This window comes from Nocardiopsis sp. NPDC050513, assembly GCF_044457925.1.
Lineage (GTDB): Bacteria > Actinomycetota > Actinomycetes > Streptosporangiales > Streptosporangiaceae > Nocardiopsis.
The window spans coordinates 285,628-343,298 of record NZ_JBITHK010000001.1 but is presented as its reverse complement, the minus strand read 5'-3'; the positions used below and the strand labels follow the sequence as shown (position 1 = coordinate 343,298).

Sequence of the window (57,671 nt, the reverse complement as noted above, 5' to 3'; positions counted from 1 at the left end):
ACGATCCGCGTACGCCCGGCCCGGGCCACCACGCGCACGGTCTCCGCGTCGACCGCCGCGTCGCGGTCCATCCGCCGGGCACGGCCCTCGGCCTTGCTGACGATCTTGGAGGTCACCACGAGCACGTCGCCGTCGGCCAGGGGCGTGCCCGAGGCGGCCACGGCGTCGGCGACCAGGGCCGTGAGGTCGTCGCCCGGGCGCACCTCGGGCATCCCGGCGAGTCCGCGCACGCGTATGTCGTCGGTCACGTCCGCTCCTTCGACAACTCGACCGCCAGGTCCACCGCCGCGCGCGCGATCGCCTCGGTCGCCGCGGGGTCGCTCATGTACAGCGGCCGGGAGCGTACCTCGATGCCCTCGACCTTCGCGTCCGCGTCGGCCTCGTCCACCAGCCAGCCGTCGAGCAGGTCCGATCCCAGGTGCTCGGCGACGGCGGCGGCGCCCGTCTCCACGCCGATCGCGGTCAGGCAGGCGTCGGCCATCCCGCGCACGGGCGCGCCGCCGATGATCGGCGAGACGCCGACCACGGTCTTGCCGACCAGCGCCTCGCGGATGCCGGGCACGCCCAGCACGGACCCGACGCTGACGACCGGGTTGGACGGCGGCAGGATCACGGCGTCCGCCTCGGCGATGGCGGCCAGGACGCCCGGCGCGGGCTTGGCCGACTCGGCGCCCACGCTGATGATCCGCTCGGCGGGCAGCGCGGCGCGGTGGCGGATCCACCACTCCTGGAAGTGGATCGCGCGGCGGCCCTCGCCGTCGTCGACCACCACGTGCGTCTCCACCTGGTCGTCGGTCATGGGCAGCAGGCGGACGCCGGGCTTCCAGCGTTCGCACAGCGCCTCGGTGACCGCCGAGAGCGGGTACCCGGCGGCGAGCATCTGGGCGCGGACGATGTGGGTGGCGGTGTCCCGGTCGCCCAGGCCGAACCACGTGGGCCGCATGCCGTAGGCGGCGAGCTCCTCCTTGACGGTGAAGGTCTCGTCGGCCCTGCCCCAGCCCTGTTCCTCGTCGATGCCCCCGCCCAGGGTGTACATCACGGTGTCCAGATCCGGACAGATCCGGAGGCCGAACAGGGTGATGTCGTCGCCGGTGTTGCCGATGACGGTGATGGCGCTGTCTGTGGTCTGGTCCCCGGTGGTGGGGGCGCCGGTCCCGAGCACGGCCCGCAGGCCGCGAAGGAACCGTGCTCCGCCGATACCGCCGGCCGGTACGACTATCCGCATGCGTCCAAGTCTGGCAGGCTGGGGGCGTGTATGAGTCGTCTGCCCCGCCGTGGGGCACGACCTCGGCGTGATCGCGCTCCGACCGGGGATCTCCGAACTCCGGGGCCGCGTCCGCCGTCTCACCGGTCGGCTGTGTCCGATGTCCCCATTCCCCGTCGGGGCGCGGCCGGCACCCGACAGCCCGACGATATGCAAAGCCTCCCCCGTCTCGGTGGGGGAACCAGCGGAGGGGATCCTCTCTTGAACAACGAATCACTCGAACGCCTGCGCCCGCTGGGGGCCTGGGTGCTCCTCGGGGCCGTGGGGGCGTCCCTGCTCTCCGGGCTGATCCGCCTGATCGTGGTGGCCAGCGACTACACCGGGGGCTTCGCCGCCGGGGTGGAGTCGGCCGCGTCCAGCTTCTTCGGTCTGTGGAACGTCGTCCTCCTGGTCGCCGCCGTCGCCCTGGTGCTCACGAGCCAACGCACGCGTCCGGCCGCCGCGCCGATCGTCGTGACCGCGATGATCATGGTCGGCGTCGGGCTGCTGTTCGCCCTGATCTCGCTCATCACCGGGTTCGTCGACGCCGGGAACGTCGGGTTCGGCTTCGCGCGCTTCTTCACGACGCTCGCCGAGGGCGCGGTGCTCGGCATGGCGGGCTTCGTCTTCCTCAAGCTCTACAACGACCCCGCGGTGGTCCCGCGGGCGACTCCGCAGGCCCAGTACCACCCGCAGCAGCCGTACGGTGCGGCCCAGGCCTACGGCCAGCCCGGGTACCCGGCCGCCGACCCGACGCAGACCGGCGCCGGGCAGGTCTACGGGCAGGACCCGACCCAGACGACGTCGGGCCAGCAGCAGGCGTACGGGCAGGCGTACGCGCAGGGCGGCGCCTCCGGCCAGCAGCAGGCCTATGCCCAGTACGGGCAGGAGGCCCAGGGCTACGACGCCTCGGCGCAGCAGGCGGCCTACGGCACCGGCGCGCAGCAGGCGTACGACGCCTCGGCCCAGCAGCAGGCCTACGACGCCCACGGCCAGCAGCAGGCGGCGTACGGCACCGGCGCCCAGCAGGCGTACGACGCCTCGGCCCAGCAGGCGCCGGCGTACGGCACCGGGGCCCAGCAGGCCTACGGGCAGTACGGCGACGCGGCGGCCCAGCAGCAGGGTTACGCCTACGGCACGGGCGGCCAGCAGGCCTACGACCCCTCGCAGTACGGCCAGCAGTACGGCCAGCAGCAGGACGCGGTCGCCCAGCACCAGGACGCCGGCCAGGCCTACGACCCCTCGCAGTACGCGCCGCAGGCCTACGACGCCCAGCAGGCCGCGCAGCAGGCGGCGTCCTCGGGTGAGCAGGCGGCCCAGGACGCCATCCAGTACGGGTGGTACCAGGGCGCCGAGCAGGGCCAGCAGGCGCAGGACACACCGTCCGCCGGCGGAGTTGACCCTTTCTTTAACTCCGGTGAGCAGGCTGGTACGGACACGTCCGGCCAGGGCGGCGCCTCGTACGGAAGCCAGTACGAGGGAGACGCCTCCTACGGCTCTGACCAGCAGGGACAGGGCACCAGTGGTGGCCAGCAGGGCTGGTACGGCGGGGAGGACCAGCGCTGATCGCGCCTGGCGCCTCCGCGCCCCCGCCGCTTGGGAAGGCCGTGAATTGCGTGGTAATTCACAGAACGGACATGGCACGATCGTCGTTGGCGGTTCGTTACATGATATTCAGTGGATTACCACGTAGGGCGCTTGACTCCTGGTCACGGGCCCGCGTGTAATTTCAAGGTGGGATTCCACCCGGCCTTGGGGGACGAAAAGGGCCGGGGACATCTATGGGGGGCAACAGGAGGTGCGCATGAGCGAGGTGATCCCGCTGGCGCACGGCTCGGACGAGGATCTGGGCTGGCAGGAACGTGCCTTGTGCGCGCAGACCGACCCGGAGGCGTTCTTCCCCGAGAAGGGCGGCTCGACCCGGGAGGCGAAGAAGGTCTGCCAGTCGTGTGAGGTGCGTGCGGAGTGTCTGGAATACGCGCTGGAGCACGACGAGCGCTTCGGCATCTGGGGGGGACTCTCCGAGCGTGAGCGCCGGAGGCTGAAGAAAGCCGCCGGAGGGGATTTCGATTTCCTGGCGGAGATGCTGTAGGGCACACGCGCGAGGCGCGTCCGGGCCGCGAGTCCGGACGCGCCTTTTTCATGTTTCATCCCGTTTGGGACTTTGGTGAGGATTGCACCACACATCCGTGCTGGTGTGAATGCGGTGATTCGCCGCCTCGTCGGCGACGCGGACGAACAGCCCCGCGCCTTGCCGAGGTGGCGTATGGTGATGACCCGCGCCCACCGTGCCGGACCGGCCACTCCGGACCAACCGTGCCGAAGTGGACCCGGACGGGGCACACCGGCACCCGGCGCGCACACGCGCCCGACGGCGGGGCACCGTCCCCGCGACCCGGGGCCCGCCCCTCTCCCGGAAGAGAACCCACCACAGCCGTGCTCGACCACGACCCCGCCCGACACGTCGTCACCGCGGTCATCGTCTCCCACGACGGCGCGCGTTGGCTGCCGGAGACCCTCGCCGCGGTCCGCGGCCAGTCCCGACCCGTCCAGCGCGTCGTGGCCGCCGACACCGGAAGCACCGACGGCAGCGCCGACCTGCTCACCGAGTACCTGCCCGACGACGCCGTCCTCGACCTCCCGGCCACCACCGGCTACGGCGACGCCGTCCGCGGCGCGCTCGGCCTCCCCCGCTCCACCACCCCCGTCCCCAGCCACGCGGGCGCCACGGAGTGGATCTGGCTCATCCACGACGACCTCACCCCCGAACGCGACGCCCTCGACCGCCTGCTCGCCGCCGCCGACCAGGACCCCCGGGCCGCCGTGCTCGGACCCAAGCTCCGCGACTGGTTCGACCGCCGCCGCCTCGTCGAGGCGGGCGTCACCATCGACGGGGCGGGGCGCCGCGAGACCGGCCTCGAACAGCGCGAGTTCGACCACGGCCAGCACGACGGCACCCGCCAGGTCCTCGCCGTCTCCAGCGCGGGCATGCTCGTCCGCCGCGACGTGTGGGACCGGCTCGGCGGATTCGACCCCGCGCTCCCCCTCTTCCGCGACGACATCGACTTCTGCTGGCGCGTGGGCGGCGCCGGGCTCCGCGCGGTCCTGGTCACGGACGCGGTCGCCTACCACGCCGAGGCCTCGGCCCGCCGGCGCCGCCGCATCACCGCCACGCGCAACCACCCGCGCCGGGTCGACCGCAGGCACGCCGTGTTCGTCCTCCTGGCCAACCTGCCCGCGGGCGGCATGGCGGCCGCGCTCGTGCGCAACTCCGTCGCCTCGCTGCTGCGCGTCCTGACGTACCTGCTCATCAAGCAGCCCGGCAACGCGCTGGACGAGGCCGCGGCCATCACGCTCGTGTACCTGAGACCGCTGCGCCTGGCCAGGGCCCGGTTCCGGCGGCGCCGCGACCGGCGCCGCACCTACAGCGCGATCCGCCCGTTCCTCGCCCGGGGCGTGGCCCTGCGCCAGTTCGCCGACACCCTCACCGGCATCCTGTCCGGCGAGCCCGTGCTCAACACCCCCGGCCGCCACCAAGCGGTCACCGTCGCGCCCGGCTCCGACGACGAGGCCGCCGCGCTCGCCGACCAGACCAGCTTCCTGCGCCGGGTCGTTCTGCGCCCCGGCGTCCTGCTCGTCCTGGGCCTGGCCGTCGTCGCCGTCGTCGCCGAACGCTCCCTGCTGTTCGGCGACCTCCTCGCGGGCGGGGCGCTGCCCCCGGTCGCGGGCTCGGCGGCCGATCTGTGGTCCCTCTACCTGGCCGCGTGGCCCGACACCGGGCTGGGGTCGAGCACGCCCGTCGCGCCCCACGTCGGCCTCCTGGCGCTGGCGTCCACGCTCACGCTGGGCCAGCCGTGGATCGCCGTCTCCGTGGTCCTCCTCGGCTGCGTGCCGCTGTCCGGGCTGACGGCCTTCCTGCTCGCCCGCGAGGTGGTGGGACCGCGTCCGGTCCGACTGTGGACGGCCGCCGTCTACGCCCTGCTGCCCGCGGCCACCGGCGCGGTCGCCCAGGGGCGGCTCGGCACGGCCCTCGTCCACATCCTGGTGCCCGTCATGGGGCTGCTCCTGGTCCGCCTCGTGACGCTGCCGCCCCGACCTTCCCGCCGCGCGGCGTGGGGGCTCGGCCTGGTCCTGGCGGCGGCCACCGCGTTCGTGCCCCTCGTGTGGGCGCTCTCCCTGTTCACGGGGGTGCTGGTCGCGGCGGCGTTCGGGCACCTGGGGCGGCGGCTGTACGTCAGCGTCGCGCTGAGCCTGGCCGTGCCGGTCGTCCTGCTGCTGCCGTGGTCGCTCGAACTCCTGCGCCACCCCACGCTGTGGCTGCTGGAGGCCGGACTGCACCCGCCGACGACCGGCGCCACCGCCGCGCAGCTGCTCCTGCTGTCCCCCGGCGGCCCGGGGACCCCTCCGGTCTGGGTCACGGCCGGGTTCGGGGCCGCCGCGCTGTGCTCGCTCCTGCTCCTGCGCGACCGGATGATCGTCGCCGCAGGGTGGACCCTCGCCCTGGTCGGACTGCTCGTCGCCGTCGTGGCCAGCCGCCTGGTCGTCGAACCGTACTCCGGCGGGCCCCCGGTCCAGATCTGGCCCGGCACCGCCCTGTCGTTCGCCGCCACCGCCGTGCTGCTGGCCGCCGCCACCGGCGCGCGGTCGCTCGGCCCCATGCTGCGCCTCGGCGGGATCCGCCGGGTGTTCGCGGTCGCCGTGTCCGCCCTCGCGCTGGCCACACCCCTCTCCGCCGCGGCCGTGTGGGTGGCGGAGGGCGTGGACGGGCCGCTCACCGGCCGGGCCGACACGGTGGTGTCCCGCGCGCTGGCGGTCATCGACCAGGACGGCACCCGGCCCCGCACGCTGGTCGTCACCCCGGGCGAGGGCGGCGTCGACTACACCGTCCTGCGCGGAGAGGAACCCCGGCTCGGGGACGAGGGCGTCGTGCCGACCGCCCCGACCAGGGAGGTCATGGACCGTGCGGTCGCCGAGCTGGTCGCCGGTCAGGGCGGCGAGCACCTGCACACCCTCGCCGACTTCGGCGTCCAGTACGTGCTGTACCCGCGTCCGGAGGTCGACGGCCCGCACGACACCTCGATGGTCACGACCCTGGACGGCACGCCCGGCCTGCTGCGGATGTCGCTGTCCGACCGCTACGGGCTCTGGCGGGTGGGGGAGCCCACCGGGGTCCTGCGCGTGGTCGAGCCGGCCGCCGACGGGACCGACGAGGTCGAGGCCGAGGTCCTCGCGGTCGGCGACGATCTGCCCGACGGCGGGGGCGGACGGCTGCTGTACCTGGCCGAGCCCGCCGACGACGGGTGGCGGGCGACGCTCGACGGGGCCGAGCTGACCCCCGCCGCGACGGAGAGCGGCGTCCAGGCGTGGGAGCTGCCGCCGGAGGGCGGCGCGCTGGACCTCCGCCACGTCGACCCCGTCCACACCGCGTGGCTGGTCACGCAGGGGGCGGCGCTCCTGGTGGTCGCCGTGCTCGCCGCCCCCGGGGCGCGGACCGAGGAGGAGACCCGCCTGATCGAGGCCACCCCGGCGCCCCGTCCGCGCCGACCGCGGTGGACCGGCCGACGTTCCCGCAGGGGCGGACGGCGACGGGCGAGCCGGGCCACGACCACGACCAGGGGGGTCTGATGCGGCTCATCGTGCGCAACCGGTTCGCGCTGCTCGGCCTCGTGGCGGTGGCGCTGGCGGCGCTGTTCTGCGCCGCCCTCGTCCCCGCGACGGAGCCCCTGGGCACCACCGATCCGGGCACGGTCCGCCCCGACCGCGCCGTTCGCGTGTGCCCCGCCCCGCACGACGGGTCGGACAGCGTCCTGGCCGCCTTCGCGCCGCGGGTCGGCCGCGACGACGTCGGCAGGCTGCGGGCCGACGTCGGGGACGAGATCAGCGAGCCGGGCAGCGTCTGGCTGGCCGAGACCGGGGGCTCGGACGAGCCCGCCGTCCTGCGTGCCGAGGGCAGCCTGGCCTCCGGGCTCGACTCCTCGCAGACCACCGTGACGGACGACGGCGTGACCGAGGTACGCTGCGCGGCCCCCTCGACCAGCACCTGGTTCGCCCTCCCCGGCGGCAGCGAACAGGGCGCGGGCGGTGAACGGAACCCGCACCCGATGGACGGGGGCGGGGCCGCGGAGCCGTGGGTCGAGACCGAGACGCTCACCGTCCACCTCGCCAACCCGGCGCGGACCGCGGCGACGGTGAGCGTGGACGTGTACACCGCGGGCGGGCTGTCCTTCTCCGCCGAGAGCCGGGGCGTCTCCGTGCCCGCCGGGCGGTCGACCGAACTCGACCTGACCGAACTGATCCAGCAGTCCGCCGCCCTCGGCGTCCACGTCCGCACCAGTACCGGCCGGGTGGCCGCCGCACTGCTCGCCGAGCACGAGGGCGGCGCCACCGGGTGGGTACCGCCCACACGGGTGCCCGACGAACGGCACGTGATCCCCGGCGTGCCCGGCGGCGAGGGCGCGCGGCGGCTGTTCGTGACCGTTCCCGGGGACGAGTACACCGAGGTCCGGGTGCGTGTGCTGCCCGCGGGCGACGATCCCGAGGACGAGCTGGTCCTGGACGTGCCCCCCTCCGCCTCCGGGTGGGTCACCCTGTCGTCGGCCCTGGCGGGTCGGGCGGGCACGGTCGTCGTGGAGGCCGACGCGCCGGTGGTCGCCGGTGTGCTCGCGGAGGACTCCGACACCGCCTACCCCGCCGCCGTCGACCCGCTCGCCCACCCCCTGGACACCAGCGCCGTCCTGCCGTTCGTTCCCGGCGGCACCGACGTGGAGGTGGTGATGAGCGCCCTCGACCTCGACGCCCAGGTGGTGGTGACCCCGATCGGCGTCGACGGGACCCAGGGCGACGCCGTCCACGTCGACCTGCCCGCCGGGACCACGCGCGTGGTCGGGGAGGACTGGGACCTGCCGTCGGAGGAGGGGAACACGTTCCGGCTGGAGCTGCTGGAGGACTCCGGTCCGGTGCACGCCGCGCGGATCCTCAGCACGCGCGACGGATGGAGCGTGCTGCCGGTGCCCCCGGCGCCCGTGGAGGTGCGGCTGCCGACGGCGCGGGGGTCGATGCTCGGGATCGTCCCGTAGCGCGCGGCGGCGTCCGGACGCAGGTCCTCACGCCTCGGGGTCGACGGACTCCGGCTCCACGCCCAGCAGGTTGGCGACCTCCTCGACGACCGCCTCGTGGACCAGCAGGGCCGTCTCCTCGGGATCCTTGGTCCGGATCTCCACCGGACGCCGGTAGACCACGATGCGGGCCCTGCCGTTGGGGTCGGTCTCCAGACGGGAGAAGGGGATCGACTCCGTCAGGGGGCCGTGGGGCGGGACCGGGGGGACGTCCTCGACCAGGAAGTCCACGTTCGCCAGTTCGCGCGCCCACAGGCGCTCCAGCCGTTCGACGGCGTCCAACACGAGGTCGTCGAACGCCTGCGCTCGGCTGCGGAACACCGGCAGGTCGGCGGGCACGAGAGGACCGCGGACACCTCGGCCGCGGCGGTCCCGGCGCCGCACTCGGTCTGGTTGGCCACTGGAAAGGCGCACTCGTCGCACACTCCGAGACTAAGCCATCATTCGCCCCGCGCGTAGTCCCGATCGGCCCCAACCCGGGCGCGCGCGACCCGGTGCGGCGACGGTCGTGGGACGATGCTGGCGTGTCTCCCGGTAAAGGCATACAGTCAATCGCTGTGAGCCATGTTCGACGCTGCTCCCGTACCGCGTGCAGGCAGCCCGCCGTCTTCACGCTCACGTACGTGTACGCCGACTCCACCGCCGTCCTGGGTCCCCTCGCCGCCTACGTGGAACCGCACTGCTACGACCTGTGCGCCGTCCACGCCGACCGGCTGACGGCCCCCCGCGGCTGGGAGGTCGTGCGGCTTCCGGTCGAGACGTCGGGCGGCGGTCCCGGCAGCGACGACCTGGAGGCGCTCGCGGACGCGGTGCGTGAGGCGGCGCGTCCGCCGTCGCGCGCGGTTCCTCCGGACGACGCCGTCGGCGAGGGGACCGAGACCCTGCGCCGCGGCCACCTGCGCGTGGTCCGCTCCGACCCCGGCCGCGGCGACCAGGATCCCCGGCCCCGGGGCTGACCCCGCACCCGCGCCCCGCGGGGTCGAGCGCGGCCGTCCCCGGCCGAGCCGCCTCCACACCCCGGGGGCCGTCGGCCGCGCTCGGCCGCTTGCTACGTTGGTACGGCGCGGGGCCCTCGCGCCGCAGAACCAGGAGCAGGACCGACTGGCCGGAGAAGACGTGGCTGACCTCGGAAGCATCTTCAAGGCATACGACGTGCGCGGTGTGATTCCGGACACCTTCGACGCCGGCGTCGCACGGGCGATCGGCGCCGCGTTCGCCCGCGTGGTCGGCGGCCCGGCCGTCGTGGTCGCGCACGACATGCGCCCCTCCTCACCCGAACTGGCGACAGCCTTCGCCGACGGCGTCACCTCCCAGGGCCTCGACGTCGTGTTCGCCGGACTCGGCTCCACCGACCTCCTCTACTACGGCTCGGGCCACCTCGACCTGCCCGGCGCCGTGTTCACCGCCAGCCACAACCCCGCCGAGTACAACGGCATCAAGATGTGCCGGGCCGGGGCGGCCCCCATCAGCGGCGAGACCGGCCTGGACGAGATCAGACGCCTGGCCGAGTCCGGGGTCGCCCGACACGACGGGCCCGCGGGCACCGTCACCGAGCGGGACCTGCTGCCGGGCTACGCCGCCTACCTGCGCGACCTGGTCGACCTGTCGGGGATCCGCCCGCTGAGGGTCGCCGTCGACGCGGGCAACGGCATGGGCGGGTACACGGTCCCGGCCGTCCTGGAGCAGGGCCTGCCGCTGGAGATCGTCCCCCTGTACTTCGAGCTGGACGGCACCTTCCCCAACCACCCCGCCAACCCTCTGGACGAGGCCAACCTCGTCGACCTCCAGGCCAAGGTCCGCGAGGTCGGCGCCGACATCGGCCTGGCCTTCGACGGCGACGCCGACCGGTGCTTCGTCGTCGACGAGCGCGGCGAGCCGGTCCCCCCGTCCGCCATCACCGCCCTGGTCGCGGCCCAGGAACTCGCCCGCGAGCCCGGCGCGACGATCATCCACAACCTCATCACCTCCACCGCCGTCCCCGAGATCGTGCGGGAGCGGGGCGGCGTCCCCGTCCGCACCCGGGTCGGCCACTCCTTCATCAAGGCCACCATGGCCGAGACCGGAGCGATCTTCGGCGGGGAGCACTCCGCCCACTACTACTTCCGGGACTTCTGGCGGGCCGACACGGGTATGCTCGCGGCGATGCACGTCCTGCGGGTCCTGGGCTCGGACGACCGTCCGCTCTCCCGGATCACCGAGGAGTACTCGCGCTACGCGTCGTCCGGGGAGGTCAACTCCACGGTCGCCGACGCACCCGCCCGGATGGCGCAGGTCCGCGCGGCCTTCGCCGACAGGAACGGCGTCACCGTCGACGAACTCGACGGCCTGACCGTCCAGTTGCCGGACGGATCCTGGTTCAACCTGCGCGCCTCCAACACCGAGCCGCTCCTGCGCCTCAACGTTGAGGCATCCGACGAGGGGACCGTGGCCAAGCTGCGCGACGAGGTCCTGGCCATCGTCCGGGCCTGACCGGGCGACGGGAGGTTCCGCGCAGGGCGGAGGGATCCGCGCGGCGCGGACGTGCCACGGCGTGGTCGCGCCACGGGCACACGACATCACGAGGAACGAGAACATGAGCACGAAGATCGACGGGTGGCTGCTGGACATCCTGGCCTGCCCGCAGAGCCAGGCGCCGCTGCGCCACGACCCCGAGACCGACGAACTGGTCTGCGACGAGAGCGGCCTGGCCTACCCGATCCGGGACGGAATCCCGGTGCTGCTCGTCGACGAGGCGCGAAAAATCGGTTGAGTCGGGACGGAACGATCTGGCCGCTTCAGCAGTCGAAACGGCTGAGGACAGGGTGTGAGCCGCACCGCGCGGACGTGCTCGTCCACGACGCGGAGTTTCCGAGACCCCGTACCCTGATTCTGCGCGCCCCGCACGAAAGCCCTGGAGGACACTGATGCCCGGTCAACCGCTACAGCCGAGCGACCCCGCAGCGTTCGGCGCGTACCGCGTGACCGGCCGCCTGGGCAAGGGCGGGCAGGGCGTGGTGTACCTCGCTGAGGACACCGAGGGCGACCAGGTCGCGGTCAAGGTCCTCAACGACCAGTGGTCGGGCGACGGCGACCTGCGTCGGCGCTTCGCCAAGGAGGTCCGGGCGGCGCAGAAGGTCGCGTCGTTCTGCACGGCCGCGATCCTCGACGCCCAACTCGACGAGGACCCGCCCTACGTGGTCAGCGAGTTCGTGCCGGGCAGCGACCTGCAGGACACGGTCGCCAAGGGCGCCCCGCTGCGGGGCCCCAAGCTCCAGCGCCTCGCCGTGTCCACGGCCACCGCCCTGGTCGCGATCCACAAGGCGGGCATCGTCCACCGCGACTTCAAGCCCGGCAACGTCCTGCTGGGTCCGGACGGGCCGCGGGTGATCGACTTCGGCATCGCGCGCATGGACGACGGAACGGCCACCATGACCAACTCGATCGTCGGGACGCCGTCCTACATGGCGCCCGAGCAGATCGAGGGGCGCGGGGTCACCGACAAGTGCGACATCTTCGCCTGGGGCTGCGTGATCGCGTTCGCCTCCACGGGCCAGGCGCCGTTCGGGGCCGACACCGTCCCGGCGGTGGTGCACCGGGTGATCAGCGCGCCGCCCGAGCTCGACGGGATGGACGAGGCGCTGCGGCCGATCGTGGAGTCCTGCCTGGACAAGAACCCCGACAACCGGCCCAGCGCGCAGACCCTGCTCATGCGCCTGCTGGGCCACGAGGGGGTCGAGGACACCGGTTCCACCGACGACGCGCTCCAGCGGGGCGAGCAGGTCGCCCAGGCCGGGGGCGCGTTCACCGGTGGACAGGTTCCTCCGATGGGCCACCACGCGCCGCCGCGCACCGGCCCCCAGCAGGGCTTCGGGGGCTACCCGCCGCACGTGTCCGACCCGTGGTCGGGCCAGAGCCCGGGCACGTCCAACCCGCGCCCCACGGGCCAGCCGATGGGCACGGGGCCACGTCCCGGCTACGGCGCGCACCCGGGCGCCGCGAACCCCCGCCCCGGCATGCCGGGGGCCTACCCCCAGCCCCAACGGCGGCCGATGCCGCCCGCCGGGCGGCACGGGGCCAATCCGATGGTCACCGGCGGCAACCCGAACCAGACCTACGCGCGCCCCGGGGCGGGGCGGCCCATGCCGCGCCCGGTGGAGCAGAACTCGGTGCTCCAGCAGAGCTGGGTGATCCCGGCCGTGCTGATGACCATCGTCATCCTCATCCTGTTCCTCGTGCTGCTGGCGGTCAGCTAGTCGGCGGGACGCCGGGCCGAGCACCCCGGCGGCGCCCGGGTGCGGCCCGGGCGCCCCGGCCGGGTCACACCCGGGTGAGGACGTTCATCGCCCGCGAGACCGCCTCGTCCACCAGGTCGCGGATCTGCGGCCACCGGTCGTCCACGCAGTCCGACGGCATGACGGTGACGCTCTCGGCTCCGGACATGTCCAGCGCGTCGCGCACCCCCTCCGGCGTGGTGAGCCGCGCGTCGGCGGTGACCGCGAGGACGCCGGTGGTCGGGCAGCCGACCTCCTGCACGACCACGAACAGGGTCAGGGACGCGTCGCCCACCACCAGCTCCAGGGACGTCCACCAGTGCGCGGCGCCGGGGGTGAGGACCGTCCGGGCGGCCGGCGCGGGGGCGGCGTCCTCCGGGGCGTCGTCGGACCCGCCCGTGCGCACCGTCGTCGTCGCCCCCGGGTCCAGGGCCTGGAGGATGAGCGCCAGGGAGCCCCGGCGCGACCGCACGTAGTCCTGGACCCTGCGGCACGTCACCGACGCCAGCGGGGAGATGTGCGCCCGCGGGGGCGGGACACTCGCGGGCGCCCAGCACAGTTCGTCGCGCAGGGCACTGGTGACCAGGCGCGCGAAGTGGTGGACCAGCTCGGCGAACCGGGCTGCGGGGTCCCGCTCCTCGGACGGCGGCGGGAAGCAGCGCGGGTCCGGGAGCAGGGGCGGGTGGTCGGCGCGCTGGAGCACCAGGGAGGTGAGGATCCACGGCAGGGCCCACGGCGGGTCGTCGTCGGAGGGCGCGCCGCCGGTTCCCGCTCCGGGGCCGTCCGACTCGGCGGCCCGGAGGCCGCGCAGCACCTCGACGCACTCGGCGTACACGTGCGCGGCGCGGACGACGGGATGCGCGTGGACGGCGGCGGCCCCGGCCAGCCGACCGGCCCCGGCGGTCCCGAGGGGGCCGGGGGAGCGGTGGCGGCAGTCGGCGGGCAGGGCTGCCGCGCGTCGGCCGAGGTCCTCGACGTAGTCCACGGTGACCGGTTGGCCGGACATCCCGTCCTCGGAGGTGGACACGACCAGTTCCTCCAGGGCGGGCCCGCCGCCCCAGTCGCGGACCCGGCGCCGGATCAGTGCGCGCAGGGCGGCCGTACGCTCTTCCTGCGGCTGGCCGTGGCGGTACCGGGTCCAGATCGCATGGAGCCGGTCGACGTCGGTGAGCTCGTCGCGCACGTGGACCGGGAGACGGTTCAGGGTCGCGCCGCTGCTAAGGGTATCCACGTGTGGATCCGTAGCCCGTGGACTCGCCGCCAAAACCTGTTGGGACGGAGGGCATGTGGCCGTGACCGGCCGCGCACGCGTGTCAACCCACGGTGGGGACGGGCGTCGTCGGTCAGGCGCGACGGTGGTGGAGCAGGCGCATCGCCTTCTCCTTCTCGAAGTCCATCGCGCGCGCGGGGGCGGCGGTCAGCCTGCCCAGCCGCTCGCCGTGCGCGCGCACCCGCGCCAGGACCTCCGGCTCGGCCAGCACCCGCAGGGCGAACGCCAGCGCGGCGGGCGGGATGTCGAACTCGCGCTCCATCTCCAGGCCGACCGCGATCGTGCGCAGGTCCTCCTCGGTGAAGCGGCGGTGGCGGTGCCCGCGCCCGGTGGGACGTTCCTGGGTGCGGGGCAGCAGGCCCAGGCCCTCGCGGTAGCGCAGCATGCGGGCCGTCGTGCCCACCCGCTCGGCGGCCGCCGAGATCGGCACGGGGCCGCCCGGCGCGAGCCGGTCGGGTGCGGGCGGGGCGTCGTCGAGGGCGGCCATGGACGCGAGCCTAACCCACTTTCCACGCGAGTCGAAGCAAATCTGACAGTTGATTGTCAGAAACAGTCCGTGCGGCCGGGAGCAGCCATACAATCAGGGTCGCCACCACGATCACGAGTGAGGAACGCATGGCTTTCGACTTCAAGGTCGCCGATCTTTCCCTGGCCGAGTTCGGCCGCGACGAGATCCGGCTCGCCGAGCACGAGATGCCCGGCCTCATGGCCACTCGCGCGGAGTACGGCGACAGCAAGCCCCTGCGGGGCGCCCGCATCATGGGCTCCCTGCACATGACCGTGCAGACCGCCGTTCTGATCGAGACCCTGGTCGCCCTCGGCGCCGAGGTGCGCTGGGTCAGCTGCAACATCTTCTCCACCCAGGACCACGCGGCCGCGGCCGTGGTCGTCGGCCCCGACGGCACCGTCGACGACCCCAGGGGCGTGCCGGTGTTCGCCTGGAAGGGCGAGACGCTGGAGGAGTACTGGTGGTGCACCGAGCAGGCGCTCACGTGGCCGGGCGCCGAGGGTCCCAACATGATCCTGGACGACGGCGGCGACGCCACCATGCTCGTCCACAAGGGCGCGGAGTACGAGCGGGTCGGCGCGGTCCCCGACCCCGACACGGCCGACAGCGAGGAGTTCGGCGTCGTCCTGCGGCTCCTGCGCGAGAGCCTGGCCAAGGACCCGCAGAAGTGGACGAAGATCGCCGCGGGCATCAGGGGCGTCACCGAGGAGACCACGACCGGCGTCCACCGCCTGTACGAGATGCAGCGCGACGGCAGCCTCGCCTTCCCCGCGATCAACGTCAACGACTCCGTCACCAAGAGCAAGTTCGACAACAAGTACGGCATCCGCCACTCGCTGCCCGACGGCATCATGCGCGCCACCGACGTCCTCATCGGCGGCAAGGTGGCCGTGGTGTGCGGCTACGGCGACGTCGGCAAGGGCTCCGCCGAGGCGCTGCGCGGCCAGGGCGCCCGGGTGGTCGTCACCGAGATCGACCCGATCAACGCCCTCCAGGCCGCCATGGACGGCTTCCAGGTCAGCACCCTGGACGACGTCGTGGAGACCGGTGACATCTTCATCACCACCACCGGCAACTTCAACGTGATCATGGCCGACCAGATCTCCCGCATGAAGCACCAGGCGATCATCGGCAACGTCGGCCACTTCGACAACGAGATCGACATGGCGGGCCTGGCGAAGATCCCCGGGATCGCCAAGAAGGAGATCAAGCCGCAGGTCCACGAGTGGACCTTCGCCGACGGCACGTCCGTGCTCGTGCTGTCCGAGGGCCGGCTGCTCAACCTGGGCAACGCCACCGGCCACCCGAGCTTCGTGATGTCCAACAGCTTCACCAACCAGGTCATCGCGCAGATCGAGCTGTTCACCAAGCCGGACGAGTACCCGACCAACGTGTACACGCTGCCGAAGATCCTGGACGAGAAGGTGGCGCGGCTGCACCTGGACGCGCTCGGCGTCAAGCTGACCACGCTCACCAAGGAGCAGGCCGCCTACATCGGCGTGGACGTCGAGGGCCCGTACAAGCCCGACCACTACCGCTACTAGAGGCCAGGGACGGGCCGGGGCGGGGACACCACCCGCGCCCGGCCCGGTTCCACGAGAGACGGACACGGGTGAGCTGATGACGGGCCCCTCGCACGAGGTGGCGGACCTCGGACTGGCCGAGGCCGGGATGCGCCGGGTGGACTGGGCCGAGCGCTCCATGCCCGTGCTGCGCAGCGTGCGCGAGCGGTTCGCACGGGAACGGCCGCTCGACGGCACGCGCGTCGCCGCGTGCCTGCACGTGACCGCCGAGACGGCCAACCTGCTGCGTGCCCTGCGCGCGGGCGGCGCGGAGGTCTGGCTGGCCGCCTCCAACCCGCTGTCCACCCAGGACGACACCGCCGCCGCCCTGGTCGCCGAGTACGGCGTGGCGGTGCACGCGTGGGCGGGCATGGACCAGGCCGCCTACGACCGCAACCTGGTCACCGTCCTGGAGGCACGGCCCCACCTGCTGCTCGACGACGGCTGCGACCTGGTCAACACGGTCCACTCGCTGCGCCCCGACCTCATGGAGGGAGTGCTGGGCGGTTGCGAGCAGACCACCACCGGGGTGATCCGGCTGCGGCGGATGAGCGCGGCGGGCGAGCTGCGGCTGCCGATGGTCGCGGTCAACGACACCGCCACCAAGCGCATGTTCGACAACCGGTACGGCACCGGGCAGTCGACGATAGACGGCATCCTGCGCGCCACCAACGCGATGCTCGCCGGGCGCACGATCGTCGTGGCCGGGTTCGGCTACTGCGGTCGCGGACTGGCCGAGCGGGGCCGGGGGATGGGCGCACGCGTGGTGGTCACCGAGGTGGACCCCGTGAAGGCCCTGGACGCGGTCATGCAGGGCTACACGGTCACGACCATGGACGAGGCGGCGCCGCTCGGGGACGTGTTCGTCACCGTGACCGGCAACCGGGACGTGGTGCGGGCCGAGCACCTGGAACGGATGCGCGACGGCGCGATCCTGGCCAACTCGGGCCACTTCGACCTGGAGATCGACCTCGTCGCGCTGGACCGGATGGCGGTCGAGGTCAACCGCGGGGTCCGCGAGCAGGCCGACGAGTACGTCTTCGCCGACGGGCGCCGGGTCCTGCTGCTCTCCGAGGGGCGGCTGGTCAACCTGGGCGCGGCCGAGGGGCACCCGGCCGCCGTCATGGACATGTCCTTCGCCGTGCAGGCCCTGACCACCGAGTGGCTCGCCCGGCACCACGCCGACCTGGAACCCGGGGTGGTCGAGGTACCGGAGGAGACCGACACCGAGGTGGCCCGGCTCGAACTGGCCGCGCTCGGGGTGCGGATCGACACCCTCACCCCCGACCAGGACGTCTACCTGCGCTCCTGGCACCCCTGAGGGAGGTCAGGGACGGCCGTGCGCCGGTCCCGCGGGGCCGGGTCCCGGGGGGCCGTCGAGCCAGGCGTCCAGCGTGTGTCTGCGGCGGCGTTCGGCGAGCACGGCGGCCAGGAAGTGCGGCGGGGCCGTCCCCGGCGGCGGGGGCGGGCTGATCTGGGCGGCCACCGCGTCGGCGAGGCGCAGGCCCATCTCGTGGCGGGTGTGCTCGGCCAGCTCCGTGTACCGCATGACGTACTGGCGGGCGGACGCGGACGTCTCGGGGGTGAGGCGGGACAGCTCGGCGTGCGCGGCCCACTCCGCCAGGTGCGGCGGCATCGCGACGAACTCCTCGCGTCGGCGCCCGGCGCGCTCCTCGACGACCATCGTGCCCGCGATGAAGTCGCCCACGCGCCGTCCGTCGCGGTTGACCATCGACGTGAACAGGGCGATCACCCCGGTCGTCAGCCAGATCTCCACGAAGGCCGCGAGCGCGCGGGCCAGGGCCTGGCGGAAGCGGACGGGGGAGCCGTCGGTGCCGACCACCCGCAGCCCCAGGGCCAGCTTGCCGAGCGACCGGCCGCGGGAGATAGTCTCGAACGCGGTGGGGTACCCGACGATGATGAGGACCATCGTCGCCGTGTAGAAGGCCATCGTGGCGGCCAGGTCGACGCCCGTGCTGATCCAGGTGGTCGCCGCGACCAGGGCGACCAGGAGGATGAGCTGGAGGATGACGTCCAACGCGATGGCCGCGGCCCTGGTCGCGAAGCCCGCAGGGCGCAGGTCCAGGACCACCGCGTCGCCCGTGACCAGCGGAGCCGTGCCGTACACGTCCTCGCGGGCCTCGCCGCCGGGATGGTTCACCTGCACACGCTCCCTCGAAGTCCGTACCGTACCCTCCGACACTACCGCCACCTGCTCTTCCTGGCGTCAGCGGCCGGGGCACGGATCGGGCGGAACGACCCAGTAGGGTCTCACACGTGGATATCGACGTGTTCGCGGCGGCGCACGCCAAGGAGTGGGACCGCCTGGATCGCCTGGTGGGCAGACGCCGTCGGCTGTCCGGCGAGGAGGTCGACGAGTTGGTCGGGCTCTACCAGAGGGTGTCCACGCACCTGTCGGTGGTGCGCTCCTCGGGGCAGGACCCGGTGCTGGTGGGACGGCTGTCCGCACTGGTGGCACGCGCGCGCTCGGCGGTGACCGGGTCGCACTCCTCCGCGTGGCGGGACGCCGCGGGGTTCTTCACACGGGTGTTCCCGGCCGTGCTGTACCGGCTGCGGTGGTGGTGGCTCGCGGTGACGCTGGGCATGGTGCTGGTGTCCTCGGCGACGGCCGCGTGGCTCGTGAACACCCCGGAGGCGCTGTACGCGCTCGGCTCGCCGGAGGACATGGCGCGCTACGTCGAGCACGACTTCGCCAACTACTACGTGGAGAACCCGGCGGGTTCGTTCGCCGCGCGGGTGTGGACGAACAACGCGTGGATCGCGGCGGTGGCGATCGTCTCCGGGGCGTTCCTCGGGCTGCCGACCCTGTACGTGCTGGTGGTCAACGGGATGGGGCTGGGCCAGACGGCGGCGATGATGATCGCCAACGACCGGGCCGACGTGTTCTTCGGGTTGATCCTGCCGCACGGGCTGCTGGAGCTGACGGCGGTGTTCGTGGCGGGCGGCGTGGGCCTCAAGCTCGGGTGGACGATCGTCTCCCCGGGCGACCGGACGCGGCTGCGGGCGCTGGGCGAGGAGGGCCGGGCGGCGGTCGCGGTGGCGCTGGGGCTCGTGGTGGTGCTGTTCATCTCCGGACTCATCGAGGGCTTCGTGACCGGGTGGGTGGAGACGGTGTGGCTGCGGATCGGGATCGGCGTGGTCGCCGAGGCGCTGTTCTTCGTGTACGTGTACACGCTCGGGAAGTGGGCGTACGAGCGGGGCGAGACCGGGGACCTGGAGAACGCGCCGGCGGCCGTGCCGCTCGCGTGAAACCCCGGCGGTGAGGGGGATCCTGTGGCAGCATCGCCCCGTGGATACCGATACCCCCCGCTGGTTCAAGAGCTCCTTCAGCACGTACGAAGCGGCGTGCCTGGAAGTCTCCCTGGCCAAGTCGCCGACCTGGTCCAAGAGCAGTTACAGCAGTTACGAGACGGCCTATTGTGTCGAGGTCGCCCTCACTGAGCAGATGGTGCTGTTACTCAGGGACTCCGTGCACCCCGAGCAGGCGGTCCTGGGCTTTGGAAGGGCCGAGTGGTCGGGTTTCGTGCGTTTGATCAAGGCACCGGCGCACTGAACCCTGCTCATTCCTCATCGAGCAGCCGCGTGGCCTCGTCGCGTCTCTCGCGGGCTAGCTGGATCCGGGGGTGGTCCGGTCCGAGGAACTTTCCCCACACGGGCAACACTCGGTCAAACGCCTCCCTGGCACGACGCGCGTCGCCCTGTTCGAGGAGGACCCGGCCGACGTAGTACTCGGCCTGCGCGGTCAGGTGGTGGTGTTCTCCCCACAACCGGGTTCGAACCCGCCACACATCCCGAAACATCGACTCGGCCGACGACAGTTCTCCCTGTTTCATGAGGACGAAGGCCAGGTTCTCCATGGCTACCTGTGTGGACTGGTCATCCGTGCCGCGTCGGCGAAGGCGAGCCTCCAACACCGCACGTGACTCCGTCTCCGCCGTCGCCCAGCGTCCACGCATGCCGTGGATCATGGCCAGTTGGTGACGGCTGTCGAGGACACTGTCGTGGGTCTCGCCGAGCACCCGTCTACGGGCCGCGAGCACATCGAGGTGGATCTCCTCGGCCTCGTCCAGCCTGCCCGCCATCTGGTGTGCCTCGGCGAGGTAATGCCGAGCCGTGAGCGTGACCGGGTGTTCGTTCCCCAGGGTGTTCTCCGCTCTCCCGGCGAGTTCGGTGAGGACCCTGACCGACTCGTCGAACTGACCAAGCAGGATCATGGCGTGAGCCGCGTCGACGAACATTGACATGGCTGCACCGGGCTGTTCTGGGCTTGTCCGCGAGTGCAGGTGGCCGATGGCCCAACGGCTCACGGATTCCAGGATCGGGTCATGGCCACGTCGCCAGGCCAGGAGGTGTCCGGCCTTCCCCAATAGGGAGAGGTCGTTCCGCGTGAGCGCGGCGCGGATGGTCTCGGACACGAGCGGGTGGAGGCGAAGGGAAGCCTCGTTCTGGTGTGTGGTTACGGCCACCAGACCATGGATGACGAGGGCGTTGACCGTCCGGGCGAACGCCGCCTCATCGACGTCGCCGAAGACGTCATCCAGTTCGGACAGGGGGAGTCTGCGTAGCGGGATGTCTGTCGCCTCGGGACCCAGGAGCGCGAGCAACCGTAGCAGTGCGGTGGCTTGGGGCTCCTTCTCGGCGACCAGACGAAGTGACAGTTCCCAGACACAGGAGAGGAGTCGTCGATCCGCTTCGCCGCCTGCCGTGAAGGGCGTGGCCAGTTCGTCCAGCACCTCGATGTTCTGGTCGAGCCTGTCCAGCAGAGCGTGCGCGTCGGGGAAGAGCACCCGGTGTGTCGCCAGAATGCGACCGGAGAGGTGGAGTGCGAGCGGTACGCCTCCGAGGCGCTCAGCCAACGCGTCGGCTCCGGGGAGTTCGGGAAGGCCCGCGTGGTCGGTGAGTGCCGTCGTCGCGGCGGAGGAGTCCAGGGCACCGATCCGATGGACTTCGGCCGGGGCCCATAACGCGGGGTCGTCCACTCGGCTGGTGACCAGGACGAACCCGCCGGTGCTGGCTCGCATCCATCCGAGCTGGTCCCCTGCCCGGTTATCGGGGTCCAACTCCTCCGGTCTGTCGGCGTTGTCGATCACCAGCAGCCACGGGCGGGGCGCCTCATCGAGATGACGCCAGACCCACCGGGCGGCCTGGTGTCGGGTCCCCCGAAGTCGTTCGGCCTCCTCCCGGGAGCCACCCACCTCCACGGCGGCCTCCAACATGCTCGCCGTGACGTTGCCGGGACGGACCCAGAACACCGTCCACCCGTCCGTGCGTGCCCGCTCGGCGAGCGCGGCGGCCACGGTGGTCTTCCCGAAGCCGCCGGGACCCGTGAGCACATGCGGAACGGGCGCGCCCACGCGCATCGCCTCGCCGAGCGCGGTCAACAGGTCGTCGCGCCCGCGCACGGGGGTGGCGAGCCGGGGCGGATCCAGGGACACGTCCGATGACGGAGCGGGCGGAGCGGACGACACGTTGATCGTCACGCCGCCGTGGATGTCCCTGGCCTGCACCAGTTGGCCGTGCACGTCACCGCGAGAAGCGTTGTGGTTGGCGTTGGGGGGAGAAGCCATGCCCCCATACTGCCGACCTCGGGCACTGTTTGGACAGCGCCGACCTGAACGCGGCGTATGACAGGGTGTATTACCATGCCTGTATGGCAATGATCAGTTTTCGTCCGGACGAACGGACCGAACGCGAGTTGCGGGAGCTCACCGCAGGACGCGACCGCTCCACGGTGCTTCGGGAGATCATCCACGAGGCCTACGTCGCCCAGCAGTACGCCCAGACGCGAGAGGACGCCGAGCGCCTGAGGAATGACGAGGCGGACAGGGCCGAACTCGCGCGGATCGCGGCGGAGATGGGCGACGCGGATGCGTGGTGACCTCTACCGGCTCCGTGCGGACAAGCGCGCACTGGGTCATGAGCAGCGCGGCCCACGTTACTGCGTGGAGCTTCAGGGCCCCTTCAACCTCTCCACTGTGGTCGTGGCTCCGACCTCGACGAGTGCCGCACCCGCGATCTTCCGGCCCGAGATCAAACTGGCGGACGGCACCGCCACGCGGGTGCTCGTCGACCAGATGCGCGCAGTCGATCGCCAGATACGCCTGGGGGACTTCGCCGGGCGACTCGACCCGCATGAGCTGGACGAGTTGGACCACGCCTGCCGTCTCATCCTGGGACTTCTATAGGGATCACAGTCGCCCCTGGGCCTTGAGGTTGATGTAGGCGTCCGCGAGCGCCGGGGCGATGTGCTCCGGGTCCGCGTCGACGACCTCCACCCCCATCCTGCGCAGCTCCGCCGTGACCCGCCGCCGCTCGCCCAGCGTCCGCTCCGCCGCGGCCGCCCGGTACAGCGCGTCCGCGCTCCCGCGCTCGGCCGCCATCGCGCCCACCGCCGGGTCGGTGACGGCCGCGACCATCAACAGGTGCCGCGAGGTCAGCGCGGGCAGCCTCGGCAGCAGCCCCTCCTCCAGCGCCGCCGCGTTGAGGTCGGTCAGCAGCACCACCAGGCGCCGCGCCCTCCCCTGCGTCCCCAGGACGGTCGACACCATCCCCGCGGGGTCCGACTCCACCAGCTCCGCCTCCAGCGGGGCCATGGCCTCCACGATCCGGCTCACCTGGCTGCCCTTGCCCGACGCGCGCACCTGTGCCCGCGTCCGCCGGTCGTAGGCCAGGAAGTCCACCCGGTCGCCCGCCTTGCCCGCCAGCGCCGCGAGCAGCAGCGCGGCGTCCATCGAATGGTCCAGGCGGGGAGTGTCGCCCACCCTCCCCGCCGACGTGCGTCCGGTGTCGAGCACGATGAGGATCCGACGGTCGCGCTCCGGCCGCCACGTCCGCACCACCACGCCCTCGCCCCGCGCCGTCGCCCGCCAGTCGATCGACCGCACGTCGTCGCCGGGCACGTAGTCGCGCAGCGAGTCGAACTCACTGCCCTGCCCGCGCACCATCGCCGTGTGCTGACCCTCCAGCTCCCGCAGCCGTGACAGCTTTCCCGGCAGGTGGCGGCGGCTGTGGAACGGCGGCAGCGTCCGCACCGTCCACTCCGCCGCCAGCGTCCGCTGGCGTCCCGCCAGCCCCATCGGTCCGATGCTGCGCACCGTCACCCCGGCCGCCCGCGCGTCGCCGCGGCGGGTCGGTGTCAGCGTCGTCGTGATCCGTCGCCGCTCGCCCGCCGCCACCCGCACCGGGACCCTCCTCGGGCTCGCGTCCGCGCTCGGCGGCCAGGCGTCGCGCACCCACCCGCGCAGCGGGCGCCGGGTCGGGTTGGCCAGGATGACGTGCACCGTCGCCGAGTCGCCCAGGCGCAGCGCGGTGTCCCCCTCCCGGGCCAGGCGCAGCGCCCCCGGGCTCGCGGCCAACAGCACGTCCGCCGCGAGCAGCACGGCCAGGACGCCCAGCGCGACCGCGGTCGCCCACGCGCCCACCGCCCCCGAGATCGCCACGGCGGCCACCGCGAGGAGCCCGACGACGACCGCCCGTCCGGTGACCGCCATCAGCGGGGCACCGGGACGGAGGCGAGCACACCGTCCAGGATTCCGTCGGTGGTCGCGCCCTCCAGCTCGGCTTCCGGGCGCAGTGAGACGCGGTGCCGCAGCGTCGCCTTGGCCAGCGCCTTCACGTCGTCCGGCGTCACGTAGTCGCGACCGGTCAGCCACGCCCACGCCCGGCTGGTCCGCAGCAGCGCCGTCGCGCCGCGCGGAGAGGCGCCCAGCTGGAGCGAGGGCGACTGGCGGGTCGCCCGGCACAGGTCCACGATGTAGCCCAGCACCTCGGGCGCCACGCGGACCCCCTCCACGGCGAGCCGGGCGGCGTGCAGCTCGGCGGCCCCCGCCACGGGGGTCACCCCGGCGGCGGCCAGGTCGCTCGGGTCGAACCCGTCGGCGTGGCGGCCCAGCATCTCGACCTCGGCCGTGCGCTCGGGCAGCGGGACGGTGACCTTGAGGAGGAACCGGTCCAGCTGGGCCTCGGGCAGCGGGTAGGTGCCCTCGTACTCCACCGGGTTCTGCGTCGCGGCGACCATGAACGGGTCCGGCAGCGCCACCGGGCTGCCCTCGACCGTCACCTGCCGCTCCTCCATGGCCTCCAGCAGGGACGCCTGCGTCTTGGGCGGGGTCCGGTTGATCTCGTCGGCCAGCAGCAGGTTGGTGAAGACCGGCCCCTTGAGGAACTCGAACTTCGCGGTGTGCTGGTCGTAGACGAGCGAACCGGTCACGTCCCCGGGCATCAGGTCCGGGGTGAACTGCACCCGCTTGTGGTCCAGGGACAGCGCCGCCGACACGGTGCGCACCAGCAGTGTCTTGGCGACACCCGGCACACCCTCCATCAGCACGTGGCCGCGGCACAGCAGTGCCACGACCAGCCCGGTCACCGTCTCGTCCTGGCCCACGACCGCCTTGCCGACCTCCTGGCGCAGGGCGGTCAGCGCCGCCCGCGCCTCGTCGGCGGAGGGCAGTGCCTCGGATGTGAAGGCGCTCACGTGCCGTCTACCTCTCTCGATACCTCGGTGGTCTGCCGCGGGTCCCGTGTCGCCGGGGTCACCGCAGCTTCCTGGAGCGTTCGTCCAGTTCGTCGGCGAGCCGGACCAGGGACCGGTCGTCGGCGGTGAACGGGTCGGCCCGGTCGCCGTAGATCAGGGTCCGCAGCGGCGCGGGGTCGTCGCCGGTCCGCTCGGCCACGGCGGCGACGACGGCCTCGGGGACGGCGTCCGGGTCGAGCCCGAGCTTGGGCACCGTCCGTTCGCGGAAGCCCCGCCGCAGCGCGTCGGCGGCCCGGTCCCGCGCCCGGCGGGACTGGTACAGGCCGGCGTGGCCCTCGGTGGTCTCCGACGCCCGCACCACGACCGGCAGCGCCTCGGGCACGAGCGCGCCCATCCGACGCCCGCGCCACAGCGCGAGCAGTCCCAGCGTCGCCACGAGCGGCAGCACCGACCACCGCGCCCCCGCGGGCAGCAGGTCCCACATCGAGGAGCCGCCTCCCACCTGGGCGGGGTCGGGGCGCAGCCACACGACGTGGTCCGCCTCCAGCAGGTTGAGCGCCAGCGCCGCGTTCCCGCGCGCGGAGAGCGCCGTGTTCGTCAGGGGGTGTCCCGTGCCGAGCACGGTGGTCGTCGTCCCGTCCCCGGTGACCCGGACCAGCGCGTCCCCGGTCTCGGCCGGGTAGCAGCCCACGGCGCCGGAGTCCCGGGCGGCGGTGTACAGCTCTCCGCCGACTCCGGCCTCGCCCGCCGCGACGGCGGCGGGCAGGTCGCACTCGGGCGTCAGAGCGTCGCCGGAGTCGATCCGGCCCGTGACGTCGAGCCCCGGCGCGAACGCCGACAGCGTGAGCGCGGAGGGCCGGACCAGGACCGTGTCGACGTCCAGTCCGGCCAGCTCCGCGACCTCCTCGGGCAGCAGCCGGTGGTCGAGCGAGACCAGCAGGACGGTGTCCTCCCCGGCGTCGGCGACGGCCTCCCGTGCCTCGTCCGACGACCGCGCGACGTCGACGTCGCCGTCCCGCTCCAACAGCTGGACCAGGGCGCGTGTCCCGTCGGGGGAGACGCTCTCCGGTTCCAGGACCCCTTCGGGGAACCGCTCGGTGCCGAGCGAGAGCAGGACCGCCACCACGACCAGCGCGGTGAACAGGATGAGCGGGGTGCGGACCGCGCGCCAGGTGCGGGCGAGCGGACCGCCGGCCGGTCCGGAGGCCTCCGGGACCCTGATCGGGGGCGGGGCGGCCGGCGCGGGGGCGGTCACCGGGCTTCCTCCTCGGCCGCCACGGGCCGGGCGGACTCCAGCCGAACGTCCAGCTCGCGCAGGATCCGGGCGGACTCGGCGGTGGCCGGGCGGTCGCCGTAGGCCACGTCGTTGAAGATCCGGGCGCCCTCGGCCAGGCCGCCCGCCTCGCCCGGCAGCACGGCCGCGGCCTCCTCGGCCAGTTCGGTGGCGGTGCGTCCGAGACGGGGCGCGACCACCGCGCGTTCCTCCAGCGCGACGCTGATGGCGCGCAACCGCTCGGTGACGGCGGCCGCGTACTCCCCGGCGGCCTCGTGCCGCTCGGCGGCGGCCCGGTGGTCGGCCACGGACAGCGGAGCCTCCTCGTGGACGGCCTTGCCGCGGCGTCGGCTCGACGACGGGCGGAGGTAGACGACCAGCCACACCAGGAGGCCCGCGAGCAGCACCAGGAACGGCCCGAGCACGGCCCAGCCGCCGATGACGCCGGAACCGGCCGAGACCAGCCCGGAGAGGAGGTCGAGGATCCAGTCGCGGACCCGGTCGAGGAGTGAGGGCGTCTGCGCGCCGTAGAGGGGGTCGGACAGCTCCTCGACCGCGCGTCTGCGGCCCTCCTCGCGGGTCACCTCCGCGACGCCCGTCCGGGGAGTCACGCGCGCCACTCCGGAAGGTAGATCTCCGGGCCCGCCTCGTGACCCGCCCTGGCGGCCTCGTGCAGCCGCAGGTCGAGGCCCTCGCGCCGCATGCGCAGGTCGATGTAGAGCAGCGTGGTCACGCCCACCGTGAACGGGGTGGTGACCGAGCTGATGACGACGGAGCCGATGTAGACGATCGCACCCGAGACGACGGGCATCCACGCCTCCAGCGGGAAGACGATCACCAGCACGACGGCCGTGCCGCTGAACGGCGCGGTGAGCATGCCGCCGATCACCTGGACGAGGAGCATCGTCAGCAGGATGATGCCGAAGACCCGCCACCAGCTGCCCCTGGTCAGGCTCCAGGACCGGGCCAGCGCGGCGAACACGCCCACCCGCTCCAGGACGATGACCGGCATGGCGAACTGGATGCGGACGGCGATCCACAGGAACACCGCGAACGACGCGAGCCCGGCCGCCAACCCGAGGACCAGGACGACGATCCCCAGTTCGACCGTCCCGGAGGCTATGAAGGCGACACCGGCGACCACGCCGACGACCGTGACCGCGACCACGGTGAGGGTCAGCCCGAAGAAGATGAGGAGCTGGGTCAGGGCCAGTCGTACGACCGCCCACATCCGGTCGCGGACGGCGGCCCACGCCTGGCCGGGCGTGAGCCTGCGGCCCAGGACCGCCAGTCCGACGACCGCCGTGAGCAGTCCGGTGACCAGGATGATCCCGGCCTGGGACAGGAGCGCCCCGGAGTAGGTGGCCACCAGCGACCACATCGACACCGGCATCGGGTCGTCGGGGTCGATGGAGGTCGGATCGTTGAACGCCTGGTCGACGAACACCCCGTAGTCGGCCATGGTCCCGCCGAAGCCGATGACGCTGACGACGCTCGTGACCGCCATGACGATCATCGCCAGGCCCACGGTGGTCTTCGGGTTGTTCCGGATGAGCGCGAACGCGCCGTTGAACAGGTCGCCGACGGTCATCGGGCGCAGCGGGACGACACCCGGCTTGGGCACGGCGGGCCGGCCCGCCGCTGGGTGCTGGTACCCGTGGCCCGCGCCGGGGTAGGCGTGGCCGGGGGCCGCGTAACCCGGGGCGGCGCCCGGAGGCCCGTAGACGGGCGCACCGCCGGGAACCGCGTACCCGGGGGCGCCGCCGGGCGCCGTGCCCGCCTGGCCGTGACCGGGATCCGTTCCGGGCGGCGCGAACCCCGGCGCCGCGTGCCCCGGGGCGGCTTCGGGGCCGGTCGCCGGGCTGCTTCCCGGAGAGTCGCGGTGGTCGTCCTCCTGGCTCATCTGGCCCAGCCCTCCGTGACTTTCGGCTACGCTGCGTGAGCGAAACCCCTGTCGGGTCGTGCTCCTTCCCCCAACCTACCGGCCAGTCGCACCGCACTTCGGCGGCACCGGGGCAGTGACCGGCGCAACCTAGGCACTTCATTCCTTTTGTATGCTTTCTGTTACCAACCGGTGCAGAGGTGGCCGCTCCCGGTGCAGCTCAGCCGGGTCGCCGCCGCCGGTGGCCGAAACCGGCCCGCAGGGCCAGAAAAACGTCGACCGCTCTTCCAACGTTGTCCGAAGGTGGCAAGGTTGGGGGACGACTCCGGTTCCCCGCGCACAGGGGGACCGGGCACCGCCCACATCCGCCGCCCGAGTGTTCCAGGAGAGAGGAGTAGGCGCCGCGAGGTCCGCCCGCGAGGGGCGCCCGCGCCCGGCGCCGGACGCACCTATGAAGGGACGTGTACTGGTTGTCGACGACGACCTCGCCCTCGCCGAGATGCTCGGCATCGTGCTGCGGGGAGAGGGCTTCGAGCCGTCGTTCGTCCACGACGGGGACAAGGCCCTGGAGGCCTTCCGCGAGACCAAGCCCGACCTGGTGCTCCTTGACCTGATGCTGCCCGGCGCCGACGGCATCGACGTCTGCCGTCAGATCCGCGCCGAATCCGGCGTCCCGATCGTGATGCTCACCGCCAAGAGCGACACCATCGACGTCGTCCTCGGCCTGGAGTCCGGCGCCGACGACTACATCGTCAAGCCGTTCAAGCCCAAGGAGCTGGTGGCCCGCGTGCGGGTGCGCCTGCGCCGCACGGAGGAGCCCGCTCCCGAGGTCCTCCAGATCGGGGACATCACCATCGACGTCGCCGGGCACGCCGTCCGCCGCGACGGCGAGCAGATCAGCCTCACCCCGCTGGAGTTCGACCTGCTGGTCGCCCTGGCCCGCAAGCCGCGCCAGGTGTTCACCCGCGAGGTCCTGCTCGAACAGGTCTGGGGCTACCGACACGCCGCCGACACCCGCCTGGTCAACGTCCACGTGCAGCGCCTGCGCGCCAAGATCGAGAAGGACCCCGAGCACCCCGAGGTCGTCGTGACCGTCCGCGGTGTCGGCTACAAGGCCGGTACCGCCTGATCCGGGCCCACCCGCACATGACGCCAGCCGTACCCGAGGACGACCGGGGGGCCGACCCCGGGGAGGGCCGGTCCGCCCCGGCGACCGGAGTGCCCGCGGACGAGTCGGGCGATCCCGGAAGCAGTCTGACCAGGACCTACGCCTTCGCTCAGCGGGCCGCCCGCGCGTTGGTGCGCGGCGTCCAGACCAACTGGCGGCGCTCCCTGCACCTGCGGGTCATCTCCACGACGCTGGTGCTGTCCCTCGTCGTGATGGTGGGACTGGGGTACGTCCTGGTCAGCCAGGTGCGCAGCGGCCTCCTGGAGGCCAAGATCTCCACCGCCGTCAACGACCACCGGGCGGGGCTCAACCTCGCGCTCACCGAACTGCGGGAGAACGAGGTCGGGGACCGCAACCGGCTCCTGTACAACATCACCAGCGAACTGCACAGCCGCAGCGGGGACACCGGGCTGTACGGCGTGGTGATCCGACCGTCGGTCAACGGTGAGAACGGGTGGGCGACCGACGAGAACAGCTCGCCCCAGCGACTCGAGGAGAGCGTTCCCGAGCGGCTCGTCAACGAGGTCCGGCGGTCCGAGTCGACCGAGCAGCAGTACCACACGTACACGAGCATCGAGCAGGACGGATCCACCGAGCCCGCCCTCGTGGTCGGCGCGCAGCTGACCTACGCCTACGAGCTCTACTACGTCTTCCCGCTCCAGCACGAGCAGGAGATCCTCGATCTGGTCCAACGCACCGTCGCGCTCGTCGGTGTGCTGCTGGTGGTGCTCCTGGGGCTGATCGCCTTCGTCATCACCCGCCAGGTAGTCAGCCCGGTCCGGTCCGCGGCGCGCTCGGCCGAGCGGCTCGCCGCGGGCGACCTGGCCGAACGCATGACCGTGCAGGGCGAGGACGACCTCGCGCGGCTGGCGGTCTCGTTCAACGACATGGCGGGCACCCTCCAGGAGAAGATCCAGGAGCTGGAGGAGCTGTCCAAGCTCCAGCGCCAGTTCGTCTCCGACGTCTCCCACGAACTCCGCACCCCGCTGACCACCATCAAGATGGCGGGCGACCTCCTGTTCGACGACCGCGAGGAGTTCGAACCTACGCAGCGGCGGTCGGTCGAGCTGCTCCAGAGCCAGGTCGAGCGGTTCGAGGAGCTGCTGAGCGACCTGCTGGAGATCAGCCGCCACGACGCGGGCGCGGCCACCCTCGGCATCGAGTCGGTGGACATCCGCGACGCCGTGATGAAGGCCGTCGGCGACGCCGAGCAGATCGCCGAGCGCCGCGGGATCAAGGTGATCCTGCGGCTGCCCGCGGAACCCTGCGTGGCCGAGTTCGACACCCGGCGGATCAACCGCATCCTGCGCAACCTCATCGTCAACGCGATCGAGCACAGCGAGGGCCGTGACGTCATCGTCGCGGCGGCCGGCGACCGCGACTCGGTGGCCGTGGCGGTCCGCGACTTCGGGGTCGGACTCAAGGAGGGGGAGGAGCACCTGTGCTTCGACCGCTTCTGGCGGGCCGATCCGGCGCGCGTGCGCACCACCGGCGGCACCGGACTCGGCCTGGCCATCGCCAAGGAGGACGCGCAGCTGCACGGCGGGTGGCTCCAGGCCTGGGGCATGCCGGGACAGGGTTCGCAGTTCCGTCTCTCGCTTCCCCGCACGTCCGGCGCCGAGCTGCGCGGCTCCCCGCTGCCCCTGGTTCCTCCGGAGATCGCGCTCGGCCGCAACTTCGCCGCCTACGGGGACCGGGACAACGGGGGCGCGACCGAGCGGGCCGACCGCTCCGACCAGCACGGGGAGCACGCCAGCCGGGGCGAGGAGGACGCGTGAGGGATCGGATCCGACGGGGCGCGCGGGCGTCCGCCGCGGTCGCGCTGACGTGCGTGTCGCTCGCCGCCTGCGCCACCGTGCCCGTGACCGGTCCCGTCGTCCCCGGTGACGGCGGGGGCACCTCGGGGGACAGCGGCGTGTACGTGCGGCTGCTCCCCGCCGGTCCGCAGCAGGGCATGGGCCCGGAGGCCCTGGTCCGGGGGTTCCTCAGGGACATGGGCAGCTTCGAGGAGGACCACGACGCCGCCCGCAGCTACATGACCGAGGAGACCGGACAGCGGTGGTCTCCGGGCGAGACCGTCCAGGTCTACTCCGACACCGAGACGGTGGACCTGTCCTCGGAGATCAGCGCCGACGGCCTGACCGCCAGCGTGCGGATGCGCACCTCGCTGGTGGCCACGATCGACGCGTCCGGAAAGTACGTCCCGAGCGAGCCGGGCACCCTCCTCGACCTCCCGTTCACCCTGGTCAGGGAGGGCGGCGACCCCGAGGGCGAGTGGCGGGTGAGCGAACTGACCGACGAGCTGGTCCTGAGCCAGCTCGACGTGGAGCGCACGCACCGACCGTTCAACCTGTACTACTACAACCGTGAGCGGTCCGCCCTGGTGCCGGACCCCGTCTACCTCTCGGTGAGCGCCGACGAGTCGGAGGTGCTGGCCGAACGTCTGCTGGACCACCTCGTCGCGGGCCCCACCGACTGGTTGGCGCCCGCGGTGAACTCGACCCTGCCGGAGAGCGCCAGCGTGGAGGTCGACGAGCAGCGCGCCGTGGTCCGCGTCGACGGGGTGCGCCAGGTGGACGAGTACCGTCTGGGCGCCCAGATCGCCTGGACGCTGCGCCAGCTGCCCGAGGTGCAGGAGTTCATGCTGGTGGTGAACGACTCCGAGATCGCCTTCCAGCAGGCGGAGGGGGAGAGCGCCGAGCTGCCCCGACCGGGCAGCGACTACTGGGCCGAGGTGGGTCCCGGCGCGGCCGCTGCCGGTCTGCGCGCCTACTACATGCAGGAGGGGCAGCTGTGGTCGGCGGCCGAACTCGGCGCGCAGGCGTTCACCGACGCCGAACGGGTGCCCGGCCCGCTGGGCGCGGGCGACGTGCCGCTGGAGCGCTTCGCCGTCTCGATGCAGGAGGGCACGGTCGCGGGTGTCACCGTCGGCGGCGGCGAGGTCGTGACCAGCTTCGCCAGCGCGGGCGCCGAGGTCCGTGAGGTCCTGTCGGACGGGGTCTTCACCGACCTGTCGTGGGACGTGGACGGCCACCTGTGGGTGGTCGAGGAGACCGAGGAGCCCGCGGAGGGCGACGCGTCCGAGGAGGACGGGGGCGACGAGGACGGCCGGGACGACACGGCGGGCGGCTCCGAGGACGGGAACGGGTCGGAGGGCCTGAGCGCCGACACGCCGGCCGAGCCGGGGGCGACGGCCCTGTGGATGCTGCGCAACGGCGACGAGGTGGTCGGGGTCGACATCTCGGAGCTGGACGACCGCTCGGTCGTGAACTTCCGCATCTCCCGCGACGGGGCCCGCGCCGCCGTCGTGACCGAGGTCGACGGCCAGCGGTCGCTGGAGGTGGGCCGCGTGGTGGTGGACGGGGACGGACAGGTGTCCGTCGGGGACTTCGTCACGTTGGCCGGAGAGCTCGCCGACGTCACGGACATCGCGTGGCGCTCCGGGGACCAGTTGGTGGTGTTGGGCAGCCGTGAGGGCGGCACCGGCCAGGCCTTCCTGGTCGCCCTGGACGGGGGCACGCCCGCCACGAGCGCGGGGGCGCCCCCCTCGGGGATGACGAGCGTGTCGGGCGCTCCGGGTCAGCCGCTGGTCGCGGGGTCCGAGGACGGCAGCGTGTATCTCTCCAATGACCGCTTGAACTGGCAGAACATGGTCGAGGGCGTCTCGCCGAGCTACCCGGGCTGACCGGGACGGCCCCGGTGCCGGAACCCCCGCCCGCGCGTGGCGCGCGATGCCGGTGCGGAGCGGCGGTCCGGTTGTCCACAGATCCGGACCGCCTCTGGCGACCGCCCTGCCGCGGACGGATCCTGGTCGCATGAACGATCCGATCCGCCGGATCGGGCGCGTGCTGGAGCGCCTGTTCGCGGTGCTGTTGGACCTGCTCCTGCCCCAACCCTGTGCGGCCTGCTCGGCGGCGCCCGGACCGCTGTGCGGCGACTGCCGCGCGCTCCTGGAACGGCGGCCCCGGCAGTGCACCCCGCGCCCGGGATGCCCGTCCGTCTGGGCGGCGGGCCCGTACGCCGGTATCGACCGTCGGGTCCTGCTCGCCTTCAAGGAGGGCGGGGTCGACGCACTGGCCGCTCCGCTCGGCGCCCGGCTCGCGGCCGTGTACGCGGCGACCGGGTGGTCCGGACCGGACACCCTGCTCGTGCCAGTGCCCGGGCGGGGGCCGCCGTGGCGCTCCGGTCCGGTCGAGCGCCTGGCGGCGGTGTGCCTGGAGCGTTCCGCCGACGCGGGGCGGGTGGTCCCGCTGCTGCGGTACCGGCGGCGGGCCAGACGCCAGGTGGGGTTGGGCCGCGCCGAGCGACTGGCCAACCGGAGGGGGGCCTTCGTGGTGGATCGCGGCGCGGTCGGCGGCGCGGGGCCGTTCCGGGCGGTGGTGGTGGACGACGTGCTGACCACCGGGGCGACGGTCGCCGAGGCGGTACGCGCGCTGCGCGCCGCGGGTGTCGCGGTGGCGGGCGCCGTGGTGGTGGCCGAGCGCGGTCGGTAGGACGGCGGCTCGCCCGACCGCGGTCGGCCGGACGCGGGCGCGGTCGAGCGGGGCCGGACGGCGCTTCGGTGCCGGACGCGTGGCCGCGAGCCCGCTTAGGAGCGACAGCGGGCCGACCGGGTGCCGGGCCGTGGAGGCGGGCGTCGGCGGCGAAGGTTTTACGAACCTCTCGTGAACGGGTGAAAAGCCCGTCTGTACAGGGATTTGTGGCGTTCGGCGAGGAGAGGGGGAGACCCTGGCTACCTGACAGACGCGCCGGGACAGGTTACGGTCCAGGTATGGCACCCGTCCGGGTCCGTGGTTGCGCCGGAATGACCGAGCTCCTGGGGAAACCGGGGAGCGGTTCCGGCAAGCCGATGCCAGGCGCAGGCGAAACGGCCCACGTAAGGCGACTTTTCGTCGACCGATCACGGTGCGCCTTAGAGGTAAGCCCTGCCCCGCGGAGGGTCCCGATGTCCCTCATGACAGGGAGAAGAGCAGTAGTCGCGGACAAGAGCGGCGACACTCTCAGCAGGCGGATGTGGGGACGAAGACCAGGTCGGCCGGACGGGTGGCATGCCTTCGCGCGGGGGTTCACCGTCGAGGGTGAACCCCGCGGGAGCACGTCCTCCCAGTCATACCCGGTTCCTCACCACCGGGGGACGTGCGCCACGCGCTCGCCCCACTCCTTCCCGGGCTGTCGGCCCCCTCGGAGACGGCGGTTCCGTCCTGAATCCGACGTTTGTCCGTTCACCCTGATCAGAGGCCGCGATTCCCGCGCTGATGCGCGTGAGGACCGTGCTTCTGGTGGGTATACGCACATCCAACCGAGCCGTGGCCCTGAAAGGACGGGGCCACCAGCGGAAGGGGGCTAGCGCGACACTCTTCCGCCCCCCACGGCGGAAGGGAGCATAGCCAGCCTGGCCGTCGCCTTCACGGCGGCCACGCGATGAAGGGGGTCCTATGGACATCATCGTCAAGGGTCGACGCACCGGTGTGAGCGAGAGGTTCCGACAGCACGTCGCGGACAAGCTCGAACGGCTCTCCAAGTGGGAGCGCAAGGGCATGAGCGTCGACGTGGAGGTGTCCGCGGAGCGCAACCCCAAGCTCGCCGACGTCCGCGAGCGGGTTGAACTGACCATCCACTCCAACGGTCCGGTCATCCGCAGCGAGGCGGCGGCCGCGGACCGGCACGGGGCTCTCGATCTCGCCATCGACAAGATCGAGGCCCGACTCCGCAAGGCGGCGGACCGACGCAAGGTCCACCGCGGGAACCACGCCCCGGTGTCCGTCGCGGCCGCGACCGCGAACCTCGCCGGGAACCTCGTCACCGAGACCACCACCGCGGAACAGGCGCCCCCCGCCCAGCGCCGCGGGGAGGAGGAGTTCGGGGGAACGGCGGGCAGCGAGCGGTTCTCCGAGGACATCGTCGAACTCGACACCCAGGGGGACACTCCCGTCATCGTTCGGGAGAAGTTCCACCGGGCCAAGCCGATGAGCATCGACCAGGCGCTGATGGAAATGGAACTCGTCGGACACGACTTCTACCTCTTCCACGACGAGGTGAAGGACGCTCCGAGCGTCGTCTACCGCCGTAGGGGCTTCAACTACGGAGTCCTCCGGCTCGTGGACTGAGGTCGCCGAGGACCGGGGACCAGCCGCTGGCCGGTGCCCCGGAGGCGAAGGCGGTCCGCCCGCGTCCCGCCCGTACGAGGGCGTTCCCGCCGAACCAGGCCCCGCCCGGGGCCGTCCCCCGCGTTCCACACACGGACCCGCCCCGAGCCCGGGGCGGGTCCGCTCGCGTCGTGGCCGGGCCTGCGGTCAGCCGAGTCGGCGGGCCTGCTCCTGCTTGATCTGGTGCAGCGGGGTGGCGTGCGGTTCCTCGGACTCGTACCTGGGCGGGTCGAGCACCACGTCCGCCAGGATGTCGCACACGACGGCCACCACGAGCGCGGCCACCATCAGCAGACCGCCCACGATCAGCAGCCACGCCGTCCAACCGAGGACCACGGCCAGCCCGCACATCGCGAAGCCGACGAAGGCCAGGCCGACCGCGGCCCAGGACGCCGCGCTCCCCCGGTGGTGGGCGGTCGGCGCGAGGTTGCCCCCCTGCCGCTGGAACCCCCGGATGTGCCCGAACCCCTCGTCGTCCGCCGGTCGGCGGCGTTCCCACCACGAACCGGGGTCGTTGTCCACCACGGGCTTGGCGGCCTTCGCCCCGGGCTGGAAGAGCGCACCCTCGATGAACTCGAACGGGGTGCGCGGGGCCGGGGCCCCTTCGGCCGTCTCCGTCCCCTGCTTCCTTCGGCTCGCTCGCATCGCCTTTCCCCCTCCGGCACGCGTCGCGCCCGACGGCGCCAGGCAAGCACGGGTCGTCGGCGCGACCTCCTATGAATCCACTACCCACTGGGGTGCCACGGGCCGCACAAACGCCGCGAAAAGGCGGGGAACATCCGAACCCGTTCCACACGTTCGTAGGAGGGTAGGAAAAGGGACGGACCGGGTTGGCTTCGGCCGGTATCCGACCGCGTCCGGAGTGTAGCCGCTTCGACGTTGCCGGGCTCGCGGCCGTGGTCCTCTAGGATGGAGCCCCGAGGGCTCAGGAACCCCCGGCGTCCACCGCGGTCGCTGGAGCAGGCGGTCCGCGGGCCCAGGTCTGACGCTCCACGTCCGTGGAGCCAACCGCGATCTGCGAGGAGCGCATAGGAAGTGCCAGGGATACTCAGTAAGCTCCTGCGCGCGGGTGAGGGAAAGATCCTGCGCCGGCTCACCAAGCTCAAGGACCAGGTCAACTCCCTCGAGGAGGACTACGTCGACCTGTCGGACGAGGAGCTGCGGGACCTCACCAAGGAGTACAAGGAGAGGTACGAGGACGGCGAGTCGCTCGACGACCTCCTCCCGGAGGCCTTCGCCACCGTCCGCGAGGCGGCCAAGCGCACCCTCGGCCAGCGGCCCTACGACGTCCAGATCATGGGCGGCGCCGCGCTCCACCTCGGCAACATCGCCGAGATGAAGACCGGTGAGGGCAAGACCCTGACCAGCACCCTGGCGGTCTACCTCAACGCCCTCGCGGGCAGAGGCGTCCACGTCATCACGACCAACGACTACCTCGCCCGCCGCGACGCCCAGAACATGGGCCGCATCTACCACTTCCTCGGCATGGACGTCGGCGTGGTCAGCCCGCAGATGACCCCGGCCGCCCGCCGCGCGGCCTACCAGGCCGACATCACCTACGGCACGAACAACGAGTTCGGCTTCGACTACCTGCGCGACAACATGGCGCTGTCCCTGGACGACACCGTCCAGCGCGAGCACTACTTCGCCATCGTCGACGAGGTCGACTCCATCCTCATCGACGAGGCGCGCACGCCGCTGATCATCAGCGGCCCCTCCGAGCAGAACTCCCGCTGGTACGCCGAGTTCGCCAAGATCGCCCCCCGCCTGCGCCGCGACGACGACTACGAGGTCGACGAGAAGAAGCGCACCGTCGGCATCACCGAGGCCGGCGTGGCCAAGGTCGAGGACTGGCTGGGCATCGACAACCTCTACGAGGCCGTCAACACCCCGCTGATCAGCTTCCTCAACAACTCGCTCAAGGCCAAGGAGCTGTACCGCAAGGACAAGGAGTACATCGTCAGCGACGGCGAGGTGCTCATCGTCGACGAGTTCACCGGCCGCGTCCTGGCGGGTCGCCGCTACAACGAGGGTATGCACCAGGCCATCGAGGCCAAGGAACGCGTCAAGATCAAGGACGAGAACCAGACTCTGGCCAAGGTCACCCTCCAGAACTACTTCCGCCTCTACGAGAAGCTGTCCGGCATGACCGGTACCGCCCAGACCGAGGCGGCGGAGTTCCACCAGACCTACGACGTCGGCGTGGTGCCGATCCCCACCAACAAGCCGATGGTCCGCGACGACGTCAAGGACGTCGTCTACAAGCACGAGGACGCCAAGTTCCAGGCGGTCGCCGAGGACATCGCCGAGCGCAACGAGGCCGGGCAGCCGGTCCTCGTCGGCACCACCAGTGTCGAGAAGTCCGAGCTGCTCTCCCGGATGCTCAAGCGCGAGGGCGTTCCGCACGAGGTCCTCAACGCCAAGAACCACGCCCGTGAGGCCGCGATCATCGCCCGCGCGGGCAAGCTCGGCGCCGTCACGGTCGCCACCAACATGGCCGGCCGCGGTACCGACATCATGCTCGGCGGCAACCCCGACTTCCTCGCCGACGAGGAGCTCCAGAACCGCGGCCTGAGCCCGCTGGAGACCCCGGAGGAGTACGAGGAGGCCTGGCCGGAGGCGCTGGAGAAGGCCAAGAAGGAGTACGAGGAGGAGCACGAGAAGGTCGTCGAGGCGGGCGGTCTGTACGTGCTCGGCACCGAGCGGCACGAGTCCCGGCGCATCGACAACCAGCTGCGCGGCCGTTCCGGCCGTCAGGGCGACCCGGGCATCTCCCGCTTCTACCTCTCCCTCCAGGACGACCTCCTGCGGCTGTTCAACAGCAGCCGCCTGGAGGCCTTCATGAACCAGCTGAACATCCCCGACGACCAGCCGATCGAGTCGGGCATGGTCAGCAAGGCGATCGCTTCCGCCCAGGGCCAGGTCGAGACGCAGAACTTCGAGATCCGCAAGAACGTCCTCAAGTACGACGAGGTCCTCAACCGCCAGCGCAAGGTCATCTACGCCGAGCGCCGCAAGGTGCTGGAGGGCCAGGACCTGCGCGAGCAGGTCGTGGAGATGCTCGAGGACGTGCTGCGCGGCTACGTCGCCGCCGAGACCTCCGAGGGCGACCCGAACGACTGGGACCTCGACCGGCTCTGGCGTGCGTTCCGGCAGATCTACCCGGTCAGCCTCTCCGTCGACGAGTTCCTCGACGAGAACGGCGACGTGTCCACCCTGACCGCGGAGCTCGTCGCCGACCGGATCGTCGAGGACGCCAAGGAGGCCTACGAGGGTCGCGAGACCGAGCTGGGCGAGGAGACCATGCGCGAGGTCGAGCGCCGGGTCATCCTCCAGGTGATGGACCGCAAGTGGCGTGAGCACCTCTACGAGATGGACTACCTCCAGGAGGGCATCGGCCTGCGCGCGATGGCCCAGCGGAACCCGCTGATCGAGTTCCAGCGCGAGGGCTTCGACATGTTCCAGCAGATGCTGGAGGCCATCAAGGAGGAGTCGGTCGGCTACATGTTCAACGTGGAGGTCCAGGTCCGCAAGAAGGAGGAGCCGACCCTCACCGCCTCCGCCGCGGCCCAGACCGCCGCGCGCGTCGGCGGGGCCGCGGGCGCCACCGCCGTCGCGACCGTCGTCGACGAGGACGAGGAGGCCGCCGCGGCCGAGGCCCCCAGCGAGGAGGCCGAGCCCGTGGAGGACGTGGTCGTCCCCGGCTTCGGTGAGGACCGCCCGGACCGGCTCCAGTACTCGGCTCCGAGCGAGGACGGCGGCGTCGAGCAGCACAGCGAGGCCACCGACGAGTACGCCGGTACGGCCCGCAACTCGCCCTGCCCCTGCGGCTCGGGCAAGAAGTTCAAGAAGTGCCACGGTGCCCCGGCCGCCTCGTAGTCCCGGCCGGTAACCGACGAACGCGTGTGGGCGCGGTGCGCGCCCACACGCGTTCTGGCGTTCGGCGCCGGAGCGCGTTCGGCGGGAAGGCCCGGCGCCAGCGCGAGACGGTTCGGCGCCTACAGCGCGACCGGGGCCGATCCGAAGGCGACCGAGAAGCGGTCGCACCAGATGACCACGCTCGTCATGCCGGAGATGTCGGCGTCGGCCGGAATCTCGTAGTTGGCCGACCCGTGGGTGCCCCGCAGCTCGCCCAGGGCGACGTAGCGGCCGTCGCGGTACTTGAACCAGTCGCCGCCCGCCTCCTGGTCCGTGATCCAGACGTGGAGGTCGGGGCCGTCGCTCGTGGCCAGGTCCTCGAAGCGGACGTGGCGCGACCCGTCGGACAGCTCCAGGACGGCGACCGTTCCGGAGGTGCCGTGCTCCTGGCTCACGAACTCGCCCTCCGCCAGGACCACCGGTTCCGTCTCCGCTTCCTCCGTCCCGGCTGACGCGCCGTCCTCGGCGTCCGGGCCCCCGTCGTCGGGGTCGCTCGGCGCGGCGGCGGCGGCGGCGACCGGCGGCGGCTCCTCGACCGTGCGCGTGGTGAACAACCGCCAGGGCTGGGTCGCCCACAACCCGGCCGCGACCAGGACCAGGACGAGACCGGCCACCGGCCACACCACCAGGGGACGGCGCCACCAGGCCGCCTTCGGAGTCCGCGCGTTCATCGCTCCGCCTTTCCAGAGGGTTCGTGTCCCCCTCCATTCGGAGCGGACGGCGGTGAGGAGACCCCGCGTCGCCGAACTCCTCACCGCCGGACTCCGGCACGGTCAGCCGGTGCGGTCGTCCTTCTCCCCGCCCGCGTCCGCGGTTCCCCCGGTCCCCGGGGCCCCGGCGTCGGCCTTGGCCGCCGCGTCCTCCTCGGCGGGCTCACGGCCCGGCGTGGGCAGGTTCATCTTCCGGATGAGGAAGGTGAACACGAAGTAGTAGAGGAAGAAGTAGCCGATCCCCAACGCCAGGATCCACAACAGGCCCGTGGTGTTCGACTTCGTCGCGTTGATGAGCAGGTCGATCGCTCCCGCGGAGAAGCCGAAGCCCAGGTGCGCGTCCAGGGCGTTGAGCACCGCCATCGAGATGCCCGTCAGCACGATGTGCACGGCGAACAGCACCGGAGCGACGAAGATGAACGCGTACTCGATCGGCTCGGTGATGCCCGTGACGAACGCCGTGAGCGCGGCCGCCACCATGAGGCTGCCGATCTCCCTGCGCTGGGACGGGTGCGCGCAGCGCCAGATCGCCAGTGCAGCGCCCGGCAGACCGAACATCAGCACGGGGAAGAAGCCGGACAGGAAGCCGCCGGCCGTCGGGTCGCCGGCCAGGTAGCGGTTGATCTCGCCCAGGAACACGTCGCCCGACTCCGGGTCGGTGTACTCGCCGAACACGAACCACACGACCGAGTTGACGATGTGGTGCAGGCCGAGCGGCAGCAGCAGGCGGTTGACCACGCCGTAGATGCCCGCTCCGACCGAGCCCAGTCCGATGATCCACGTGCCGAAGTCGTTGATCCACCCGCCGACCGTCGGCCAGACCAGACCGAAGACCACGGCGATCAGGGTGGCGACGCCCGCCATGAGGATGGGCACGAAGCGGCGCCCGCCGAAGAAGCCCAGCCAGGTGGGCAGCTTGATCCGGTGGTAGCGCTGCCAGAGCAGGGCCGTCACGATGCCGATGACGATGCCGCCGAGCACGTCGCTCGGGTTCTTCACGCCCCAGTTGACCACGGCCTCGCCCGCGGCGCCGAAGGTGACGCGTTCGCCGATCTCGCCGCCCTGCTCGAAGAAGAGCAGCTTGGACACCCGGTCGAAGACCAGGTAGCCGACCAGGGCCGCCAGCGCGGTCGACCCGTCGGCGCGCTTGGCGAAGCCGATGGCCACACCGACCGCGAAGAGCAGCGGCATCGCCTGGAACAGTGAGTCACCGGCGGCGCCGACCACGCCGGAGACGGTCTCCATCCAGCCCATCCCGGGCCAGCTCGCGACACCGTCGGCGCCCAGGAGGTCGGGCTGGCCCAGGCGCAGGAGCAGGGCGGCCGCGGGCAGGACCGCGATCGGCATCATCATGCTGCGGCCGAGGCGTTGCAGGACCGCCAGGGTCGTGGAGGACCGCTTGGCGGTCGTGGTGTCCTTCGATGATCTGGTGGGGGATGTGTCCGGACTCATGGGGGGCCTTCCACGGACGTGCGCCGCGCGGGCGCGGGGGAATTCAGTCTCCGTGCCGCCGGGGATCCAGCCTGGAGTGCAGCTGGTAGCGGTCGGCGCGGTAGGTGGACAGCGCCAACTCCACGCACTGTCCCTTCGCGAAGCTCCGGCGCTGCATCACCAGCACCGGGCTGCCGGCGGGCAGGCCGAGAAGACGGGAGTCCGCGGAGTCGCAGATCCCCGCCTCGATCGTCTGCTCGCCGGAGTCCAGGAGGATGTCGTACTCGTTCTCCAGCACCTCGTACAGGGAGCGCTCGGCCAGGTCGAAGTCCTCCAGCCCCGGCACCATCGCCGCCGGGATGTTGGAGCGCTCCACCGCCATGGGCTCGTCGTCGGCGGTGCGCATCCGCTCGATGTGGTGGACCAGGGTGCCGGGCGCGATGTCGAGCATGCGCGCGGTGTGCCCGCTGGCCGGGATGACCTGGCGGATCAGCTCCCGGGCGCCGGGCTCGTACCCGCGGGCGCGCATGTCCTCGCTGAAGGAGGCCAGGACGAGGGACATCTCGATCTTGGGGCGGGCGATGAAGGTGCCCTTGCCCGGGACGCGGTACAGGCGCCCCTCGGACACGAGCAGGTCGATGGTCTGGCGCACGGTCATGCGCGACAGCTGGTAGGCGGCGCTCAGTTCGCGCTCGGAGGGGATCATGTCGTCCACGCCCAGACCCGCCTCCGTGATCCAGTCCAGGAGCAGGTCGCGGAGCTGACTGTACTTCGGGAGCGGGTTGCTGGGGTCGATCGGCATGGGCGGACGGCCTTCTCGTTCGGCGGGTGGTCGGCGTACGACTCTAACGCCACGGGCCCCGGCGATCCGGGTCGGCGGGACCGCTCCGGCTCCGGGAGGATCGGGGTGAGACTGGTATAGTCCGGACTAGACCACAGCTCCGTCCGCGTGTCAACACGTTCCACACAGGGCGGCCCGAACCCCAGGGAAGGTTGTCCATGCCCACCACCACGAGCGTCATGCGCTCCGAGATCGCCGAACAGCCCGAGGCCCTGCGCCGCACCTTCGCGGAGCTGCTCCCGCTGCGCCCGGAGATCGGGGCGCTGGGCCGCACCACCAAGCAGGTGCTGTTCATCGCGCGCGGTTCCTCCGACAACGCCGCGGTGTACGGCGGCTACCTGCTCCAGGCCCACACCGGCCGACTGGCCACCCTGGGATCGCCCTCCATCGCCACCACCTACGGCGCCAGGGTCGACCTGTCCGGCGTCCTGGCCGTCGCCATCTCCCAGTCGGGCAAGACCGAGGAGATCGTCGAGACCATGCGCTGGGCCGCCGACTGCGGCGCGCGCACCGTCGGCGTCACCAACGGCGCCGACTCCCCGCTGGCCGCCGAGGCCGACGTCGCCCTGGTCACCCGGGCCGGGAACGAGGTCGCGGTGCCCGCCACCAAGACCTACAACACCCAGCTCGCCGCTCTCGCCGTCCTCGCGCTGGGGCTGGGGGCGAACCTCGACGCGGGCGACCTGGAGCGCGTGGCGGACGGCATCGAGCAGACCCTCGCCGCGCCCACCGACGCCGTCGAGGAGATCGTCGAGCGCATGGTCGCCGTCCAGGGCGCGGTCATCTCCGGCCGCGGCATGGCCTTCTCCACCGCGCTGGAGGCCGCGCTCAAGCTCAAGGAGGCCTGCTACCTCCACGCCATGGGCCTGTCCTACGCCGACCTGCTGCACGGCCCCATCGCCGTCGTCGACCCGCGCACGCCCGCGCTGCTCGTCGCCGCGCCCTCCGGGCCCACCCTCCAGGGCACGGTCGCGCTGGCCGATCGCGTCCGCTCCGCCGGCGCCCCGGTCTTCGGCTTCGGCGGCGGTGACGCCCTCGCCGCCGCCTGCGACCTGTCCGTCCCCGTCCCGGACGTGCCCGAGTGGGTCTCGCCGATGAACCTCATCGTCCCGGCCCAGCTGCTCACCGAGCACCTCGCCCGCCGCCTCGGCTACGACCCCGACGTGCCGCGCGGCCTCAACAAGGTCACCCAGACCTCCTGAATCCGCCTCCGGTCCAGACCGGATTCCGCCGGAGCCTGGTACGGCGGCGCCGGTGGCCGTAGGCTCGCGTCAACCATCGGGAACCCGCTCCTGTGAGCGCACACGTTACGGAGGACTCATGGCGGACAAGGCGGCCGCGATCGTGGCCGGGCTCGGCGGCGCGGACAACATCGAGGACATCGAGGCCTGCATCACCCGGCTGCGCACCGAGGTCAACGACGCCGGACTGGTGGACGAGAAGGCCCTCAAGGCCGCGGGCGCGCACGGCGTCCTCGTCTCCGGCACCGTCGTCCAGGTGGTCGTGGGACCCGAGGCCGACACGCTCACCGACGACATCCAGGACCTGCTCGACTGACCACCCACCCCCGGAAGGCTGCCCCCCTATGTCGGATCACGTACTGCGCGTCCTGGCCCCCGTGCCGGGCACGGCCCGCCCCCTGGACTCGGTCCCCGACCCGGTCTTCTCCCAGAACATGGTCGGCCCCGGCGTCGCCGTCCACCCCGAGACGGGGACGGAGGGCGCGGACGACCCCCAGGAGGCGTGCTCGCCCATCGACGGGACCGTGGTGAAGCTGCACCCCCACGCGTACGTGGTGATGTCCCCCGACGGCGTCCGGGGCGTCCTCGTCCACCTGGGCATCGACACCGTCCAGCTCGCGGGGGAGGGGTTCGCCCTCCTCGTCGAGCAGGGCGCCGAGGTCGGCGCGGGCACCCCCGTGGTGCGCTGGTCCCCCGGACGGGTGGCCGCCCTGGGCAGGTCCCCGGCCGTGCCCGTCGTCGCCCTGGACGCCGCCCCCGACGCGCTCGCCGAGCACGCCGACGGCGCGGTGGACCGCGGCGACCCCCTCTTCACCTGGCGTTGATCCCCACGCCGCGCCGGGCGGAGCCCGGACCCGTCCCGGCTCCGCCCGGCGCGGCCGGGGCCCCGAACCCCCGCCGACCGGGTAGTCTCCGGCGAGCCCGCACCATCGCCGGAGAACGACCCGCCATGAGACTGTCGCACCTGCTGGCCCCGGTCTGCGTGGGCCTGGCCCTGATCGCGTCCGCCTGCACCACGGAGGAGGTGGATTCGTCGCGCCAGGCCGATGAACCGCGCCCCAGCCCCAGCCCCGAGCCCTTCGAGCCGGTCCTCGCACCGCGCGTGCTGGAGGAGATGACGCTCGACGACAAGATCGGCCAGCTCCTCGTCCTGACCGCACAGGGCACCACCGCCGCCGAGAACGCCGCCCAGATCGAGGCGTACCGCCCCGGCGGCCTCATCTACTTCGACCGCAACCTGGTCGACGCGCCCCAGATCGCCGGGATGTCCGCCGGGCTCCAGGAACTGGCCGCCGCCCAGGGGACGGGCACGCCGCTGTTCGTCGGCGTCGACCAGGAGCAGGGCAAGGTCGCCCGCCTGCCCGTGGGCACGCGCTTCCCCGACGCGATGGCCGTCGGAGCCACCGGCGACCCCGCGATGGCCGAGCTGCTCGCCTCGACCACCGCCGCCGAGCTCACCGCGCTCGGGATCAACCTCGACTACGCGCCCGTCGCCGACGTCAACACCAACCCCGACAACCCGGTCATCGGCGTCCGCTCCTTCGGCGCCGACCCCGACCTGGTCGCCGAGATGGCCGTCGCGGAGGCCGGGGCCTACGCCGAGGCCGGGGTGGTCCCGGTCGTCAAGCACTTCCCCGGGCACGGCGACACCGACGTGGACAGCCACACCGGCCTGCCCGTCATCGACCTGCCGCGCGATCAGTGGGAGGCCGAGCACCTGCCGCCGTTCCGCGCCGCGGTCGAGGCCGGGGTGGACGCCGTGATGACCGCCCACGTCCTCATGCCGGGGCTCGACGCCTCCGACGACCCCCAGCCCGCCACGCTCTCCCCGGCCCTCATCGACGGAGTCCTCCGCGGCGAACTCGGCTTCGACGGCGTCGTCACCACCGACGCCCTCAACATGGAGGGCGTGCGCCAGACGCACTCCGACGGGGAGATCGCCGTCCGCGCCGTCGAGGCCGGGGTCGACCAGCTGCTCATGCCGCCCGACCCCGCCGCCGCGGTCGCCGCCCTGCGCGCGGCCGTGGAGGAGGGCCGTCTCACCGAGGAGCGCGTCGACGCGTCCGTCCTGCGCGTGCTCGCCCTCAAGGAGAAGCGCGGCATCCTCACCGGGGACCCGCCCGCGCCCGCCGACCCCGAGTCCGCCGAGGCGGCCGTGGCCGATCCCGCCCACGCCGAGGCCGCCCAGCGCGTCGCCGACGCGTCGGCGACCCTCGTCCGCGACGAGGACGGGCTCCTGCCCCTGGCCGAGGGCACCACCGTGAGCGTGCGCGGCGAGGGGGCCGACCGCATCGCCTCCGGCCTGCTCGACGCCGGGTTCAGCGTGGTCGAGACCGGCGCCGACGTCGTGGTCGTGGGCACGGACGGAGCCCGGGGGTCGGCGGCGCAGCGCACCCCGGTCGAGTTCGCGCTCGCGCAGGGGACGCCGGTCATCGTGGTCGCCCAGGGCGGCCCCTACGACCTGGAGGCGTTCCCCGGGGTCGGCACGTACCTGGCGGTCTACTCGTCGGTGGACGTGTCCCGCACCGCGGCCGCGCGCGTGATCGCGGGCGAGGTGGAGCCCTCCGGGCGGCTACCCGTGGACATCCCCGGTGCCGGTGTGGAGGCGGGAACGGGACTCGGTTTCTGACCACCCAGGTGGCCCGGGTGGTTGAAACGTGTGCGAAACGGGAAGAACCGTTCCCCGCCCGGCACTCGGGCCCCTTCCGAGGACTGGTCGGACCGCGTCCGCGACACGGATGGAGGGGATCGGATGATGGACAGCGCACGCCGGGGTGTCATCTCGGACTGGGGCGGGGTGCTCACCACGCCGCTGCTCGACGCCATCAGCGCCTGGCTCGACGACGAGCGCATCGACGGCGCCCACTACCGGCGGGTCATGCGGCCCTACTTCGACGGCAGCCTGGACGGGAACAACCCGATCCACGCGCTGGAGCGCGGTGAGATCGACACCGCGGCGTTCGAGCGCGACCTGGCCGCCCTGCTCAGGCTCACCGACGGCGGCACGGTGGTCGCCGAGGGCCTCATCCACCGCATGTTCGCCCGTTTCGACCCCGTGCACGAGATGTACGAGACGCTGCGCGTCCTGCGGCGGGCCGGCGTCGGCACCGCCCTGCTGTCCAACTCCTGGGGCAACGGGTACCCCCGAGAGCACTTCGAGACCACCTTCGACGAGGTCGTCATCTCCGGCGAGGTCGGGATGCGCAAGCCCGAACCCCGCATCTACCTGCACACCTGCGAACTCCTGGGCCTGCGCCCGCGGGACTGCGTGTTCGTCGACGACCTGGAGCACAACGTCCGCACCGCCGAGGAACTCGGCATGACCGGTCTCCTGCACACCGACGCGACGACCACCCGTCGCGAACTGGCCCGCATCCTGTCCGTGGACGTCGACGCCGAGGACTCCAGAGCGGCCTGACCGCGCGGCGTGCGGCGGGGCGGTGGCGCGTCCACCGCCCGTTCCTTGGCAGACTCAGGGGGACCGCACACCATCCCGGAGAGCCGATGTACGTCTTCCTGCCCAGCACCGTCCCCGCCCTCGCGAGAGTCCTCGAGGAGGGGCGGGTGGACGGAGCGCCGCTGACCGCCTTCGCGGCCGACCCCGGCTCCGGGACCGACGCGGAGGAGGCCGAGTACGACGCCATGTACGCGGCCGCCGACGAGTCGCTGACCCTGCTGGCGGCCGACCCCGCCGCCCCCCGCCGCCGCGTGGTGCTGGCCGCGACCATGCCCGACGACGTGGTCGAGCGCGTGGGGACGGCGGGCCCGGGGGTGATCCGCGTGCGGGTCACCGGTCCCGTGCCGTACAAGAGGCTGGCCTCCGCGCACGTGGACGACGCCGGGGCGGCGGACGACGTCGCCAGGGCGGCGGCCGATCCGGCCTCCGACGCCGCCGCGGAGCACGAACTCATGTGGTTCGCCGTCCAGGAGCTGCGCTACCTCGTCGGGGAGAGCGGCTCGTAGGTCCCGTCCAGGTCCTGGAGCAGTCGGCGCCCGGACCTGGCGCCGACCATCGACCGGACCGGTTCCCCGCCCTGGAAGACGAGCATCGTGGGCATGCTCAGCACACCGTAGGAGGCCGTGGTCCGGGGGTTGCGGTCCACGTCGATCCGGACGACCCGCATCCGGTCCCGCAGTTCCCGCGCGACCGACTCCAGGACCGGCGCCAGCTGGCGGCACGGCGGGCACCAGTCGGCGGTGAACTCCACCAGCACGGGCAGGTCCGCCTCCAGTACGTCGCGGGTGAAGGTGTCGTCGGTGGTCTCGGCCACGCTCGCCGTCGTCGTCATCCTCGTGGTCCCTCCATCTGGCACAGCGGCTCGGGTGCCCTGGGCAGGCGTGCCTCGGCACCGGCCAACTGCGCGCTCACCTGGTCGCGCACCGCCCGCAACCGCCCGATCAGGGCGTCGATCTCCGCGAGCTTGTCGCGGTAGACGCCGATCGAGTCGGGGCAGGAGTCCCCGGTCGGGTGGCCCGCCCGGAGGCACTCGACGAAGGGCCGGGTCTCCTCCAGCCCGAACCCGAAGTCCTGGAGCACGCGGATCTGCTCCACCAACCGCAGGTCGTCGTCGCCGTACACCCGGTACCCGTTGGCCGCACGGTGCTCGGGCAACAGCCCGAGGGATTCGTAGTACCGCAGGGTCCGGGTGCTGACGCCCGCCCGCTTGGCGAGTTCACCGATGCGCATGTCCGCGACGGTAGACCTTGACGCCGACGTGAAGGCAAGGGGCCGTCCGGAACCCCGCCGCGAGGGCAGCGGCGCCCGAGGCGACCGTGCCGTGCGGGACTCCGGCACTCATCGCCGCCAGAACAGGTGGTGGGTGACCCCGCTGGGGCTCGGCACCGCCTCGTGGTGGAAGCGGTCGTCCAGGTCGTCGGGGCTCTCCCACAGCTTCTCGCCCCTGCCGAGGTCGACCGGAGCGACCGCGACGTGCACCGTGTCGACCAGGTCGGCCGCCAGGAACTCGCGGACGGTGGCGACACCGCCGCCCAGGCGCACGTCCCTGCCGCCGGCGGCCTCCTTCGCGCGGTTCAGCGCCTCCTCCGGCGTCGCGTCGATGAAGTGGAAGGTGGTGTCGGACAGGGTGAAGGACGGGCGTTGGTGGTGCGTGAGCACGAACACCGGGGTGTGGAACGGCGGGTTGTCGCCCCACCAGCCCTTCCACTCGTCGTCCTTCCACGGGCCGCGCTGGGGGCCGAACTTGTTGCGCCCCATGATCTCCGCGCCGATGTTGCGGTGGAACTCGCGGGTCATGTAGTCGTCCAGACCCCGCGTGCCGCCGGGGTCGGTGCGGTTCGGCCAACTCGCGGTGGCTCCCGCCCACGAGATCAGGTCGGCGGGGTCCGCGTGCCCGAAGGGCCGTTCCAGGCTCTGGCCCTCACCGGCGCCGAACCCGTCTCGCGACACGCAGAAATTGTGGACCCTCAACAGCTGCGACATGCGTTCTCCTCAAGGAGCGTCTGATGGCGAAGTGCGACCGGTAGTCGTCTACCACCCCATGGCGACAGGACGGCCGGCTCGCCTGTCCGTCACGTCCCCACCCGGCGGGCGGGGACCACCGCCCGGAGGTCGCCGACCCGCCCGCCGGAGCGGTCGTCCGCGACTCCGTGCGCCCCGAGCTGGGCGTTCTCCCCCTCGGGGCCGCGGAGTGGGTCTCCTCCACCCGGCTGGTAGCGGCGGAGGCCCCGCGCGCCTGAACCACCCATACGGCAAGATAGGTGCGTCCCTCGTCCCCGACACCCCGAGGAGCCCGCCATCAGCCGCCTGGTGCTATGGAACGTCGACCTCACGCTCCTCGACGCGGGGCGCGTGATGCGGGCCGCCTACGCCGACGCCTTCGAGCGGGTCACCGGCGACCCCCTGGTGTACCTGACCTCCACCGAGGGGCGCACGGACTCGGAGATGTTCTTCGAGTTCTGCGCCCGCAACGACACCGACGTCGAGCCCGACACCGACTCCCTGGAGCGGTTCCTGGCCGCCCTGGAGGACGCCTTCGCCCGGCGCGTGGGCGAACTGCCCGCCAAGGGCCGCGTCGTGCCCGGCGCCGCGGCCTCGCTGGCGGCGGTCGCCAGCCTGCCCGACACCGTGCAGACCGTGGTCAGCGGCAGCACCCGCGCGACCGCCACGGCCAAGCTCAGGGCGTTCGGCCTGGACGAGTACCTCGACCTCTCGGTCGGCGGCTTCGGGTCGGTCAACTACCCCAAGTCCAGTCTCATCCAGTCGATCCGCCTGCACGCGGCCGGTGAGGGCGGCCACACCTACACGGAGGAGGAGACCGTGCTCATCACCGGCTCCGTCCCCGACATCCGCGCGGCGGTCATCGGCGGCGCCGTCCCCATCGCCGTCCTGACCGGATCGACCACCGAGGGGCGGCTGCGCGAGGCGGGGGCGACGACGGTGCTGGCCGACCTGACCGACCCGCGCGCGGTGATGGCCGCCGTCCATCAGGCGACGGCGGCGTAACACCCCGTCACACCGGTGCGTCCAGCTCGGGTGTTCGCCCTGGGGACGGACTCCCGCAATCCGTTTCTAACAGTACGTAACTACCGCGTAACGGTGTTGGTCCTGTTCTCTGCGGCGAAAACCAGTAGCCTGGTCTGCGGGTGGGGACGGAACAACGGCGTTCCGGCACCTCGCCGACCTTCAGCCTGTGCGCACAGGCCCACGCCCAACCACCATCCCCGTGTCTCCCTCACGGCCGAGAGGGTTCACGGAAAATCACAACCCAGCACGGAAGTTCACAGGTCACATGACCGGGTGTCCCTCCGAAGCGCGTGCGACGTTGCTCACAAAGGAGTGAGAGAGCCATATGTCCGGGCAATCCGACGTCATCCTCCAGAAGCTGCTCAGTGACGCGGCGACCCGGTGGTCCCCAGGACCCCGGGTGAGTCGTGAGGAAACCGACGCCGTCCGCCGATTCCTCCCCCTCTACTTCCGCCACACGGACCCCGAGGAGATCGCCGGGCGCAGCCCCGAGCAGATCTGCGGCATCGCCGGCGCCCACCGCGCGTTCGGCGCCGAACGCGTCCCCGGCCGCGCGAAGGTCCGCGTGTACACCCCCACCGTCGAGGAACACGGCTGGGACCAGCAGACCAGCATCCTGGAGATCGTCACCGACAACGCGCCCTTCCTCGTCTCGTCCGTCACCATGGCGCTGAACGAGCTCGGCGCGGGCGCGCGGCTGATCATCCACCCCCAGATGACCGTCGGCCGCGACCTCGAGGGCGTCCTGCGCGAGGTCGACCCGGAGATCGGCGGAGAGGGCCTGCTGCCCACCGACGAGTCGTGGATGCACATCGAGATCGACCGGCAGACCGATCCCGAGCGCATCAAGGAGATCACCACCCGGATCGAGAGCGTCCTGGGAGACGTCCGCTTCGTGGACGAGGACTCCGCCAAGATGAGCGACCGGGCGATCCGCGTCGCCGACGAGCTCGCCGCCTACCCCGACCGCCTCGTCGCGGGCGGCGTGGACCCCCGCGAGATCGGCGAGAGCGTCGACTTCCTGCGCTGGATGGCCACCCGCCACTTCACCTTCATGGGGTACCGCGAGTACGACCTGGTCACCGACGAGAACGGCGACGACGCCCTGCGCCCCCAGCCCGGTTCCGGGCTCGGCATCCTGCGCATGGACGCCCCCGCGTCCACGAGTTTCGCCGCCCTGCCGCCGGAGATCCGGGCCAAGGCCCGTGAGCCCTACGTCCTGGTCCTGACCAAGGCCAACTCCCGCGCCACGGTCTTCCGGCCCAAGTACCTCGACTACATCGGGGTGAAGCGGTTCGACGCCCAGGGCAACATCGTCGGCGAGCGGCGGTTCCTGGGCCTGTTCACTCCGCAGGCCAACACCGCGAGCATCACGCAGATCCCGATCATGCGCCGCAAGCAGGCCGAGGTCCTGGCGCTGGCCGGGTTCGAGGCCGACAGCTACGACGGCAAGGACCTCATCGAGCTGTTGGAGACCTTCCCGCGCGAGGAACTCCTCCAGATCCCGGCCAACGAGCTGTACAACATCGTCCGCGGGGTCCTGCGCCTGCGCGACCGCCGCGGCACCAAGCTGTTCATGCGCCGCGACCCCTACGGCGGCCGGTACATGTCCTGCTTCGTCTACATGCCGCGCGACGAGTACAGCACCCGGATGCGCCTGGACATCCAGAGCGCCCTCGGCGAGGCCTTCGAGGGCGCGACGATGGACCACAACGTCATGGTCGGCGCGGCCCCGCTCGCCCGCCTGTACCTGGTGGCGCGCGCCCAGCACGGACACACCCTGGCCGACATCGACCAGGTCGCCCTGGAGGAACGCGTCCGTCTGGCCGCCCGTTCCTGGGACACCGACTTCGACCAGGCGCTCACCGAGAAGTTCGGTCCGACCCGGGCCACCGAGCTCAAGGACCGCTACGCCAGCGGCATGAACGAGGCCTACCGCGTCGACAACGTCCCGGAGATCGCGGCGGCCGACGTCGGCGAGCTGGAGGAGCTGCTCGAGCGGACCGACCCCGACCGGCGCGCGGGCGAGTTCGGCGCCAGCCTGTACCGCCCGGACCCGGGCGTCGACGCGTGGCGCTTCCGCCTCTACCGGATCGGCGACCCGATCTCGCTGAGCCGCGTCCTGCCGGTCCTGGAGCACCTGGGCGTCGAGGTCGTCGACGAGTGGCCCTACGACATCACGGTCAAGGACGTCGGCCGGGTGTGGATCTACGACTTCGGCCTCGGCCCGATCCCCGCCTCCGACCTGGCCCCCGACCGCCTCAAGGAGCTGTTCGAGGACGCCTTCGACGCCTCCTGGCGCGACCGCTGCGAGTCCGACCGGTTCAACCGCCTCGTCGTCCGCGCGGGCCTGGACTGGAACCAGATCACCGTGCTGCGCGCCTACGCCAAGTACCAGCGCCAGACCGGCTCCACCTTCACGCCCGACTTCATCGCGGACGTGCTCGGCGCCAACGTCTCCATCGCCAACCTGCTGGTGGAGCTGTTCGAGGCGCGTTTCGACCCGGACCAGCCCGACGCCGGTCGCGACGAGCGCTCCGACGCCCTGGCCCGCAAGATCGAGGGCGAGCTGGAGGCGGTCGCCAGCCTGGACCACGACCGCATCCTGCGGGCCTACGCAGCGACCATCCGCGCCACCCTGCGCACCAACCACTACCAGGACCACCCGTACCTGGTGCTCAAGCTCAACCCGCAGGAGATCCCGGACCTGCCGCACCCGCGGCCCCGGTTCGAGATGTACGTGTACTCGCCCCGCGTCGAGGGCGTCCACCTGCGCTTCGGGTCGGTCGCGCGCGGCGGCCTGCGGTGGTCGGACCGCTTCGAGGACTTCCGCACCGAGATCCTCGGCCTGGTCAAGGCCCAGATGGTGAAGAACTCGGTGATCGTGCCCAGCGGCGCGAAGGGCGGCTTCGTCTGCAAGCGCCTGCCCGAGAACGGCACCCGCGACCAGGTGATGGCCGAGGTCGTCTCCTGCTACAAGCAGTTCATCAGCGGCCTGCTCGACGTCACGGACAACCTGGTCAACGGCGAGGTCGTCCACCCCGAGCGCACCGTCCTGCACGACGGCGACGACTCCTACCTGGTGGTCGCCGCGGACAAGGGCACCGCGACCTTCTCCGACATCGCCAACGAGATCTCCCTGGGACGGGACTTCTGGCTCGGCGACGCCTTCGCCTCCGGCGGTTCGGTCGGCTACGACCACAAGGCGATGGGCATCACCGCGCGCGGCGCGTGGGAGTCGGTGGCCTACCACTTCCGCGAGATGGGCGTGAACGTCCAGGAACAGCCCTTCACGGTCGTCGGCATCGGCGACATGTCCGGTGACGTGTTCGGCAACGGGATGCTGCTGTCCCAGCAGATCAAGCTGGTGGCCGCCTTCGACCACCGCCACGTCTTCCTGGACCCCGACCCCGACCCGGCCGCGTCGTGGGCCGAGCGCAAGCGGGTGTTCGAGCTGCCGCGCAGCACCTGGGAGGACTACAGCCCCGACCTCATCTCCGAGGGCGGCGGCGTGTTCCCCCGTTCGGCCAAGTCGGTGCCGCTGACCCCCCAGGTCAAGGCGGTCCTGGGCATCGACCCGGAGATCGGGGCGGTCACGCCCGACGAGCTGATCCGGTACGTCCTGACCTCGCCCGTCGACCTGTTGTGGAACGGCGGCATCGGGACCTACGTCAAGGCGAGCACCGAGACGCACGCCGACGCGGGCGACAAGGCCAACGACCAGGTCCGCGTCAACGCCGACGAGCTGCGCGTGCGGGTGGTCGGCGAGGGCGGCAACCTGGGCCTGACGCAGCCCGCCCGGATCGAGTACGCGCGCGAGGGCGGTCGGATCAACACCGACTCCATCGACAACTCCGCCGGTGTGGACACCTCCGACCACGAGGTGAACATCAAGATCATGCTGGACCGCCAGGTGCGGGCGGGCGAGCTGGGCAAGGACGACCGCGACCGGCTGTTCATCGACATGACCGACGAGGTCGCCTCGCTGGTCCTGGACAACAACTACGCGCAGAACACCGTGCTGGCCGCCGCGCGCAAGCAGACCACGGAGATGCTGCACGTCCACGGCCGGTACATGCGCCACATGGAGCGGACCAAGCTCCTCAAGCGCAAGCTGGAGGACCTGCCCTCCGACAAGGTCATCGCCGAGCGGCGCGCATCGGGCAAGGGGCTGACCAGCCCCGAGTTCGCGACGCTGCTGTCGTACACCAAGATCGACCTCAAGGAGCAGATCGGGGAGTCCGACCTGGCCGACGACCCCTACCTGGCCGACACCCTGACGGAGTACTTCCCGACGCCGCTGCGCTCGGAGCGCTTCGCCCGTGCCGTGGCCTCGCACCCGCTGCGCCGGGAGATCATCGTCAACCAGGTCGTCAACCAGCTGGTCAACCGGTCCGGGTCGACCTTCGCGTTCCGGCTGAACGAGGAGCTGGGCTCCAGCGCCGCCGACATCGCCCGCGCCTACCTGGTGGTCCTGGACGTCCTCCAGCTGCGCAAGTACTGGGGCGAGGTCGAGGACCTGGAGAACGCGATCTCCGTGGACAGCCAACTGGTCCTGCTGCTGGAGACCCGCAAGCTCGCCGAGCGCTCCGCCCGCTGGCTGCTGCGCCACCGCAGCTTCCCGTTCGACATCCGGAGCGAGATCGGCTACTTCGCCGAGGCCGTGGGCGAGGTGCTGCCGCGCCTGCCCGACCTGGTCAGGGGGCGCGACCGCGAGGCCTACGTCGAGCGTCGCGACCGCTACACGGCCCTGGGCGTTCCCGCCGAGCTGGCCGAGCAGGTGGCGGTCATGGTGCCCGCCTACTCCACGCTGGATCTGGTGGAGATCTCCCAGCGCACGGGCCGCCCGGTGGAGAAGGTCGCCGAGCTGTACTTCGAGCTGGCCGACCGGATCAACCTCAGCTGGTGGCGCGAGCGGATCATCGACCTGCCGCGCGACGACCGCTGGGGGACGATGGCCCGGTCCTCGATGCGCGACGACCTGTACTCCGCGCACGCCGACCTCACCGCGCGCGTGCTGGAGTCGGCCGACACCGACTCCACGGCCGAGCTGCTCGACACCTGGGCCGGGCAGAACCGCGACCAGGTGGAGCGGGTCGCGATGACGCTGTCGGAGATCCAGGAGAGCGAGCGGTTCGACCTGGCCACGTTGTCGGTGGCCCTGCGCTCCATCCGCTCCCTGGTGGACTGAGGCCCGGCGGACTGACGCCGCGCGAGCTCCGGCGGGCCCCGTGTGCACGACCAACACGGGGCCCGCCGCACACGCCCTAGACTGGGTGCGTGGCAGAACTGGACCCAGCAGAGAAAATCAAGGAGCTCGCGGCGACCCTCGCGAGCGTCACCGCCGTGGTGGACGTCGACGCGATGCGGACCGAGATCGCCGAACTGCGTGAACAGTCCGCCGACCCCGAACTGTGGGCGGACCAGGAGAACGCGCAGAAGGTGACGCGGAGGCTCTCCAGCCTGGAGTCCACGGTCAACAAGCTCGCTTCGATCGGGCAGCGCCTGGACGACCTCGGGGTGCTCTACGAGCTGGCCGAGGCCGAGGACGACGCCGACACCCGCGCCGAGGCCGACCGCGAGCTCGAACAGCTGCGCAAGGAGATCGGCGAGCTGGAGGTGCGCACGCTCCTCAACGGCCCGCACGACGAGCACGAGGCCCTCGTCACGATCAACTCCCAGGCCGGCGGCGTGGACGCCGCCGACTGGGCGCAGATGCTCCAGCGCATGTACCTGCGCTGGGCCGAGCGGCACGGCTACTCGACCGAGATCTTCGAGACCTCGTACGCGGAGGAGGCGGGCATCAAGTCCACGTCCTTCGCCGTCCGGGCGCCGTTCGCCTACGGGACCCTGCGCGGGGAGCACGGCACGCACCGCCTCGTGCGCATCTCGCCGTTCGACAACCAGAACCGCCGACAGACCTCGTTCGCCGGGGTGGACGTCGTCCCGGTGGTGGAGCAGAGCGACCACATCGACATCGACGAGACCGAGCTGCGCGTGGACGTGTACCGGTCGAGCGGACCCGGCGGCCAGGGCGTCAACACCACCGACTCGGCGGTGCGGATCACCCACCTGCCGAGCGGCATCGTCGTCTCCTGCCAGAACGAGCGGTCCCAGCTCCAGAACAAGGCGACCGCGATGTCGATGCTCCAGGCCAAACTGCTGGCGCGCAAGCGGGAGGAGGAGCAGGCCGCCCTGGACGAGATCCGCGGTGAGTCGACGAGCAGCTGGGGCACCCAGATGCGCAACTACGTCCTGCACCCCTACCAGAGCGTGAAGGACGTGCGGACCGGCGCGGAGACCGGCAACACGACCGGCGTCCTGGACGGCGACATCGACGACTTCATCGACGCGGAGATCCGTTGGATGCGCAGCCGGGAGCGGAACGGCGAGTCGGGCTGATCCCGCGGGGCGTCCCCGCCCGCGGGCGGGGACACGACGGCGGATCCTCTCACCCGTGACCGCGCCTACGGGTGCGGGCGGGGCTCGGGCACGGTACGGATCCTGGTGTGATCACCGGGGTTCGTGTCCCAAAGGTGATGAGGGTGACTCCGCACTTTAACCGAAACAGCTATATATGAACGTTACCATCGGTTGACGCCTCCGATATGCTCGGGGCTGCCGCACGGCGGAGCCACGATCTGGCGGGTGTGCCGCGATCTGGACAATCCGGGCCGCGCCCCCCAATACACTGTCGGTTGGCCATGCGGCCGGTACGATCCCGCGGGAAGACACGCTTCGACGCGGGTACCCATACCTTCGAGACCCTTGTGATGCGCCTGTGATCCACTTCGACAACGTCACCAAGGTCTACCCGACCCAGAAGCGCCCCGCGCTCGACGGCGTTTCCATTGACGTAGACAAGGGCGAGTTCGTCTTCCTCGTCGGCCCTTCGGGCTCGGGTAAGTCGACCTTCCTCCGGCTCGTGCTGAAGGAGGAGAAGCCCGACAAGGGACGCGTGCACGTCGCCGGCAAGGACCTCGCGCGCCTGTCCAACTGGAAGGTGCCGCACCTGCGCCGACGGATCGGCTGCGTCTTCCAGGACTTCCGCCTGCTGCCGAACAAGAACGTCTTCGAGAACGTCGCCTTCGCGCTGGAGGTCATCGGCAAACCCCGGCGGTTCATCCGCAAGGTCGTGCCCGAGGTCGTCGAGCTCGTCGGCCTGGAGGGCAAGGCCGGCCGCATGCCCGGTGAGCTGTCCGGTGGTGAGCAGCAGCGCGTGGCCATCGCCCGCGCGTTCGTCAACCGCCCGCAGATCCTGCTGGCCGACGAGCCCACCGGAAACATCGACCCCGCGACCTCGATCGGCATCATGAAGGTGCTCGACCGCATCAACCGCACGGGCACCACCGTGGTGATGGCGACGCACGACGCCGCCATCGTCGACTCGATGCGCAAGCGCGTCATCGAGCTGGAAGAGGGCCTCGTGGTGCGCGACCAGACACGCGGCGTCTACGGCCAGGCGTACTGACCTCTGGCGTGCCCGCCGCCGGGTCGCCGATCACCGCTGCGAGGACACCGGCGCGGCGAAGCTTCCAAGGATGGACCTGTAACAGATCATGCGAGCACAATTCGTTCTCTCCGAGACCTGGATCGGCCTGCGCCGTAACCTGACGATGACGGTCGCCGTCATCACGACGGTGGCCATCTCCCTCGCCCTGTTCGGTGGCGGTCTGCTGGTGAACCAGCAGGTGACGGAGATGCGCAACTTCTGGGACCAGCGGATCACGCTGACCGTGTACATGTGCAACGACATCTCCCCGGCCGAGGCCTGCCGGGAGAACGGCGCCGCCACCGAGGAGGAGCGCACCACCCTCCAGGCGGACCTCGAGGGCATGTCGCAGGTCGAGAGCGTCGAGTACATGTCGGCCGCCGAGGCGTTCGAGGACTTCCAGCAGCGCATCGGCTCCACGAACGAGGCGCTCGCCAACGCCGCCCAGGAGGGCGACATCCCGGACAACTTCCGGGTGCAGCTCACCGACCCGGGCCACTACGACACCGTGCGCGACGCGGTCTCCGGCGCCCCGGGCGTCGACAGCGTCTCCAACGACCAGAGCGTCCTGGAGGACTTCTTCGGGCTGCTCGACGGCCTCAAGTGGGCCGCGCTCGTGGTCGCGGGCGTGCAGCTGGCCGCC

General features: G+C 72.0%; 50 protein-coding genes (2 of these 50 only partly in view). 31 read left to right on the top strand and 19 right to left on the bottom strand.

Annotated elements, in window-relative coordinates; translation table 11 throughout:
- Together ACIBFB_RS01445 and cofD are read right to left on the bottom strand one after the other, a co-directional pair.
- Positions 1-248, bottom strand: the start of a protein-coding gene (locus ACIBFB_RS01445) for a coenzyme F420-0:L-glutamate ligase (protein WP_397224937.1). Its footprint begins 1,048 nt before the window's first position; 248 of the gene's 1,296 nt are visible here — the first part of the coding sequence; it begins with the start codon at positions 246-248; the stop codon falls past the left edge of the window.
- Positions 245-1,225, bottom strand: a complete 981-nt coding sequence (gene cofD, locus ACIBFB_RS01440; RefSeq protein WP_397224935.1) for a 2-phospho-L-lactate transferase — start codon at positions 1,223-1,225, stop codon at positions 245-247. Before cofD ends, ACIBFB_RS01445 begins: the two co-directional genes overlap by 4 nt.
- 240 nt (positions 1,226-1,465) lie before the next feature.
- Here cofD and ACIBFB_RS01435 point away from each other — a divergent pair, with 240 nt between their 5' ends.
- The 4 genes from ACIBFB_RS01435 to ACIBFB_RS01420 all read left to right on the top strand — a co-directional run bounded on the left by ACIBFB_RS01435 (position 1,466) and on the right by ACIBFB_RS01420 (position 8,319).
- On the top strand, positions 1,466-2,809 hold the full coding sequence (locus ACIBFB_RS01435) for a hypothetical protein (RefSeq protein ID WP_397224933.1): 1,344 nt from the start codon (positions 1,466-1,468) through the stop codon (positions 2,807-2,809).
- A gap of 238 nt (positions 2,810-3,047) precedes the next feature.
- The gene (locus tag ACIBFB_RS01430; protein WP_013154770.1) at positions 3,048-3,335 is read left to right on the top strand and encodes a WhiB family transcriptional regulator; all 288 of its coding nucleotides are present in this window, start codon (positions 3,048-3,050) and stop codon (positions 3,333-3,335) included.
- A 344-nt stretch (positions 3,336-3,679) separates the two neighbouring features.
- Positions 3,680-6,868 (top strand): glycosyltransferase, encoded by a 3,189-nt coding sequence (locus ACIBFB_RS01425; protein ID WP_397224930.1) that lies wholly within the window; start codon positions 3,680-3,682, stop codon positions 6,866-6,868.
- Positions 6,868-8,319 carry a DUF5719 family protein gene (locus ACIBFB_RS01420; protein WP_397224928.1) on the top strand — a complete coding sequence of 484 codons (1,452 nt, stop codon included), beginning with the start codon at positions 6,868-6,870 and terminating at the stop codon, positions 8,317-8,319. The genes ACIBFB_RS01425 and ACIBFB_RS01420 overlap by 1 nt, the downstream gene beginning before the upstream one ends.
- Before the next feature lie 27 nt (positions 8,320-8,346).
- On the opposite strand, the gene ACIBFB_RS01415 is transcribed toward ACIBFB_RS01420, so the two are convergent.
- The gene (locus ACIBFB_RS01415) at positions 8,347-8,742 is read right to left on the bottom strand and encodes a metallopeptidase family protein (RefSeq protein WP_397224926.1); all 396 of its coding nucleotides are present in this window, start codon (positions 8,740-8,742) and stop codon (positions 8,347-8,349) included.
- A gap of 173 nt (positions 8,743-8,915) precedes the next feature.
- On the opposite strand from ACIBFB_RS01415, the gene ACIBFB_RS01410 reads away from it, so the two are divergent.
- From ACIBFB_RS01410 to ACIBFB_RS01395, 4 genes are all read left to right on the top strand, one after another.
- Positions 8,916-9,314, top strand: a complete 399-nt coding sequence (locus ACIBFB_RS01410) for a DUF3499 domain-containing protein (RefSeq protein ID WP_358560787.1) — start codon at positions 8,916-8,918, stop codon at positions 9,312-9,314.
- A gap of 160 nt (positions 9,315-9,474) precedes the next feature.
- Positions 9,475-10,827: a phosphomannomutase/phosphoglucomutase gene (locus tag ACIBFB_RS01405; RefSeq protein ID WP_397224924.1), complete on the top strand. Its 1,353-nt coding sequence runs from the start codon at positions 9,475-9,477 to the stop codon at positions 10,825-10,827.
- A 103-nt stretch (positions 10,828-10,930) separates the two neighbouring features.
- Positions 10,931-11,107: a Trm112 family protein gene (locus ACIBFB_RS01400; protein WP_075926271.1), complete on the top strand. Its 177-nt coding sequence runs from the start codon at positions 10,931-10,933 to the stop codon at positions 11,105-11,107.
- A gap of 154 nt (positions 11,108-11,261) precedes the next feature.
- On the top strand, positions 11,262-12,590 hold the full coding sequence (locus tag ACIBFB_RS01395; protein WP_397224921.1) for a serine/threonine-protein kinase: 1,329 nt from the start codon (positions 11,262-11,264) through the stop codon (positions 12,588-12,590).
- Positions 12,591-12,654: 64 nt separating this feature from the next.
- Here ACIBFB_RS01395 and ACIBFB_RS01390 read toward each other — a convergent pair whose 3' ends face one another.
- Positions 12,655-13,839 carry a hypothetical protein gene (locus ACIBFB_RS01390; RefSeq protein ID WP_397224919.1) on the bottom strand — a complete coding sequence of 395 codons (1,185 nt, stop codon included), beginning with the start codon at positions 13,837-13,839 and terminating at the stop codon, positions 12,655-12,657.
- Between the two features lie 112 nt (positions 13,840-13,951).
- A complete protein-coding gene (locus tag ACIBFB_RS01385; RefSeq protein WP_397224917.1) occupies positions 13,952-14,365 on the bottom strand; it encodes a MerR family transcriptional regulator in 414 nt (137 codons plus the stop codon).
- Positions 14,366-14,493: 128 nt separating this feature from the next.
- Between ACIBFB_RS01385 and ahcY (ACIBFB_RS01380) the strand changes: the two genes are divergently transcribed.
- Both ahcY (ACIBFB_RS01380) and ahcY (ACIBFB_RS01375) read left to right on the top strand, forming a co-directional pair.
- Positions 14,494-15,930, top strand: coding sequence for an adenosylhomocysteinase (gene ahcY / locus ACIBFB_RS01380; protein WP_397224915.1), 1,437 nt, complete (start codon positions 14,494-14,496; stop codon positions 15,928-15,930).
- A 76-nt stretch (positions 15,931-16,006) separates the two neighbouring features.
- Positions 16,007-17,269, top strand: a complete 1,263-nt coding sequence (gene ahcY / locus ACIBFB_RS01375) for an adenosylhomocysteinase (RefSeq protein WP_397224913.1) — start codon at positions 16,007-16,009, stop codon at positions 17,267-17,269.
- Positions 17,270-17,275: 6 nt separating this feature from the next.
- Here ahcY (ACIBFB_RS01375) and ACIBFB_RS01370 read toward each other — a convergent pair whose 3' ends face one another.
- Complete coding sequence (locus ACIBFB_RS01370) at positions 17,276-18,109, bottom strand: RDD family protein (protein WP_397224911.1); 834 nt, start codon at positions 18,107-18,109, stop codon at positions 17,276-17,278.
- A gap of 116 nt (positions 18,110-18,225) precedes the next feature.
- Between ACIBFB_RS01370 and ACIBFB_RS01365 the strand changes: the two genes are divergently transcribed.
- Together ACIBFB_RS01365 and ACIBFB_RS01360 are read left to right on the top strand one after the other, a co-directional pair.
- Positions 18,226-19,218, top strand: a complete 993-nt coding sequence (locus ACIBFB_RS01365; RefSeq protein WP_397224909.1) for a stage II sporulation protein M — start codon at positions 18,226-18,228, stop codon at positions 19,216-19,218.
- A gap of 40 nt (positions 19,219-19,258) precedes the next feature.
- Positions 19,259-19,522 (top strand): DUF397 domain-containing protein, encoded by a 264-nt coding sequence (locus ACIBFB_RS01360; RefSeq protein WP_397224907.1) that lies wholly within the window; start codon positions 19,259-19,261, stop codon positions 19,520-19,522.
- Positions 19,523-19,529: 7 nt separating this feature from the next.
- Here the strand turns inward: ACIBFB_RS01360 and ACIBFB_RS01355 are convergent, their stop codons facing one another.
- A complete protein-coding gene (locus tag ACIBFB_RS01355; protein ID WP_397224905.1) occupies positions 19,530-21,371 on the bottom strand; it encodes a tetratricopeptide repeat protein in 1,842 nt (613 codons plus the stop codon).
- Between the two features lie 248 nt (positions 21,372-21,619).
- Between ACIBFB_RS01355 and ACIBFB_RS01350 the strand changes: the two genes are divergently transcribed.
- Positions 21,620-21,847 (top strand): hypothetical protein, encoded by a 228-nt coding sequence (locus ACIBFB_RS01350; protein WP_397224903.1) that lies wholly within the window; start codon positions 21,620-21,622, stop codon positions 21,845-21,847.
- Positions 21,837-22,154 (top strand): type II toxin-antitoxin system PemK/MazF family toxin, encoded by a 318-nt coding sequence (locus ACIBFB_RS01345; RefSeq protein WP_397224901.1) that lies wholly within the window; start codon positions 21,837-21,839, stop codon positions 22,152-22,154. Before ACIBFB_RS01350 ends, ACIBFB_RS01345 begins: the two co-directional genes overlap by 11 nt.
- A gap of 3 nt (positions 22,155-22,157) precedes the next feature.
- On the opposite strand, the gene ACIBFB_RS01340 is transcribed toward ACIBFB_RS01345, so the two are convergent.
- Genes ACIBFB_RS01340 through ACIBFB_RS01320 form a run of 5 tightly spaced genes read right to left on the bottom strand, consistent with a single transcriptional unit; the run spans position 22,158 to position 27,618 of the window.
- Complete coding sequence (locus ACIBFB_RS01340) at positions 22,158-23,459, bottom strand: DUF58 domain-containing protein (protein ID WP_397224899.1); 1,302 nt, start codon at positions 23,457-23,459, stop codon at positions 22,158-22,160.
- Complete coding sequence (locus ACIBFB_RS01335; protein WP_397224897.1) at positions 23,459-24,442, bottom strand: AAA family ATPase; 984 nt, start codon at positions 24,440-24,442, stop codon at positions 23,459-23,461. The genes ACIBFB_RS01340 and ACIBFB_RS01335 overlap by 1 nt, the downstream gene beginning before the upstream one ends.
- Before the next feature lie 58 nt (positions 24,443-24,500).
- Positions 24,501-25,697: a DUF4350 domain-containing protein gene (locus ACIBFB_RS01330; protein WP_397224895.1), complete on the bottom strand. Its 1,197-nt coding sequence runs from the start codon at positions 25,695-25,697 to the stop codon at positions 24,501-24,503.
- The gene (locus ACIBFB_RS01325; protein ID WP_397224892.1) at positions 25,694-26,326 is read right to left on the bottom strand and encodes a DUF4129 domain-containing protein; all 633 of its coding nucleotides are present in this window, start codon (positions 26,324-26,326) and stop codon (positions 25,694-25,696) included. The genes ACIBFB_RS01330 and ACIBFB_RS01325 overlap by 4 nt, the downstream gene beginning before the upstream one ends.
- Positions 26,323-27,618, bottom strand: a complete 1,296-nt coding sequence (locus ACIBFB_RS01320) for a glycerophosphoryl diester phosphodiesterase membrane domain-containing protein (protein WP_397224890.1) — start codon at positions 27,616-27,618, stop codon at positions 26,323-26,325. Before ACIBFB_RS01320 ends, ACIBFB_RS01325 begins: the two co-directional genes overlap by 4 nt.
- A gap of 430 nt (positions 27,619-28,048) precedes the next feature.
- Here ACIBFB_RS01320 and mtrA point away from each other — a divergent pair, with 430 nt between their 5' ends.
- The 5 genes from mtrA to hpf all read left to right on the top strand — a co-directional run bounded on the left by mtrA (position 28,049) and on the right by hpf (position 34,872).
- Positions 28,049-28,726 (top strand): MtrAB system response regulator MtrA, encoded by a 678-nt coding sequence (gene mtrA / locus ACIBFB_RS01315; protein WP_017570965.1) that lies wholly within the window; start codon positions 28,049-28,051, stop codon positions 28,724-28,726.
- 17 nt (positions 28,727-28,743) lie between these two features.
- Entirely contained in the window at positions 28,744-30,543 is a 1,800-nt protein-coding gene (gene mtrB / locus ACIBFB_RS01310) for an MtrAB system histidine kinase MtrB (RefSeq protein ID WP_397224887.1), read from the top strand.
- Positions 30,540-32,450, top strand: a complete 1,911-nt coding sequence (locus tag ACIBFB_RS01305; RefSeq protein ID WP_397224884.1) for an LpqB family beta-propeller domain-containing protein — start codon at positions 30,540-30,542, stop codon at positions 32,448-32,450. The genes mtrB and ACIBFB_RS01305 overlap by 4 nt, the downstream gene beginning before the upstream one ends.
- 130 nt (positions 32,451-32,580) lie before the next feature.
- Positions 32,581-33,258: a ComF family protein gene (locus ACIBFB_RS01300; protein WP_397224882.1), complete on the top strand. Its 678-nt coding sequence runs from the start codon at positions 32,581-32,583 to the stop codon at positions 33,256-33,258.
- 942 nt (positions 33,259-34,200) lie between these two features.
- Positions 34,201-34,872: a ribosome hibernation-promoting factor, HPF/YfiA family gene (gene hpf, locus ACIBFB_RS01295; RefSeq protein WP_397224880.1), complete on the top strand. Its 672-nt coding sequence runs from the start codon at positions 34,201-34,203 to the stop codon at positions 34,870-34,872.
- A 186-nt stretch (positions 34,873-35,058) separates the two neighbouring features.
- On the opposite strand, the gene ACIBFB_RS01290 is transcribed toward hpf, so the two are convergent.
- Positions 35,059-35,556 carry a hypothetical protein gene (locus ACIBFB_RS01290; protein ID WP_397224877.1) on the bottom strand — a complete coding sequence of 166 codons (498 nt, stop codon included), beginning with the start codon at positions 35,554-35,556 and terminating at the stop codon, positions 35,059-35,061.
- A 390-nt stretch (positions 35,557-35,946) separates the two neighbouring features.
- Between ACIBFB_RS01290 and secA the strand changes: the two genes are divergently transcribed.
- A complete protein-coding gene (gene secA, locus ACIBFB_RS01285) occupies positions 35,947-38,790 on the top strand; it encodes a preprotein translocase subunit SecA (RefSeq protein ID WP_397224875.1) in 2,844 nt (947 codons plus the stop codon).
- A 119-nt stretch (positions 38,791-38,909) separates the two neighbouring features.
- On the opposite strand, the gene ACIBFB_RS01280 is transcribed toward secA, so the two are convergent.
- The 3 genes from ACIBFB_RS01280 to ACIBFB_RS01270 form a co-directional block, all read right to left on the bottom strand.
- Positions 38,910-39,500, bottom strand: a complete 591-nt coding sequence (locus ACIBFB_RS01280) for a DM13 domain-containing protein (protein WP_397224873.1) — start codon at positions 39,498-39,500, stop codon at positions 38,910-38,912.
- Positions 39,501-39,602: 102 nt separating this feature from the next.
- A complete protein-coding gene (locus ACIBFB_RS01275; RefSeq protein ID WP_397224871.1) occupies positions 39,603-40,991 on the bottom strand; it encodes a PTS transporter subunit EIIC in 1,389 nt (462 codons plus the stop codon).
- Positions 40,992-41,034: 43 nt separating this feature from the next.
- Positions 41,035-41,772, bottom strand: coding sequence for a GntR family transcriptional regulator (locus tag ACIBFB_RS01270; RefSeq protein WP_397224870.1), 738 nt, complete (start codon positions 41,770-41,772; stop codon positions 41,035-41,037).
- Between the two features lie 197 nt (positions 41,773-41,969).
- On the opposite strand from ACIBFB_RS01270, the gene ACIBFB_RS01265 reads away from it, so the two are divergent.
- The 6 genes from ACIBFB_RS01265 to ACIBFB_RS01240 all read left to right on the top strand — a co-directional run bounded on the left by ACIBFB_RS01265 (position 41,970) and on the right by ACIBFB_RS01240 (position 47,015).
- Positions 41,970-43,013, top strand: a complete 1,044-nt coding sequence (locus tag ACIBFB_RS01265; protein WP_397224868.1) for an SIS domain-containing protein — start codon at positions 41,970-41,972, stop codon at positions 43,011-43,013.
- 118 nt (positions 43,014-43,131) lie between these two features.
- A complete protein-coding gene (locus tag ACIBFB_RS01260; RefSeq protein WP_397224866.1) occupies positions 43,132-43,368 on the top strand; it encodes a glucose PTS transporter subunit EIIB in 237 nt (78 codons plus the stop codon).
- Between the two features lie 28 nt (positions 43,369-43,396).
- Positions 43,397-43,876 (top strand): PTS glucose transporter subunit IIA, encoded by a 480-nt coding sequence (locus ACIBFB_RS01255; protein ID WP_397224864.1) that lies wholly within the window; start codon positions 43,397-43,399, stop codon positions 43,874-43,876.
- Positions 43,877-44,001: 125 nt separating this feature from the next.
- Entirely contained in the window at positions 44,002-45,681 is a 1,680-nt protein-coding gene (locus ACIBFB_RS01250) for a glycoside hydrolase family 3 protein (protein ID WP_397224862.1), read from the top strand.
- 126 nt (positions 45,682-45,807) lie between these two features.
- Complete coding sequence (locus ACIBFB_RS01245; protein WP_397225420.1) at positions 45,808-46,470, top strand: HAD family hydrolase; 663 nt, start codon at positions 45,808-45,810, stop codon at positions 46,468-46,470.
- Between the two features lie 86 nt (positions 46,471-46,556).
- Positions 46,557-47,015 (top strand): DUF6912 family protein, encoded by a 459-nt coding sequence (locus ACIBFB_RS01240; protein ID WP_397224860.1) that lies wholly within the window; start codon positions 46,557-46,559, stop codon positions 47,013-47,015.
- Here the strand turns inward: ACIBFB_RS01240 and ACIBFB_RS01235 are convergent.
- The 3 genes from ACIBFB_RS01235 to ACIBFB_RS01225 all read right to left on the bottom strand — a co-directional run bounded on the left by ACIBFB_RS01235 (position 46,988) and on the right by ACIBFB_RS01225 (position 48,492).
- Positions 46,988-47,341: a thioredoxin family protein gene (locus ACIBFB_RS01235; RefSeq protein ID WP_397224858.1), complete on the bottom strand. Its 354-nt coding sequence runs from the start codon at positions 47,339-47,341 to the stop codon at positions 46,988-46,990. The genes ACIBFB_RS01240 and ACIBFB_RS01235 overlap by 28 nt on opposite strands.
- Complete coding sequence (locus tag ACIBFB_RS01230) at positions 47,338-47,739, bottom strand: MerR family transcriptional regulator (protein ID WP_397224856.1); 402 nt, start codon at positions 47,737-47,739, stop codon at positions 47,338-47,340. Before ACIBFB_RS01230 ends, ACIBFB_RS01235 begins: the two co-directional genes overlap by 4 nt.
- Positions 47,740-47,847: 108 nt before the next feature.
- Positions 47,848-48,492 (bottom strand): dihydrofolate reductase family protein, encoded by a 645-nt coding sequence (locus ACIBFB_RS01225; RefSeq protein ID WP_397224854.1) that lies wholly within the window; start codon positions 48,490-48,492, stop codon positions 47,848-47,850.
- Positions 48,493-48,819: 327 nt separating this feature from the next.
- Between ACIBFB_RS01225 and ACIBFB_RS01220 the strand changes: the two genes are divergently transcribed.
- From ACIBFB_RS01220 to ftsX, 5 genes are all read left to right on the top strand, one after another.
- A complete protein-coding gene (locus tag ACIBFB_RS01220; protein ID WP_397224852.1) occupies positions 48,820-49,515 on the top strand; it encodes an HAD family hydrolase in 696 nt (231 codons plus the stop codon).
- Between the two features lie 346 nt (positions 49,516-49,861).
- Positions 49,862-54,727, top strand: a complete 4,866-nt coding sequence (locus tag ACIBFB_RS01215) for an NAD-glutamate dehydrogenase (protein ID WP_397224850.1) — start codon at positions 49,862-49,864, stop codon at positions 54,725-54,727.
- An 89-nt stretch (positions 54,728-54,816) separates the two neighbouring features.
- Positions 54,817-55,938, top strand: a complete 1,122-nt coding sequence (prfB, locus tag ACIBFB_RS01210; RefSeq protein ID WP_397224848.1) for a peptide chain release factor 2 — start codon at positions 54,817-54,819, stop codon at positions 55,936-55,938.
- 379 nt (positions 55,939-56,317) lie between these two features.
- The gene (gene ftsE / locus ACIBFB_RS01205) at positions 56,318-57,007 is read left to right on the top strand and encodes a cell division ATP-binding protein FtsE (protein ID WP_017596794.1); all 690 of its coding nucleotides are present in this window, start codon (positions 56,318-56,320) and stop codon (positions 57,005-57,007) included.
- A gap of 88 nt (positions 57,008-57,095) precedes the next feature.
- Positions 57,096-57,671: the 5' portion of a permease-like cell division protein FtsX gene (ftsX, locus tag ACIBFB_RS01200; RefSeq protein WP_397224846.1), read on the top strand. It continues 336 nt past the right edge of the window; 576 of the gene's 912 nt are visible here — the first part of the coding sequence; it begins with the start codon at positions 57,096-57,098; the stop codon falls past the right edge of the window.

Coding starts and splice junctions, on each gene's coding strand:
- cofD (WP_397224935.1), bottom strand. CDS start 1,225: ATGCGGATAGTCGTACCGGCCGGCGGTATCGGCGGAGCACGGTTCCTT.
- ACIBFB_RS01430 (WP_013154770.1), top strand. CDS start 3,048: ATGAGCGAGGTGATCCCGCTGGCGCACGGCTCGGACGAGGATCTGGGC.
- ACIBFB_RS01420 (WP_397224928.1), top strand. CDS start 6,868: ATGCGGCTCATCGTGCGCAACCGGTTCGCGCTGCTCGGCCTCGTGGCG.
- ACIBFB_RS01400 (WP_075926271.1), top strand. CDS start 10,931: ATGAGCACGAAGATCGACGGGTGGCTGCTGGACATCCTGGCCTGCCCG.
- ACIBFB_RS01395 (WP_397224921.1), top strand. CDS start 11,262: ATGCCCGGTCAACCGCTACAGCCGAGCGACCCCGCAGCGTTCGGCGCG.
- ACIBFB_RS01385 (WP_397224917.1), bottom strand. CDS start 14,365: ATGGCCGCCCTCGACGACGCCCCGCCCGCACCCGACCGGCTCGCGCCG.
- ahcY (WP_397224915.1), top strand. CDS start 14,494: ATGGCTTTCGACTTCAAGGTCGCCGATCTTTCCCTGGCCGAGTTCGGC.
- ahcY (WP_397224913.1), top strand. CDS start 16,007: ATGACGGGCCCCTCGCACGAGGTGGCGGACCTCGGACTGGCCGAGGCC.
- ACIBFB_RS01350 (WP_397224903.1), top strand. CDS start 21,620: ATGGCAATGATCAGTTTTCGTCCGGACGAACGGACCGAACGCGAGTTG.
- ACIBFB_RS01345 (WP_397224901.1), top strand. CDS start 21,837: ATGCGTGGTGACCTCTACCGGCTCCGTGCGGACAAGCGCGCACTGGGT.
- ACIBFB_RS01340 (WP_397224899.1), bottom strand. CDS start 23,459: ATGGCGGTCACCGGACGGGCGGTCGTCGTCGGGCTCCTCGCGGTGGCC.
- ACIBFB_RS01320 (WP_397224890.1), bottom strand. CDS start 27,618: ATGAGCCAGGAGGACGACCACCGCGACTCTCCGGGAAGCAGCCCGGCG.
- mtrA (WP_017570965.1), top strand. CDS start 28,049: ATGAAGGGACGTGTACTGGTTGTCGACGACGACCTCGCCCTCGCCGAG.
- mtrB (WP_397224887.1), top strand. CDS start 28,744: ATGACGCCAGCCGTACCCGAGGACGACCGGGGGGCCGACCCCGGGGAG.
- ACIBFB_RS01300 (WP_397224882.1), top strand. CDS start 32,581: ATGAACGATCCGATCCGCCGGATCGGGCGCGTGCTGGAGCGCCTGTTC.
- hpf (WP_397224880.1), top strand. CDS start 34,201: ATGGACATCATCGTCAAGGGTCGACGCACCGGTGTGAGCGAGAGGTTC.
- ACIBFB_RS01290 (WP_397224877.1), bottom strand. CDS start 35,556: ATGCGAGCGAGCCGAAGGAAGCAGGGGACGGAGACGGCCGAAGGGGCC.
- ACIBFB_RS01280 (WP_397224873.1), bottom strand. CDS start 39,500: ATGAACGCGCGGACTCCGAAGGCGGCCTGGTGGCGCCGTCCCCTGGTG.
- ACIBFB_RS01275 (WP_397224871.1), bottom strand. CDS start 40,991: ATGAGTCCGGACACATCCCCCACCAGATCATCGAAGGACACCACGACC.
- ACIBFB_RS01270 (WP_397224870.1), bottom strand. CDS start 41,772: ATGCCGATCGACCCCAGCAACCCGCTCCCGAAGTACAGTCAGCTCCGC.
- ACIBFB_RS01265 (WP_397224868.1), top strand. CDS start 41,970: ATGCCCACCACCACGAGCGTCATGCGCTCCGAGATCGCCGAACAGCCC.
- ACIBFB_RS01260 (WP_397224866.1), top strand. CDS start 43,132: ATGGCGGACAAGGCGGCCGCGATCGTGGCCGGGCTCGGCGGCGCGGAC.
- ACIBFB_RS01255 (WP_397224864.1), top strand. CDS start 43,397: ATGTCGGATCACGTACTGCGCGTCCTGGCCCCCGTGCCGGGCACGGCC.
- ACIBFB_RS01250 (WP_397224862.1), top strand. CDS start 44,002: ATGAGACTGTCGCACCTGCTGGCCCCGGTCTGCGTGGGCCTGGCCCTG.
- ACIBFB_RS01245 (WP_397225420.1), top strand. CDS start 45,808: ATGGACAGCGCACGCCGGGGTGTCATCTCGGACTGGGGCGGGGTGCTC.
- ACIBFB_RS01240 (WP_397224860.1), top strand. CDS start 46,557: ATGTACGTCTTCCTGCCCAGCACCGTCCCCGCCCTCGCGAGAGTCCTC.
- ACIBFB_RS01235 (WP_397224858.1), bottom strand. CDS start 47,341: ATGACGACGACGGCGAGCGTGGCCGAGACCACCGACGACACCTTCACC.
- ACIBFB_RS01230 (WP_397224856.1), bottom strand. CDS start 47,739: ATGCGCATCGGTGAACTCGCCAAGCGGGCGGGCGTCAGCACCCGGACC.
- ACIBFB_RS01225 (WP_397224854.1), bottom strand. CDS start 48,492: ATGTCGCAGCTGTTGAGGGTCCACAATTTCTGCGTGTCGCGAGACGGG.
- ACIBFB_RS01215 (WP_397224850.1), top strand. CDS start 49,862: ATGTCCGGGCAATCCGACGTCATCCTCCAGAAGCTGCTCAGTGACGCG.